Here is a 54012-nt window from a genome sequence, read left to right on the forward strand (position 1 = left end):
TGCCGACGATCTCGGCCGTGGGCGACCTCGTCCCGACGCTCCAGCTCGCGCACGTCGGCTTCGCCGAGGGCATCCTCGTCGCGGAGCGGCTGGCCGGTCTGAAGACCGTCCCGATCGACTACGACGGTGTGCCCCGGGTGACGTACTGCCACCCCGAGGTCGCCTCCGTCGGCATCACCGAGGCCAAGGCCAAGGAGATCTACGGCGCGGACAAGGTCGTGGCCCTGAAGTACAACCTCGCGGGCAACGGCAAGAGCAAGATCCTCAAGACCGCGGGCGAGATCAAGCTCGTCCAGGTCAAGGACGGCGCCGTGGTCGGCGTCCACATGGTCGGTGACCGCATGGGCGAGCAGGTCGGCGAAGCGCAGCTGATCTACAACTGGGAGGCGCTGCCGGCCGAGGTCGCGCAGCTCATCCACGCCCACCCGACGCAGAACGAGGCGCTCGGCGAGGCCCACCTGGCCCTGGCCGGCAAGCCTCTGCACTCCCACGACTGACGCTCACGTCATCACAGGGCGCGACGACCACTTCCCGCAATTCGTTAGGAGCAACTGAAACCATGTCGGTTTCCGTAACCCTGCCGGCGCTCGGCGAGAGCGTCACCGAGGGCACCGTCACCCGCTGGCTCAAGGCCGAGGGCGAGCGCGTCGAGGCCGACGAGCCGTTGCTCGAGGTCTCGACCGACAAGGTCGACACCGAGATCCCCGCCCCCGCCTCGGGCATCCTGGCCTCCATCAAGGTCGCCGAGGACGAGACCGTCGAGGTCGGCGCCGAGCTGGCGATCATCGACGACGGTACGGGTGCCCCGGCCGCCGAGCCCGTGGCGGCTCCGGCCGCTCCGGCGCCGGTCGCCGAGGCCCCCGCCGCCCCGGCCCCGGCCCCGGTGGCCGAGGCTCCGGCCGCTCCGGCGGGCGGTGCCACCGGCACCGACGTCGTGCTGCCCGCGCTGGGCGAGTCCGTGACCGAGGGCACCGTGACCCGCTGGCTGAAGTCGGTCGGCGAGACCGTCGAGGCCGACGAGCCGCTCCTGGAGGTCTCCACGGACAAGGTCGACACCGAGATCCCGGCGCCCGCCTCCGGCGTGCTCCTGGAGATCGTCGTCGCCGAGGACGAGACCGCCGAGGTCGGCGCCAAGCTCGCCGTCATCGGTGCCGCGGGCGCTGCTCCGGCCGCCGCCCCGGCCCCGGCCCCGGCCGCTCCGGCCCCCGCCGCCGCTCCGGCCCCGGCTCCGGCCCCGGTCGCCGCTCCGGCCCCGGCCCCCGTGGCCGCCCCTGCCCCGGTCGCCGCCCCGGCTCCCGTCGCCGCCCCGGCTCCGGCCGCCCCGGCCCCGTCCATCGCCCCGGCGCTGGTCACCCCGGTCCCGGCCGCTCCGGCCGAGGACGGCGCCTACGTGACCCCGCTGGTCCGCAAGCTCGCCACCGAGAACGGTGTCGACCTGGGGTCCGTCAAGGGTTCGGGCGTCGGCGGTCGCATCCGCAAGCAGGACGTCCTCTCGGCCGCCGAGGCCAAGAAGGCCGCCCAGGCCCCCGCCGCCGCTCCGGCCGCCGCCGCGCCGAAGGCCCCCGCCCTGGAGGTCTCCCCGCTGCGTGGCCAGACGGTCAAGATGACCCGCATGCGCAAGGTCATCGGCGACAACATGATGAAGGCGCTGCACGGCCAGGCCCAGCTGACCTCGGTCGTCGAGGTCGACATCACCAAGCTGATGAAGCTGCGCACCCGTGCCAAGGACGCGTTCGCCGCCCGTGAGGGCGTCAAGCTCTCCCCGATGCCGTTCTTCGTGAAGGCGGCGGCCCAGGCGCTGAAGGCCCACCCGGTCATCAACGCCCGGATCAACGAGGGCGAAGGCACGATCACCTACTTCGACACCGAGAACATCGGTATCGCGGTGGACTCCGAGAAGGGTCTGATGACCCCGGTCATCAAGGGTGCGGGCGACCTGAACATCGCCGGCATCTCCAAGAAGACCGCGGAGCTCGCCGGTGCGGTGCGCGCCAGCAAGATCACCCCGGACGACCTGGCCGGTGCGACCTTCACCATCTCCAACACCGGCTCGCGCGGCGCGCTCTTCGACACGATCATCGTGCCGCCGAACCAGGTCGCCATCCTGGGCATCGGCGCCACCGTGCGCCGTCCGGTCGTCATCAACCACCCGGACCTGGGTGAGACGATCGCGATCCGCGACATGACGTACGTCGCGCTGTCCTACGACCACCGTCTGGTGGACGGCGCCGACGCCGCCCGCTACCTGACCTCGGTCAAGGCGATCCTGGAGGCCGGTGAGTTCGAGGTCGACCTCGGGCTGTAACCACGTGCGCCGGAAGGCAACGTAACGAGCCTCACCTGCGGCGCCCCCGTCCGGAAGTGTTTCCGGACGGGGGCGCCGCCGTATTGTCTTGAGAGTCAACACTCCCCGAGGAGCCGCGTCATGACCGTCCCCGTCGTCCACTCGCTGCGCGAGCAGATCCGCGAGCACATCGTGGAGGGGATCGTCAGCGGCCGCTGGAAGCCGGGCGAGCGCATCGTGGAGCGCAGGATCGCGACCGAGCTGGAGGTCTCCCAGACCCCCGTCCGGGAGGCGCTGCGCGAGCTGGAGTCGCTGCGGCTGATCGAGTCGGCGCCGAACAAGGGCGTCCGGGTCCGCAACCTGACCGCCGCCGACCTGGAGGAGAGCTATCCCGTCCGGGCCGGTCTCGAACAGATCGCGGCCGAGCTGGCGGCGGGGCGCCTGTCGGCGGACTGCTCGGCCCTGGAGCCGCACGTGGCGGCCCTCTACGAGGCGGACGCCACCTCCGACGGAACGGCGCAGGTGCGGCACACGGTGGCCTTCCACCGGGAGCTGGTGAAGGCGGCGGGGAACAGCGTGCTGCTGCACACCTGGGAGACGCTCGGCATCGAGGTCTTCACGGCGCTGTCGATCCGCTGGCTGGGAACCGTCCAGAAGTCGTACGCGGAGGAGCACCAGGAGCTGGTGGAGGCCTTCCGCAGGGGTGATCCGCAGATCGGCGCGCTGGTGAAGGCGCACGTCCTGGGATGCGCGCCGCGCGCCTGAACTTCTGGAACTTCCTGGTGGCCCCGCACTGACGGGGCTTCGCTCATTTGTGCGAGGTTCTTCTCAGAAAGCGCCCCTCACCTGCGAAAACCAGGCACCCGGTGCCCCATTTCGCGGCACCCTGTGCCGACTTTCTCGATTCGAAGAGATTTTCCCCTTCAATCTTTGATCGATCATCGATCGTCGGTTTAGAGTCTTCGGCGGGCCCACCCGGCCCTTCGCCCTGTCCTGCCAGACACGGCCCCCATCTCCACCCCACCTGTCCGGAAGGCGGCGATCATGACCGATCCCGTAGGCAAGATTCCGAGCGAGCTCGACCAGCTCCCGGACCGTGACACCGAGGAGACCGCCGAATGGGCGGCCTCCCTCGACGCCGTCACCAAGGCCGCCGGCCCCCATCGGGCCGCCTACCTGATGCGCCGCACGCTCCAGCACGCCGAAGGCGCGGGCCTCGCCCTGCCGAAGCTCCTGGAGACGGACTACGTCAACACCATCCCGACCTCCGCCGAGCCGACGGGCGCCGGTTTCGACGGCGACGAGGCCATGGAGCGCCGGATCACCGCCTGGAACCGCTGGAACGCGGCCGCGATGGTCACCCGCGGCTCGAAGTACGGCGTCGGCGGTCACATCGCCACGTTCGCGTCGGCCGCCTGGCTGTACGAGACCGGCTTCAACCACTTCTTCAAGGGCAAGGAAGCCGACGGTTCCGGCGACCAGCTCTACATCCAGGGCCACGCCTCCCCCGGCATCTACGCCCGCGCGTTCCTGGACGGGCGTCTGAACGAGGCCCACCTCGACAACTTCCGGCAGGAGTCCGGCGGCAACGGCCTGCCCTCCTACCCGCACCCGCGCCGGCTGCCCTGGCTGTGGGAGTTCCCCACCGTCTCCATGGGTCTGGGCCCGCTCTCCGCGATCTACCAGGCGCGCTTCAACCGCTATCTGACCAACCGCGCCATCAAGGACGTCTCCGCCTCGCACGTGTGGGCGTTCCTCGGTGACGGCGAGATGGACGAGCCCGAGTCGACCGCCGCCCTGGCGCTCGCCGCCCGCGAGGGTCTGGACAACCTGACCTTCGTCATCAACTGCAACCTCCAGCGCCTCGACGGCCCGGTCCGCGCCAACTTCAAGATCGTGCAGGAGCTGGAGGCCCAGTTCCGCGGCGCCGGCTGGAACGTCGTCAAGTCGCTGTGGGGCAACGCCTGGGACGAGCTGTTCGCGCTCGACACCACCGGCGCCCTGGTCCGCCGTCTGCGCGAGGTGCCGGACGCCCAGGTCCAGACGTACCAGACGCGTGACGCCGCCTACATCCGCCAGGACTTCTTCGGCAAGGACCCGGCGCTCGTCGAGATGGCGAAGCTGCTCTCCGACGACAAGATCCTGGAGTGCTTCCACCTGTCGCGCGGTGGCCACGAGCCCCGCAAGGTGTATGCCGCGTACAAGGCGGCCGTGGAGTTCAAGGGCGCGCCGACGGTCATCCTCGCGCAGACCGTCAAGGGCCACACCCTGGGTGCGGGCTTCGCGTCGAAGAACGCGAACCACCAGATGAAGAAGCTGTCCACGGACGAGTTCAAGAGCATGCGGGACCTGCTCGAACTCCCCATCCCGGACGACCGGTTCATCGACGGCCAGGTGCCGTACGGCCACCCCGGCGCCGACTCCCCCGAGGTCCGCTACCTCCAGGAGCGCCGCGCCGCCCTCGGCGGTCCGGCCCCGGCCCGCCGCACCCACGCGCTGGCCCCGCTGCCCGCCCCCGCCGAGAAGGCCTTCGCCGCCTTCGACAAGGGATCCGGCACGCAGTCGATGGCCACGACGATGGCGTTCGTCCGGCTGGTCAAGGACCTCATCCGCGACAAGGAGACCGGCAGGCGCTGGGTCCCGATCGTCCCGGACGAGGCCCGCACCTTCGGCATGGAGTCGCTGTTCCCGTCGCTCGGCATCTACTCGCCGAAGGGGCAGACGTACGAGCCGGTCGACCGCGACCAGCTGATGTACTACAAGGAGGCCAAGGACGGCCAGATCCTCAACGAGGGGATCACCGAGGCCGGTTCGATGGCCGACTTCATCGCCGCGTCCACCGCGTACTCCACGCACGGTGAGGCGATGATCCCGTTCTACATCTTCTACTCGATGTTCGGCTGGCAGCGGACCGCCGACCAGATGTGGCAGCTCGGCGACCAGCTCGGCCGGGGCTTCCTCGTCGGCGCGACCGCGGGCCGTACGACGCTGACGGGCGAGGGCCTCCAGCACGCCGACGGGCACTCGCCGGTGATCGCGGCGACCAACCCGGCCGCCCTGTCGTACGACCCGGCGTTCGCCTACGAGGTCGCGGCCATCGTCAAGGAGGGTCTGCGCCGGATGTACGGCGAGGCCGCCGAGGGCGAGGACCAGGACGTCTTCTACTACCTGACGGTCTACAACGAGCCGATGCCGCAGCCCGCCAAGCCGGCCGGGATCGACGAGGGCATCGTCAAGGGCCTCTACCGCTTCAACACGGCGGAGTCGGCCGGTCTCGACCTGCCCGCGAACGCCTCGCGCATCCAGCTGCTCTCCTCCGGCACCGCGATCCACTGGGCCCTGGAGGCGCAGCGGCTGCTGGCCGCCGAGTGGGGCGTGGGCGCCGACGTGTGGTCCGCGACCTCCTGGACGGAGCTGCGGCGCGACGCCCTGGAGGCGGACGCGGCGCTGCTGCGCGGCGAGGAGCGGGTGCCGTACCTCCGCAAGGCCCTTGAGGGCGTCGACTCCCCGGTGCTCGCCGTCTCGGACTACATGCGCCAGGTCCCGGACCAGATCGCGCAGTGGGTCGAGCAGGACTGGTCCTCGCTGGGCGCGGACGGCTTCGGTCTGTCGGACACCCGGGACGCGGCCCGTCGTCACTTCGGCGTCGACCCGCAGTCGATCGTCGTCGCGGCCCTCGCGCAGCTGGCCCGCCGGGGCGAGGTACCGGCCACGGCGGTCAAGGAGGCGCGCGAGCGCTACGGCCTGTAGGCCGTCGGCCTGACGGGTCCGAGGGGCCGTGTCCGTACCTCCGGGTACGGACACGGCCCCTCGTCGTCCGTACGGGCACGCCCCTCGTCGTCCGGTACGGACGCGGCCCCTCGTCGTGCGGGTGGACGGTTTCGGGGCGGCCCTGCCCGTGTTCCCGCCGGGCTCGGCGTCCGGGGCTCCGGCGCGGATGGCAGGGTGGGGTCATGCGTGCCGCCCGGCTGATCAAGATGGTCCTTCTGCTGCAGTCCCGTCCCTCGATGACGGCGGCCGAACTCGCCGCCGAGCTGGAGGTGTCGGAGCGGACCGTCACCCGGGACGCGCTCGCCCTCTCGGAGGCCGGGGTTCCGGTGTACGCGGACCGGGGCAGGACCGGCGGGTACCGGCTCGTCGGCGGGTACCGCACCCGGCTGACGGGGCTGGAGCGCGGTGAGGCGGAGGCGCTGTTCCTGTCCGGTCTGCCGGGCGCGCTGCGGGACATGGGGCTCGCGGACGCGGCCTCCTCTGCGCGGCTGAAGGTGAGCGCGGCCCTGCTGCCCTCGCTGCGGGACGCGCCCGCCGCGGCGGCCCGGCGGTTCCATCTGGACGCCCCGGGCTGGTACCGGGAGCCGGAGACGCCGGAGTGGCTGGCGCCGCTCGCGGAGGCCGTCTGGGCCGACCGGTCGGTGCGGGCCCGGTACCGGCGCGGGGAGGCCGAGGTGGAGCGGGCCCTCGATCCGTACGGGCTCGTCCTGAAGGCGGGCGTCTGGTACGTGTGCGCCAGGGCCGGTTCCTCGTTCCGCACGTACCGGGTGGACCGGTTCACCTCGGTGGAGGTCGGCGGGGAGCCGTTCGTACGGGAGGAGGACTTCGACCTGTCCGCCTTCTGGGCGGAGCGGTCGGCCGGGTTCGCCCGGTCGATCCTGCGGGCCGAGGTGGTGCTGCGGCTCACCGAGGAGGGCGCGCGGCGGCTGCCGCACGTGACGGACCGGGCGGCGGCCGGGGAGGCGCTGGCGGCGGGGAGCGCCGGGGACGGCCGGGTGACGGTGACGCTGCGGGTGGAGAGCGAGGAGGTGGCCTTCGCCCAGCTCTTCGGGCTCGGCCCCGAGGTGGAGGTGGTGTCGCCCGGCTCCCTGCGCGAGCGGTGCGCCGAGGCGGCCCGGAGGACGGCCGAGCTGTACGGGTAGCGGGGCGCGCCTCCGGTGCGGCGCGGGGCGGTCGGCAGGACGCGGCCGGTGGCTCGGGTAGCGCCCCGGAGCCTCCCCGCGCGGGTACGGCCCCCGCTGTCGGCGGGCACCCCCGGTGGGCGGCGCGGGTGTGCCCGCCCCGTCGGCCGCGCCGGGTGCCGTGGCCCCTACCGGTAGTCGTCCACGTCCGGTTCGCCCGTCTCGCCCGCCACGATGAAGGCCCAGGCGTCGGGCTGTGAGCCGTCCGCGTCGGTGAGGCCGTACTCCTTCGCCAGGGCGCCGCTGGAGGTGGAGCGGCCGTTCCAGCGGGCCCGGTCGGGGTCGGCGGCGAGGGCGGCGAGGGCCCGGCCCACGTAGACGGGGGACTCGGAGACCGCGAAGCCGGGGACCTTCCCGACGGCGTCCCGCCAGTTCTCCTCGGTGACGCCGAAGCCCGCGAGCATCTGCTCGGAGCGGAGCCAGCCGGGGGTGACGCAGACGGCGGTGCCGCCGTGGTCCGCCAGTTCCTCGCCGAGGCCGAAGGCCATCCGGACCGGGGCGTTCTTGGCGAGGTCGTAGAAGAGGTTCTCGCGGAAGCGGGTGCCGTTGTAGTCGGCGGTGCCGTCGGTGACCTCGACGAGGAGTCCGCCGGGGTGGCGGATCAGCAGGGGGACCGCGAGGTGGGAGGTGATGACGTGGGAGCGGACGCCGAGTTCCAGCATCCGCAGGCCGTCGGCGAGGTCGATCTCCCAGGTCCTGCTGCCGAAGGCCCCGCCGATGAGGTGCTCGCCGCCCCAGATGTCGTTGACGAGGACGTCGAGGCGGCCCCGTTCCCGGTCGATCCGTTCGACCAGCGTCCTGACCTGTGCGGGGTCGAGGTGGTCGGTGGGGACGGCGATGCCCTCGCCGCCCGCGGCCGTCACCAGTTCGGCGGTCTCCTCGATGGTCTCGGTGGTCCGGCCGACCTCGCTGGCCCTCTCCCGGGTGGTGCGCCCGGTGACGTACACGGTGGCTCCGGCTGCTCCCAGCTGGACGGCGATGGCCCGGCCCGCGCCCCGGGTGGCCCCGGCGACCAGGCAGATCCGCCCGTGCAGCGGCGTGGTTTCCGTCGTCTTCGTTTCCATGGGGTCAGAGTGGCAGGAATGCACGACACCTTCTGTCCGGATTCCTCGGGGCTTTCCGGGTGCGTCGCGTGCGGCGAGCCGTGATGCTGGTCCCGTGATGGACGAGACCGAGTTCTGGGAGATCATCGACGCCGGCCGCGAGGCCGCCGAGGGCGACCCCGAGGAGCAGGCGGACCTGCTCGTGGAGCGGCTGACCGGGCTGGATCCGGACTCGGTGCTCGACTACGCGCGTCATTTCGAGGCCCGGTTCAACCGCGCGTTCCTCTGGGACCTGTGGGGCGCGGCGGCGGTCCTGTTCGACGGGGCGGGCGACGAGGCGTTCGACTCGTTCCGCTGCTGGCTCATCGGCCAGGGCCGGGAGGTGTACGAGGGCGCGGTGCACGATCCGGACGCGCTGGCGGAGCTGCTCGGCGACTTCGACGCGGAGATCGACGGGGACGGCGAGGAGATCGGTTTCGCGGCGGACGAGGCGTACGAGCGGCTGACCGGGGCGGAGACCCCGGACCTGGGGCTGCCGACGCCGGGCGCGGAGCCCTCGGGCACCCCGTTCGACCTGGCGGACGACGAGGTGCTCGCGGCCCGGTTCCCCCGCCTGTGGGAGCGTTTCGGGACGGCGTAGGACGGTCCGGGACGGTGCGGGAGGAGGTCCCCGTACGGGACTCGGGGAGGTACGGGCCCGGGCGCCGTCCCGCGCCGGGCCCGTACCGGTCGGGGGTCAGCCCTGCGGCAGCCGGGGGTTCTCCTGGCGCAGGATCATGTCCGTGCGGGGCTGGAGCGCCGGGAAGAGCTGCTCGGGCTGGGGGATCGCCCAGTACTTCCCCTCGGCGACCCTCTCGAAGACGCGCTCGGCGTGCTCCTCGGCGGTGAGTCCGTGCTCGTCGGCGAGGGTCTGGAGGTGTTCGTTGAAGGCGGTGACCTCGGGCGGGAGGCTCTCGCCGGGGCGGGCGGCCCGGAAGATCTCGCTCTTGACGGAGCCGGGGGTGACCACGGAGACCTGGATGGGGGCGCCCTTCATCAGCATCTCGTGGTGGAGCGACTCGGTGAGCGCGAGGGTGCCGAACTTGGTGACGCTGTACGGGGCCATGAGCGGGCTGGGGAGCATCCCGCCGACGGAGGACACGTTCACCACCCAGGCCTTCTCGCCGCGTTCCAGCATCCTCGGCACGAAGGCGCGGATGCCGTTGACGTAGCCGCCGATGTTGATCCGGAGCATGGCGTCCCAGCGTTCGGCGGGGATCTCCCAGGACCAGCCCATGGACATGATCCCGGCGTTGTTGACCAGCAGGTCGACGACGCCGAAGCGCTCGTACGCGCGGTCCGCGAGGGCCGTCACGGAGGCGGGGTCGGCGACGTCGGTCACCACCGGCTCCACCTCGGCGCCGGTCGCCCGCAGTTCCTCGGCGAAAGCGGTGAGCCGGTCGGCGGCGATGTCGGCGAGGACCAGTCGCATGCCGAGCGCGGCGGCGTGCCGGGCGAGTCCGGCGCCGATCCCGGAGGAGGCGCCGGTGATGACGGCCGTACGGCCGTGGAAGACCTCGGAGGCGCTCATCAGAAGTGGGTCCCGCCGTCGACGCGGACCTCGGTGCCGGTGATGAAGCGGCCGTCGTCGGAGGCGAGCATGGCGACGACTCCGGCGACGGTCTCGGGGCCCGCGAAGCCCTGGCCGAGGGCGGGGGCCAGCTTCACGAAGAGCGACATGTCGGCGTCGGCGGGCAGGCCGGGGCCCGCGGACCGGCGGCTGGCGCCGGAGCCGTCGGTCATGCCGGAGGAGATGGAGCCGGGCTGGACGGCGGTGAAGCGGATGCCCTGCTTGGCGTACTCGGCGGCGAGGGCGTGGGTCATGGACTGGATGCCGCCCTTGCTGGCCGCGTAGGCCGCCATGTAGGGGTGGGCGAACATCGCGGAGGTGGAGGAGAAGTTCACGACGGCGGAGCCGTTGCCCGCGAGGAGCGCGGGGACCGCCTCGCGGATCATGAGGAAGGTGCCGGTGAGGTTGATTCGGAGCACCTGCTCGAAGGCGTCGAGGCTGGTCTCGTGGGTGTGCGAGGAGCGCAGCACCCCGGCGGCGTTGACCAGGACGTCCAGGCCGCCGAGGGCCTCGACGGCGGTGGCGACGCCCGCGCGTACGGAGTCCTCGTCGGCGACGTCCACGACGACGGTGGTGAGGCGGTCCGCGGTGTCGCCCGCCTTGGCGACGGTGTCCTTGAGGCCGTCCTCGCTGATGTCGGCGGCCACGACCCGGCCGCCCTCGGCGAGCACCCGCAGGACGGTGGCCTGGCCGATGCCGGAGCCGCCGCCGGTGATGAGGGCGCGGCGCCCTTCGTAACGGGTCAGCTGGTTCATGACGAAACCTCTCGATATCAAGATTCCGGGGAACGACTTTCCGGGGAATGCGGCCACCGTACGCCCAAGTGGCACGTTTTGCCAGAGATGCACGACATGCACGCTCAGCAGTCGTGGGCGTACTCTTCGTACGGTGAGCACCAAGCCCGCGGGCGCCACGCCCCCCACCAGGACGCTGACGGAACGCCGCAAGGCCGCCACCCAGCTGGACATCGCGCGCGCCGCCGCCGAACTCTTCACCGAGCGCGGACCCGACGGCACCACCGCCGAGGACATCGCGCTGCGGGCGGGCGTGGCCCTGCGCACCTTCTACCGCTACTTCCGCTCCAAGCAGGACGCCGTCGCCCCGCTCCTCGCGGGCGGCGCCGACCGCTGGCGCGCGCTGCTCGCCGCCGCCGAGCCCGGCGTGGACCTCCCCGGCGCCCTGGAGAGCGCCGCCGTCGCCTCGCTCACGGCCGAGGGCGACGAGGCGGCGGAGGGGCTCCGGTGGACCCGTGGACTGCTGCGCGCCGCCGCCGAGGACCCCGCGCTGCGGGCCGTCTGGTACCGGGTCAACCAGGAGTCGGAGGAGCGGCTGCGCGAGGTCGTCGCCGGGCTCGCGGGCCCGGACGCCGACCCGCTGGAGGTACGGCTCACGGCGGCGGCGGCCACCGGCGCCATCCGGATCGCCCTGGAGACCTGGGCCGAGGGCGACGCCCCCACCCGTGGCGAGGGCTCCCCCGCCGCGCTCGCCGTCCGCTGTCTGCGCGAACTCATGGGCGGGCTGCCGCTGCCGGCCCCGGGCGGGGAGCTCAGGAACCGGTGAGCGACCGTCCCATCAGGACGTCGTCCACGTACGCCCCGCCGACGAACAGCTCGCCCGGCAGGACCCCCTCGACCGCGAAGCCCTCGGAGGCGTAGAGCGCGCGGGCCGGGGCGTTGTGCCCGAGCACCCGGAGCGTCATCCGGACGGCGCCGTCGGCCCGCGCCCTGTCCATCGCCGCCCGCAGCAGCGCCCGCGCGACCCCCTGCCCCCGGGTGGACCCGGCGACGACGAGGCCCTGGATCTGGCGCACGTGCGCCGTCGCCGCGAGCGGGGTCGGCGGCACCGCCCGGACGTACCCGACCACGACACCCGCGCGCTCCGCGACCAGATAGTCCTGCGGCCGGTGCCGCTCGTCGAAGAACGGCCCGTACGGCGGGACGGGCTCGGGCAGCACCGCGTGCAGCGGCGACCAGGTCACCCGGTCGAGCTCGGCGAGGGCGTCGTCGTCCTCGGGGGCGGCGGCCCGTATCAGCGTCTCCGGCACGATCATGACGGCCACTGTGCCACGCGCCCCGGGGAAGGGCGGGTCGGGAGGCGCCCCGGCCGGAAGGAAATGACCGACGACGACTCGCTCGACCGGTCCCCGACAGCCGGGGGCCGGGGGCCGGGGGCCGGGGGCCGGACGAAGACGGCGGACCGCGGACCGCGGACGGCAGACGGCAGACGGCAGACGGCAGACGGCAGACCCGACCACCGACGGGACGCCCCTCCTCCCGGGGAGGCAGGATGGCCCCATGCAGCGTTCCGCCTCCCGCAAGCGCGTCGCCGTCACCGGCGCCTCCGGTCTCATCGGCTCCGCCCTGGTCCGCTCCCTGCGCGCCGACGGCCACGACGTCCTCCGCCTCGTGCGCCGCCCGGCCCGTACCGCCGACGAGGTCGAATGGGACCCGAAACGGCTGTACGTCGACGCCGCCGGACTTGTCGGCGTCGACTCCGTCGTGCACCTCGCGGGCGCGGGCGTCGGCGAACGCCGCTGGAACGAGGCGTACAAGCGGGAGATCCGGGACAGCCGGGTCCTCGGCACCACCGCGATCGCCCAGGCCCTCGCCTCCCTCGCCGAACCGCCGGAGTCCCTGGTGTGCGGCACCGCGCTCGGCTGGTACGGCGACACCGGCGACCGGCCCGTCGACGAGAGCGCCCCCGCCGGGACCGGCTTCCTGCCCTCCGTCTGCGTCGAGTGGGAGGCCGCCGCCGCCCCCGCCGAGGAGGCCGGCATCCGTGTCACCTACGCCCGCACCGGCCTGGTCGTCGCCCCCGAGGGCGGCGCCTGGGGACGCCTCTTCCCCGTCTTCCGTGCCGGGCTCGGCGGCCGGATGGGCGACGGCCGCCAGTACTGGTCGTTCATCTCCCTGCACGACGAGGTGGCCGCCCTGCGCCACCTCATGGACACCCCCGGCCTCTCCGGCCCGGTGAACCTCACCGCCCCCGACCCCGTCACCAACCGCGAGGTCACCGCCGCGATGGGCCGGGTGCTGCACCGCCCCACCCTGTTCACCGTCCCCGCGCCCGCCCTCCGACTGGTGCTCGGCGACTTCGCGCAGGACGTGCTGGGCAGTCAGCGGGTGCTGCCGGGGCGCCTCCTGGAGACCGGGTTCACGTTCGCGTTCCCCACCATCGACGAGGCGATCCGGGCCGCCGCCCACTGACCGGGGCACGCCCTCCCCCTCCTCCGGCGCCCCTGCGCTCCCCCGTGCCGCATGTACCCCGCCGCGCGCGGATGGCACCCGTGGGAGCGCTGCCTACGCTCGACGAGAACGGCGTACTCGGGCATTCCGACGGCCCGTTGGGGGCATAGGCCCCCCACTGGCCGGGCCGACCTGGGGAGGGGCACGTGCTCAACAGCGCAGACAGCGCGCACAGCGCAAGGACCGCACAGCGTACGGACGTCGACGTCGTCATCGTGGGAGCCGGAGTCGCGGGGCTCGCCGCCGCGCACCGGCTCACCCGCGCCGGGCTCACCGTCGCCGTCCTGGAGGCGGAACCCCGGATCGGGGGCCGGATGGCGACCGAGACCGTCGACGGCTTCCGGCTCGACCGGGTCGGCCCCCTGCTGACCCAGTCGTACGAGGAACTCCGGGCAGTCCCCGGGCTCGACGGCCTCGCGCTGCGCCCCTTCACCCCGGGGGTGCTCGTGCACAGCGACGGCCGGTACGCACGGTGGGGCGCCCCGCACCCGCGCCGGTCGGCGGCCGGGCCCCGGGGCCCGGGCCACCGGAGCGTGGGGGGAGCGCTCAGCGTGGCACGCGCCCTCGCGAGCGCCCCCCGGCATCCGGCGGCCTCGCTCGACCAGGCGCGCCTCGGCGCCTCGCTCGTCCGGCTCGCGGCGACCCCGACCGCCCGGATCCTCGCCCGCCCCGAGCGGACGGCGCGCGAGGCGCTGACCGCCCGGCTGCCCGCCAGGACCGTGCAGGGGGTGCTGCGTCCGCTGCTCGCCGCGCTCCTCGGCGACCCGGACCTCGGGGTGTCGAGCCGCCGGGCGGACCTGGCGCTGCGGGCCTTCGCCCGGGGCAGGCTGGCCGTCCCCGAGGGCGGTTCGGCGGCGCTGCCCGAACGGCTGGCGGCGGCGCTCCCGGCGGACACCGTACGGACCGGTGTCCGGGTCACGGAGGCGTCGGTCTCGCGGGTCAGGACGGCGGAGCACGGGGTGTTCCGGTGCCGGGCGGTGGTGATCGCCACCGGGGCGCGGACGGCCGCGAGGCTGCTGCCGGGACTGCGGACCCCGGACTTCCACGGGGTGACGGTGCTCCACCACACGGCCCCCGCGGCGCCCACGGGTGACCCGACGCTGTTCCTGGAGTCCGACCCCGGCGGGCCGGTGTCCCACACCGCCGTGATGAGCGCGGTGGACCCGAGCCGGGCGCCGGAGGGCCGGGCACTGATCACCTCGACGGTCCTCGGGACGGCCCCGGACGACACGGAGCGGCGGGTCCGCAAGCACCTGGCGACGCTCTACGGCACCTCGACCGACGAGTGGGAGCTGCTGGCGCTGCACCACACGGCGGACGCGGTCCCCGCGATGGCGCCGCCGCACGACCCCCGCCGCCCGGTCAGGCTCCTCGCGGGCCTGTACGCCTGCGGCGACCACCGGGCCACGAGCACCCCCCGGGGCGCCCTCGCCTCCGGCCACCGCGCCGCCGAAGCCCTCCTGGCGGACCTGGGCCTCCCCCCGGGAGAACCCCTGCGGGAGGAGGAGACGGCCGCCTGAGACAGCCGGGACGGCTGCCCGGGCCGTACGGGACGGGTGCTCGCGGGGCCCCTTGAGGGCCAGAGCCCCCCACCCTCGTACGGCCCGGCGGCCGGACGAGGGGGTGGGCACCCGGATCCGGGGGATGGACCGGGCCTGAGCACCCGGCCCCGGACGCGGACGACCGGCCCGGACGCCCCGGCCCGGACGACCGAGCCGGGCGGGGTGACCAGGCCGCGGTGACCGACCAGGGGCAGCCCGGTCACCCCGCCCGGGGCGGGCCCTGACGACCGGGCCAGGGCCCGGTGCGGACAGGGTCCCCGCCCCCTAGGGCGTGTTTCGAAAGTCCCGCCTGCCTGGCGACGCCTGGCACGCACGCTCGCCGCGTTGTCGGGATCACCCCGATACATCCAGTATCGGGGCGACCCTCCGCCTTACGATCGCACGCACCAGACGCCGCCAGGCCTGCCCTCCGGGCAGACGGCGCCACTTTCGAAACACGCCCTCGGCGCCCCTGTGGCGCCCGCGTCAGCCGATCGCCGCGACCCGGTCGCGGTACGTGCGGGCCGCCGCCGCGTCCCGGTAGGGCTCCAGGCGGCGCTCGAAGTCGCGGACGTACTCGACCGCGCGGGCCGAGCGCATCTCGGAGGCCTGCTGGGCGGCCTCCGCGCCGAGCGCGCACGCCTGGTCGAGTTCCCCGAGGGCCAGCCGGGAGGTGGCCAGGACCACCCGGCAGAAGAGCCGGCTGCGGGCGAAGCCGGGGGCCCGGAGCTGGAGCGAGCGCTCGGCGTGCTGGGCGGCCGGGCGGTACTGCTGGAGGTCCCGGTGGCAGTGCCCCAGCTCGTCGGCGAGGTGGGCCTCGTCGAACGTCCGGGCCCAGTGCGGCACCTCGTCGCCCGGCCGCGCCGCGTCGAGGGCCCGCTCGGCCCGCACCAGGGAGGCGCTGCACGTGCGGGCCTCGCCGAGGACCGCGTGGCCGCGCGCCTCGACGGCGTGCAGCATCGCCTGGACGACGGGCGGCGCGGCGGGCCCGACGCCCTGCTGGGCGACCCGGGCCAGCTGCACGGCCTCGCGCCCGTGGCCGAGGTAGACGGCCTGGCAGCTCATGGTGAGGAGCACGTACGAGCCGTAGGCCCGGTCCCCGGCGGCCTGCGCGAGGCGCAGCGCCTGTACGAAGTAGCGCTGGGCGAGACCGTGGGCGGCGATGTCGTACGAGGTCCACCCGGCGAGCCGGGTGAGGTCCGCGACGGCGCCGAACAGCCTGCGGCCGGTGGACTCCCCGTACGTGCCGCGCAGCATCGGCTCGGCCTCGTGCTCCAGATAGCGGACGAGGGCCTGCCGGGCGTGGCCGCCGCCGTAGGCGTGGTCGAGGGTGCGGAAGAGTTCGCCGACCGAGCGGAGGGCGGCGATGTCCCCGCCGGAGACCCGCTGACCGGGGCCCCGGTCCGTGCCGCGCTGCCGGGGCACCGAGAAACGGCCCTGCTGGGGCACCCGGGGGTCCTGCGGGGCGCGTACCTCGTGGCCCGCGCGACCGGGGTCGTACGGTGTCGCCCGGCCCTCGTGGGACTGCCGTCCGTCCTGCGGGGCGCGGCCGTCGGCGGTCCTGAGGTCGTGTCCGGCGCGCCCGTCGTGCGGGGCGCGGGGGTCCGACGGGAACCGGGGGTCGTACGGGAGGCGGGTGTCGTGTCCGGCGCGGACCGCCCCGGCGCCCGTGCGGACCGCGGCGGGCTGCGGCTCGCCGCGGGCGACCCGGTCGTCGGCGCGGCCGATGAGCCAGTCGCGGCTGGGCACGACCAGGCCCGCCGGAGTGAAGGCGATCTTGCGCAGTTCGGCGTGGCTGCCGGAGTCCTTGCGCCAGAGCCCGCTGACGATGTCGACGGCCTCCTCGGGGGTGGCGGCGAACTCCAGGCCCGCGTACACCGGGGCGCAGGCGTCGAGGCCGAGGTCCTGGGCGGAGAGGCGGCGGCCGAGGCGACGGGTGAAGACCTCCGCGATGAGCGCGGGTGTGGTGCCGCGCGGCTGCTGGCCGCGCAGCCAGCGGGTCACGGACGTCTTGTCGTACCGCAGATCGAGGCCGTGCTCCAGACCGAGCTGGTCCACCCGTCTCGCGAGCCCGGCGTGGGAGAACCCGGCTTCGGCGATGAGCGCGGCGAGCTGGCGGTTCGGGATGCGCTGCGGGGGTCGTTCCGTCATCAGCTGTGCGGTCTCCTGCCTTCCGGGTCCTGGCGGCAGACCCGTCGGACCCTCATGGAACGGCGCGAATTTAGCGGTCCTCACGGCCCGTACTGCCAGCTTCGCCCCACATTCATCCGATCGTGTGAGGATTGGGGGCATCGCTGACGCGATGCCCCCGTCCACCTGCCGGACGGGTGTTCCCGCCGCCGCCGTACAGTGGCAGGGGCGCGAACGACGCAGGGTGTCGCACCGGTCCGGGACGATCCCCGGCCCCCGGTCCGCGGCGCCCCAGGAGGAGGCATGGCCGTGAGTGAGCTGCGATTCGTCCGCCTGGGATTCGGCGGGGAAGCCGTCGAGTACCAGGAGGCCTGGGACAAGCAGCGCGAGGTGCACGCCGCACGGTTCGCCGACGAGATCGACGACACCTGTCTGCTCCTCGAACACCCCCCGGTCTACACCGCCGGGCGGCGCACCACGCAGGGCGAGCGGCCCCTCGACGGAACGCCCGTGGTGGACGTGGACCGCGGCGGCAAGATCACCTGGCACGGCCCCGGCCAGCTGGTCGGCTACCCGATCATGAAGCTGCCCCGGCCGGTGGACGTGGTCGCGCACGTGCGCCGTCTGGAGGAGGCGCTGATCCGCACCGCCGCCGAGTTCGGCCTGGAGACGAGCCGGATCGAGGGGCGCAGCGGGGTCTGGGTGCTCGGCGACCCGGTCGAGCTGCGCCCGGCGCCGGGCGGTCTGTCGCTGGACTTCGACCCGCGGCTGACCGACGAGGAGTTCGACCCCCGGCTGAACGGCCCGGAGTACGCCCCGTCCAACGCGGGCCAGCGCCGCGAGGACCGCAAGCTGGCCGCGATCGGCATCCGGGTCGCCAAGGGCGTCACGATGCACGGCTTCGCGCTCAACGTGAATCCGGACAACACCTGGTTCGACCGGATCATCCCGTGCGGCATCCGGGACGCGGGCGTGGCCTCGCTGGCGAACGAGCTGGGCCGGGACGTGCCGATCGCGGAGGTCCTGCCGGTGGTGGAGAGGCACCTGCGGGAGGTCCTGGGGGGTGCGGAGCCGAAGCCGCGCGCGATCGAGCGCCCGGCGGGGACGGTCGCTGCGGCGGCCCCGGCTCCCGCCGGGGAGCCCGCTCGGGAGCCGGCCCCGGCCTCCGCTCCGGTCCCGGTCACGGCCCAGGTCCCGGCCTGAGGAATGCGTGGCCCTGGCCAGAGGTTGGCCAGACGTAGTAAGGCATGGGAAGCAACGGCGTACCCTGGTGTGCGCCGAAGAATCGAAGCTACAGGAGCCGATGTGTCCGCAGTCGCACCCGACGGACGCAAGATGCTGCGCCTGGAGGTCCGGAACGCCCAGACCCCCATCGAGCGCAAGCCCGAGTGGATCAAGACCCGGGCGAAGATGGGGCCCGAGTACACGAAGATGCAGGGCCTCGTGAAGAGCGAGGGCCTGCACACGGTCTGCCAGGAGGCGGGCTGTCCCAACATCTTCGAGTGCTGGGAGGACCGCGAGGCCACCTTCCTCATCGGCGGTGACCAGTGCACCCGGCGCTGCGACTTCTGCCAGATCGACACGGGCAAGCCCGAGGCGCTGGACCGGGACGAGCCGCGCCGGGTGGGCGAGTCGGTCGTCACGATGGACCTGAACTACGCCACGATCACCGGCGTCGCCCGCGACGACCTGGAGGACGGCGGCGCCTGGCTGTACGCGGAGACCGTGCGCCAGATCCACCAGCAGACCACCGGGCGCGCCGACGGGCGCACCAAGGTCGAGCTGCTGGCCCCCGACTTCAACGCGGTGCCGGAGCTGCTGGAGCAGGTCTTCGACTCGCGCCCCGAGGTCTTCGCGCACAACGTCGAGACGGTGCCGCGGATCTTCAAGCGGATCCGTCCCGGCTTCCGCTACGAGCGTTCGCTCGACGTCATCACGCGCGCGCGTGACTACGGTCTGATCACCAAGTCGAACCTGATCCTCGGCATGGGCGAGACCCGCGAGGAGGTCAGCGAGGCGCTCCAGCAGCTGCACGACGCGGGCTGCGAGCTGATCACCATCACGCAGTACCTGCGCCCCTCGGTCCGGCACCACCCCGTGGAGCGCTGGGTGAAGCCGCAGGAGTTCGTGGAGCTGAAGGAGGAGGCCGACGAGATCGGCTTCTCGGGCGTGATGTCGGGCCCGCTCGTCCGCTCCTCGTACCGGGCCGGACGGCTGTACCTCCAGGCCATGGAGAAGCGGGCGTCCGCACAGGGCGTGTGAATCGGAGCACAAGTGGTTACCGGCCAGTAGAGCCCGGATAGGACGCGGCCTGTACGGCCCCGCAGCTCAGCGGGGACGTACGGGCCGCGCCCCTGTGCGCCCGTCCCCCGACCGGCCCCATCAACGTTTCATCAGTGTTTGACCGCCGGGTCACGCCCTGGTAACACCGATCTGTGAGCCTGGTTCCACCCCACCGCGACCATCCGCTCACGTCCCCCCGCCTCGCCTCACCCGTCATCGAGGAAGGACCCCCGACATGCCGGCCGCATCGACGCACGTACGCGTCACCGCGATCCCGTCCGTCACCGACGCCCTGAAGGCCGTGGAGGCGCTGTTCCTCGGCGCCGGACAGCGCACCGCCCGGCGGAACGCCTGGAACTCGGTCCTGGAGGACCGCCGCCGCGCCAAGGACCGGGTCGAGGCCCAGCACGTGATGGAGGCCGCGTCGGGCCGGGCTTCCCGGGCCACGTAAACTTCAGAGCATGGCGAGGAAGGCAAACACGGGCAGCGCTGACGCTGCGAACCAGGGGCGGCTCAAGCAGATCGCCCTCACGTACAAGATGACCCGGAAGGCCGACCCGAAGGTCGGACTTGTCGTCGCCGGCGTGGGCATCGTCGTACTCGGTGTCCTCCTCGGAATCGGCTTCCTCATCGGGCATCCGGTCTACCTGGGCATCCTGGGCTTCGTCCTGGCGCTCCTGGCGGCGGCCATCGTCTTCGGACGACGTGCCGAGCGCGCGGCCTTCGGGCAGATGGAGGGCCAGCCGGGCGCGGCGGCGGCGGTGCTGCAGAACGTCGGACGCGGCTGGACGACGACCCCCGCGGTCGCGATGAACCGCAGCCAGGACGTCGTCCACCGGGCCGTCGGCCGGGCGGGCATCGTCCTGGTGGCCGAGGGCAACCCCAACCGGGTCAAGACGCTCCTGGCGGCCGAGAAGAAGCGGATGAACCGCGTCGTGCTCGATGTACCGGTGCACGACCTGATCGTCGGCAACGACGAGGGCCAGGTGCCGCTGAAGAAGCTCCGCACCACCATGCTCAAGCTGCCCCGGGTACTCACCGGCCCGCAGGTGACGGCGGCCAACGACCGGCTGCGGGCGATGGGCGACCTGATGAGCAACATGCCCCTGCCGAAGGGGCCTATGCCGAAGGGCATGCGCATGCCCCGGGGCGGAAAGATGGGCTGACGCCCGCTCGACCGTGACACCCGAAGGGCCCCGGACCGTGGAGACGGTCCGGGGCCCTTCGGTATGCGCACGACCCCGCGTGCGTACGAGCCGACATGCGTACGGGTCCGCGTACGGCACACATACGGGTCCGCGTACGGCACCCGTACGACACGAGTGGCCGTGCGTACGGGTCCGTGCGCACGGACGAGCGGAGGGGCGGCGGGTCAGATGCGGACCTGGACGGCGCCGGAGAGCCGGTCGTGGAGGCCCCGCCCGTCGCGGTCCCAGATGAGCGCCGGGATCGCCAGGCAGACGAGCAGCGAGCGCAGCGCGACGCGCGGGAGGCCGAGGCGACCGCCGCGCGCCGAGACGACCCGCAGGCCGAAGAGGCGCTTGCCGGGCGTCGAGCCCACGGTGCCGACCGTCAGGACGCTCAGGACGAGCAGGATGACGAGGGCCCAGTTGCCGGTGGCCTGGTTGTAGCCGTTGGTGATCAGGCCGTATGCGATCAGCGTGCAGAGGGCCCAGTCGACGGCGAGGGCGCCGAGACGCCGCCCGGGACGGGCGATCGAACCGGGGCCCTCCTCGGGCAGCCCCAGCTGCTCACCGCGGTAGCCGAAGTCGACGCCTGCGTCCTCGGCCGCCGCGCGGGGGCCGGAGAGCCAAGATCCGAGTGCTTGCCTGTTGTCCACCCGACCACGGTACTGTGCCCGTTTTCGATCACTTGGGCCCGGGTGGGCGAAGCCCGGACCGAGCGGGCGGTACGGGGACGGCGGGCGGACCGGAGCGCGGTACGGCCCCCGGGAGACACCCACCCCGGTTAACTTCGACGAAACAATTGGGTCATGCTTGAGAAATCCCGTCTGCCTATGGTCGGGTCCAGCGTGGGCCATCGCACTGGCCGCACGACCGAGCTGCAACCCCGCCCCTCCCCGGGCCGGGAGTAGGAGGAGTTGGATGTCCGAGAAGCACGGGTTCCAGAACGCCGACGAGGTCAACAAGTTCATCAAGGACAACGACGTCAAGATGGTCGACGTCCGGTTCTGTGACCTCCCCGGCGTGATGCAGCACTTCTCGATCCCGGCCACGGCCTTCGACCCGTCGGAGGAGCTCGCGTTCGACGGCTCGTCGATCCGCGGCTTCCAGGCCATCCACGAGTCCGACATGTCGCTCCGCGCCGACCTGTCGACGGCCCGCGTGGACCCCTTCCGCCGCGACAAGACGCTCAACATCAACTTCTTCATCCACGACCCGATCACGGGCGAGCAGTACAGCCGTGACCCGCGCAACATCGCGAAGAAGGCCGAGGCGTACCTCGCCTCCACCGGCATCGCCGACACCGCGTACTTCGGCCCCGAGGCCGAGTTCTACGTCTTCGACTCGGTCCGCTTCGAGACCTCGGCGAACCAGGGCTTCTACCACATCGACTCCGAGGCCGGTGCCTGGAACACCGGTTCGGAGGAGAACAACCGCGGTTACAAGGTCCGTTACAAGGGCGGCTACTTCCCGGCCCCGCCGGTCGACCACTTCGCGGACCTGCGCGCGGAGATGTCCCTGGAGCTGGAGCGGGTCGGCCTCCAGGTCGAGCGCCAGCACCACGAGGTCGGCACCGCCGGTCAGGCCGAGATCAACTACAAGTTCAACACGCTGCTGGCCGCGGCCGACGACCTGATGCTGTTCAAGTACATCATCAAGAACGTCGCCTGGCGCAACGGCAAGACCGCGACCTTCATGCCGAAGCCGATCTTCGGCGACAACGGCTCCGGGATGCACGTCCACCAGTCGCTGTGGGCCAACGGCGACCCGCTGTTCTACGACGAGACGGGCTACGCGGGCCTCTCGGACACCGCCCGCTACTACATCGGCGGCATCCTCAAGCACGCCCCGTCGCTGCTCGCCTTCACCAACCCGACGGTGAACTCGTACCACCGCCTGGTGCCGGGCTTCGAGGCCCCGGTCAACATGGTGTACTCGCAGCGCAACCGCTCCGCCGCCATGCGCATCCCGATCACGGGCTCGAACCCGAAGGCCAAGCGCGTCGAGTTCCGCGCGCCGGACCCGTCCTCGAACCCGTACCTCGCCTTCTCGGCGCTGCTCCTCGCGGGCCTCGACGGAGTCAAGAACAAGATCGAGCCGATGGAGCCGATCGACAAGGACCTCTACGAGCTGGCTCCCGAGGAGCACGCCAACGTCCCCCAGGTCCCCACCAACCTGGAGGCCGTCCTCACCGCCCTGGAGGAGGACAACGAGTACCTCCAGGCCGGCGGCGTCTTCACCTCGGACCTGATCGAGACCTGGATCGACTACAAGCGCGTCCACGAGATCGCCCCGATCCAGCTCCGCCCGCACCCGCACGAGTTCGAGCTGTACTACGACCTGTAGAACGCTCGCGTTCCCACGAAGGCCGCCGTCCCCGCTCCGGGGCGGCGGCCTTCGCCGTGGCCCCGCCGGTACTCGGCGTCAGCGGCCGTAGCGGATCAGGGTGCGGACCATGCGGCAGGTGGTGTCGGAGGGCGGGTGGATGCCCAGGGCGGTGGCCGTGGTGCGGATCTTCGTGTTCGTCGCCTTCGACGGGATGTAGACGCCCGCGTCGAGGAGGGCGATGGCCAGGCGCATGGCCTTCAGGCGCCTGTTGTGCGACACGTACCACTCGCGGGGGCGGCCCGCCGGGAGCGGCTGTCTGCGCAGGGGCTTCCAGGGTTCGAGGGACGGTGTCCGGATCACGGCGAGAGCCATGGGCTACCTCCTGGCCGACGGCGGGGTGCGGGCCCTCCCCGGGACCCTCACCTTCACCCCCCATTTTAGTGCCCCCCACTGACAATCGCCCCTGGCCAGACAGGGTTTGGGGGGTGGTGGAGCAGGTCTTGGGGGGTACCGTACGGTCCATGGAGATCTGGATCAATCCCGCCTGTTCCAAGTGCCGCGGCGCCCTCGCGCTGCTCGACGCCGAGGGCGCCGAGTACACCGTCCGGCGCTATCTGGAGGACGTCCCCACCTCCGACGAGATCCGGGGCGTGCTGGACCGGCTCGGGCTCGAACCGTGGGACATCGCCCGGACCCAGGAGGCCGTCGCCGAGGAGCTCGGGCTGGAGGAGTGGGGGCGCGACGCCGCCCACCGCGACCGGTGGATCGACGCCCTGTCCGCCCATCCCCGGCTGATCCAGCGGCCCCTCATCACCGCCGAGGACGGCACCGCCGTCGTCGGCCGGTCCGAGGAGGCCGTCCGGGACGCCCTCTCCCGCCGACGCCCGTGACCTCCCCCGGCCCGGCCCCCGCCGGTGGGCTCGGGGTCGATCTGCACCTCGATCTGAGCGGGGCCGGGAGCCGTCGGGCCGCGCTCATCGGGGCGCTGCGCGAGGCCGTGCGGCACGGGCGGCTCGCCCCCGGCACCCCGCTGCCGCCCTACCGGACGCTCGCCGCCGATCTCGGCGTGGCCCGTAACACCGTCGCCGACGCCTACGCCGAACTGGTCGCCGAGGGCTGGCTCACCTCCCGTCAGGGCTCCGGCACCCGGGTCGCCGAGCGGGTCGCCGAGCCCTCCCCCGGGCCCGTACGGCCCGCCGCGCCGCCGCCCCTCCCGTACGACCTCGTGCAGGGCAAGCCCGACCCCGGCGCCTTCCCGCGCGCCGCCTGGCTCGCGGCCGCCCGGCGGGCGCTGACCGACGCGCCCGACGAGGCCTTCGGGATCGGCGATCCGTACGGCCGGATCGAGCTGCGGCGGGCGCTCGCCGAGTACCTCGCGCGCGTCCGGGGCGTCCGGACCTCCCCGGAGCGGATCGTGATCTGCTCGGGCGCCGCGCACGCCCTGCGGCTGCTCGCGCGGGTCCTGGGCGCGGGCCCCTGGGCCGTCGAGGCCTACGGGCTCCCCTTCCACCGGGGGCTCCTCGCCGCGGCCGGGGTCGCCACCGTGCCGGTCGCCGTCGACGCGGAGGGGGCGCGGACCGCCGACGTCCCGCGCCGCGCCCGCGCGGTGCTCCTCACCCCGGCCCACCAGTTCCCCACCGGCGGCCCCCTGCACCCCGGGCGCCGGGCCGACGTCCTGGAGTGGGCGCGGGCCTCCGGCGGGCTGGTCGTCGAGGACGACTACGACGGGGAGTTCCGGTACGACCGGCGGCCGGTGGGCGCGCTCCAGGCGCTCGATCCCGACCGCACGGTCCTCCTCGGTTCCGTCAGCAAGAGCCTCTCCCCCGCGCTGCGGATCGGCTGGATGTGCCTGCCGGGTTCCCTGGTGGAACCGGTCGTCGCCGCGAAGGGGCTGCGCGAGCCGCACACCTCCGCCACGGACCAGCTGACCCTCGCGGAGTTCCTCGTCTCCGGCGGGTACGACCAGCACGTCCGGCGGATGCGGCAGCGGCACCGGGCCCGCCGCGACCGGCTCGTGACGGTGCTCGCCGAGCGGGTGCCGGAGGTACGGGTGACCGGGATCGCCGCCGGGCTGCACGCCGTGGTGGAACTGCCGCCCGGCACGGAACAGGCGGTGCTCGCCGCCGCCGCCCGGCACGGGGTCGCCGTGGAGGGCCTCGCCCCCTATCGGCATCCCGACGCGGAGCCCGTGCCCGGAGGTCTCCCCGACGGCCTCGTCGTCGGATACGCCACCCCGCCGGAACGGTCGTACGGCCCCACCCTGGACGCCCTGTGCGCGGGCCTGCGGGAGGCCCTGGAAGAAACCCGGGCGCGCTAGGGCGTGTTTCGAAAGTTCCGCCTGCCTGGCGACGCCTGGCACGCACGCTCGCCGCGTTGTCGGGATCACCCCGATACATCCAGTATCGGGGCGACCCTCCGCCTTGCGATCGCACGCACCAGACGCCGCCAGGCCTGCCCTCCGGGCAGACGACGCTACTTTCGAAACACGCCCTAGCCTTCCGGGCCCTCGGACCCCCGGGCGGGTTCCGTCCCGGTGGCGGAGCCGTGCGCGGAGTCGGAGTCTGAGCCGAAGGCGGAGGCGGGCGCGAACCGGCTCAGCCGGTAGGTGGTCGCCCGTTCCAGGCGTCCGCAGAGGACGTCGACCCGGGTCGACGTCCAGTCGATCCGCTCCGGCCCGGCGCGCAGACGTCTGATGTGGGCGCGCCACTCCGACTCGTCCCGCGTCTCGAAGAGCACCTCCCAGCGGCCCGCTCCCGGGTCGGTGGGCCCCGCGGCCCGCTGTCGGCTCTTCCTCTTCCGCTGTCCTGGCATCCGTCCAGCATCACCGGGGCGGCACCACGAGGGCAAGATCGTTTCCAGGGGGTGCGGCCCACCCGGAGGAATCGCCGGGCGCGGCTCAGCCCGCGAGTTCCTCCGCCTTCGTCAGGATCTCCGTGAGGCGCAGGCCGAAGCGGGCGTCGCACGGGTGGGGGTCGCCCGTGCGGGCCGCTTCCGTCAGGGCGTCCACCGCCGCGCCGAACGCGTCCACCGCCCCGCCCCAGCGCGGGAGTTCGGCCCGGCCGCCGGTGCCGTACAGCGTGAGGGCCGCCTCCGCCGCCTCCGGCGGGGCGCTCAGGGTGAGGGTGGCGGTGCTGCTCGCGCCGGAGGCGTGCCGCAGCACCAGGTGGTGGCTGTCCGCCGCGCCCCGGACCGCGGTGATCCCCGTGACGTCGCCGAGCACCGGCAGCAGGACGGAGAGCAGGTGCGGGCCCACGTCCCACAGGCCGCCCTTCTCCCGGCGCCACGGCGAGGACGCGTACGCGCTGTCCGAACCGGGGCCGTAGAGCGAGCCGAGCCAGTGCCCCTCGGCCAGGAACCAGCCGTCCTCCGCAGCCCGTTCCGCGATCCAGCGGGCCGTCGGCTCCGCGAAGCGCAGGGTGCAGAACACCACGGACGCGACCCCGGCCCTCTCGACCGCGTCCGCCACCGCGCGCGCCCCCGCCGTCGTCGTGGCGACCGGCTTGTCGAGCAGGACGTGGCAGCCCGCCTCGGCCGCCCGCACGGCCAAGGGCGCCTGGACGTCCGGCGGGAGCGCGAGCGCCACGGCGTCGCTGGCGGCGAACAGGGCGTCCACGTCGTCGTACGCGCGCGTGCCCGAGGCGGTGGCGAGGTCGACCGCCGCCTCGGGGCGTCTGCCCCACACCCCGCTGAACTCGATCCCCGGATGCCCGGCCAGCGCGGGCGCGTGCGTGTGTCCGGCCCAGGGGCCGGTGCCGAGGAGTCCGATACGGGGCTTCCCGCCCAGGTGCTTCACCATGGGCCCAGTCTGCCGGTCGCCACCGACAACCGAGGACCGGGCCGCTCCACGGGCGCTCCCGGACCCCGGTGTCCCCGGACCGCAGGTCCGGGACCGGCCCCGCCCGGACCGTCCGACGCCCTGTCCTGCCCTACCCCCGCCCTTACCGGTCCGGTCCGTCGTCCGGCGCACCTCCCGCATCTCCCGCATCTCCCGCACCGGCCGTGACCGCTCCGCGTCCCCACCCCGCGTCCCCGCCCCGTCGGGCCCGGAAACCCGCTCGCGCCCCACCCCCCTCCAGGTGTTAGCGTCGTCCCGCCGGCCGCGGGACTCCGGTGCGACTTCCGGAACCTGCCTCTGAAGCAACGTCTTCGCTGTTCGTGCCCTCATTCCCCGGCCGGCGTCCAAGCCGGGGGAAGTACCGAGGGGGAGCCTTGTCCGAGCTCGTGGCCGCCGAGGACGTGCTCCTCTTCGTCAATGCCGCCGTGACCGCCACCGGGCAGCGCGAGTTCCGCTCCTCGGCCGCCGCCCAGCGTTTCTCGCTGGCGTTCGTCCACGAGTACGTGCGGGTCAACTACCGCCCCGTGTACGCCGCTTCCCTGGCGCTCGACATCAACCACCACAACGCCGCCCTCGTCGTCGAGGGGCTGCTGCGCACCTCCGACGAGGCCGGTGGCCCCGAGGAGAAGCGGGCCGAGGGGCGGCTGATCGCGGCGCGGCTCGCGCTGCTGCCGCCGCAGCGGGTCTACCGGCTGTTCCGCGCGCTGCGGGCGGCCGGGGTCAACAACCGGCGTACGCGTGCGATCGTCCGCGGCTGGCTCGCGACCCGCCGCGATCCCGCGCACGACGCGGTGAAGTACCGGTCCGGTCTCAAGGCGACCCTGCGCCATGTGCACGGGCGGCTGCCCGACGCCGAGACCGGGGACTTCCTGTTCGCGCCGCGCCGCCGGGTCCGGTACGAGAACCCGACGCTCGACGCGTTCCGCCGGGCCAGGTACGAGCAGGGGGCCCTGTACGAGCTGCCGTTCACGGTCGCGGAGGGCTTCGCCGCCAAGCACGGGGTGCCCCGGGCGGTGTTCCTGGAACGGATCGCACCCCGGATGACCCGCCTGGAGCGGCTGCGGACGGCACGGGCGGCCGATCTGTCCGTCATGCCGCTGACCCGGCTCGCCGTGTACGTGCTGTCGCTGCCGTTCGGCGAGCGGGTGGCGCGGCGGGCCGAGCTGACGGGGGCGCTGCGGGCGGCGGCGCGTCGGGCCGCGGGTCCGTACGCCGGGACGTGGGGCAGGGTCGCCGGGGTCCTCGACGACAGCTTCTCCTCGTCGGGTTCGGCGGTGAAGCGGCGCCGTCCGCTGGCGGTCGCGCTGGGCTGCCACTTCCTCCTGGAGGCCCTCGCGGCTCCGGGGGCGTACGTCCCGCTGTGGACGTCGGGCGGTGACGACGCGCTGCTCGTCCGGCCGTACGGGCCGACTCCGCTGGGCTCCCGCGTCCTGGACGCGCTGGAGACCGGTCCCGACCGGCTGGTGATCGTGTCGGACGGCTGGGACAACGCCCCGCCGGGACTCGCGGGCGAGGTGCTGCGGGTGTGGCGGACGCGGCTCGACCCGGAGCGGCGGACCGGCGTGGTGCATCTGAACCCCGTGTACGACGCGGAGGGTTTCGACGTGCGCGCCCTGGCCCCGGGCGTGCCCGTGGCGGGCATCCGGGACGCGGAGGACCTGGCGGCGCTGGTGGAGATCGCGCAGTTCGCGGAGGGCCGGACGGGCTTCGGGGAACTGCGGGCGTATCTGGACCGGCGGGTGGAGCTGTTCCTCACGGCGGCGGACGCGGGGGCGGGGGCGGCGGACGGACCGGGGAGCCGGCTGGGGAACCAGCGCGGCGGCGCCCCGGAAGGCGGGGCGGGGAACAGGTCGGCGGACCGGCCGGAGGGTCGCGTCGGCGGCGGGGTGGAGGAGCGGGCGTGACCAGGATCGATCTGACGGGGCTCGACGTGCGGCCCGCGCAGGTGTGGGGCGGGGTGCGGCTGGTGCCGTTGGTGCGGGCCGAACCCGTCGCCGGGCTGCGGCTGCGCCGGGAGCTGTACGGGGGCCTGGGCTCGGTGGAGCTGCCCGGCAGGACCACCTACACCTCGTACGTCCCGCACGGTTTCGTCGCCGACTGGTCAGGGACCGGGCGGGGCGCCGAGGCCGCCGCGTACGGGACGCTCCTCGGCGGAGAGGTGGAGGGCCGGGACCGGGCGGGGGACGGCGGTGCCGGGCTGTCGTCCTGTGTGCCGGTGCGCCGCATCCACCGGATGGCGAAGCGGCGGCGCGACAGGGACGGCCGGGTGGAGCGGCGGCTCCGCTTCCTGCCGCTGCACCTGGCCCTGGAGGGGTATCTCGCGCTGCACTTCGGCGGGCCGTCGATCGTCTGGGACGAGTGGTCGCGGGAGGCGCTGCGGCACGGTCTTTCGCCGCGCGCGGAGGCGGCGTACGCGGGGTGGGCGGTGCCGGGGCTCGCGGAGGCGCTGCGGGTCTTCGAGGTGCATCCGGGCCAGTGCGGGCTGCTGTTGTACGTGGCCGACTCGCTGGCCGCGGCCTTCGTGGTGCCGCACCCGGACGACTACCGGCTGCTGCACCCGACGCTGGTGGAGGACCTGTACGGGGAGCTGGTGCACCAGTACGCGTACTACGGCGGCGCGGTGCCCGAGTTCACCGCGCGGATCAGGGACGGGGCCGGGGGCATCCGTACCCTGGCCGACCTGCGGGCGGCGGCCCGGGAGCAGGAGCGGGCGTGGACCGTGGCGCACGACGGGCTGATGGCGCGGGACCTCCTGGAGACCCCGTACGCCTTCGAGCGGGTGCACCGGGCCGGGCCGTTCGGTCTGTACCGGTTCCTACCGCCGTTCGAACGGGGCGGGCGCGAGCAGCACATCGGTGAGGTGATCACCGACCGGAAGGGACGGACGGCCTATCTGAAGAGCTTCCGATTGTCGGAGAAGCAGATTCGCAAGGGGTATCTGCTCCGGCGGCTCGCGGACTGCGACTGGCACCTGGGGCGGACGGCCGAGGCGCTGGGCACCTCGTACGCGGAGCTGGTGCGACGGGTGCGGGCGGCGGGACTGGGGCCGTTCCTGGACGCCGGGGTGGTCGAGCGGAGGCTGAAGGAGCTGTCGGAGGAGTGCGCGGACCCGCCTCACCGCCCGGTGTGACGCCACTCACCTCCCCGCACGGGGCCGCTCACCGCCCCGTGCCCGGCCCCTCGCCTCGGGGCCATGCGTGTAACACGGGGTTCACACGAGGGTCACGGACGGGAAATCCCGTGTTGCGAAGCTGCGACAGCGAAACCGAACACCGCAGCAGCACGCAGCGCCGCGAGCCGCCGTGAACCCGCAGCAGCACGCCCAAAGGATGAGACCCGTGACCTTCAAGGCTGAGTACATCTGGATCGACGGCACCGCGCCGACCGCGAAGCTCCGTTCCAAGACGAAGATCATCGCGGGTGACGTCCTCCCCCTCGACGAACTGCCGCTCTGGGGCTTCGACGGCTCCAGCACGAACCAGGCCAAGGGCCACGCCTCGGACCGCGTGCTGCGCCCGGTGTTCTCCTGCCCGGACCCGATCCGCGGCGGCGACAACGACATCCTGGTGCTGTGCGAGGTCCTCAACACGGACATGACGCCGCACGAGTCGAACACCCGCGCCGCGCTCGCGGAGGTCTCCGGCCGGTACGCCGCCCAGGAGTCGATCTTCGGCATCGAGCAGGAGTACACCTTCTTCGAGGGCACCCGTCCGCTGGGCTTCCCGGCCAACGGCTTCCCCGCCCCGCAGGGCGGCTACTACTGCGGTGTCGGCGCGGACGAGATCCACGGCCGCCCGATCGTCGAGGCGCACCTGGACAACTGCCTCGCGGCCGGTCTCGGCATCTCCGGCATCAACGCCGAGGTCATGCCCGGCCAGTGGGAGTTCCAGGTCGGCCCGCTGGCCCCGCTGGAGGTCTCGGACCAGCTGTGGATCGCCCGCTGGCTGCTGTACCGCACGGCCGAGGACTTCGACGTCACGGCGACGCTGGACCCGAAGCCGGTGAAGGGCGACTGGAACGGCGCGGGCGCGCACACCAACTTCTCCACCCGGGCGATGCGCGAGGGCTACGACGCGATCATCACCGCCTGCGAGTCCCTCGGTGAGGGCTCGAAGCCGCTGGACCACGTCAAGAACTACGGCGCGGGCATCGACGAGCGCCTGACGGGTCTGCACGAGACGGCCCCGTGGGACGAGTACTCCTACGGCGTCTCGGACCGCGGCGCCTCGGTCCGCATCCCGTGGCAGGTCGAGCAGGACCGGAAGGGCTACATCGAGGACCGGCGTCCGAACGCGAACGTCGACCCGTACGTGGTGACCCGGCTCATCGTGGACACCTGCTGCGAGGCCCTGGAGAAGGCCGGCCAGGTCTGATCCGCGCCGCTCCGAAGGCTTTCCCACGGGAGGCGTCCACCGTTCGCGGTGGGCGCCTCCCGGCGTGCCGGGGGCCGGTTCCGCGTCCCCCCGCGCGGCGGGGTCCCTCCCGGCATGTGGGAAGGACTACACGGGGTTTGGCCGGTCCGGGGCTCGTCGGGGCCATTCCCTTCTGCTTCAATAGGGATATGGCCATCACAGAGAACGACACCACGAAGGGTCGTCACGACCTGGAGCCGTTCTGGCCTTCCCGGCAGCACCACGACTTCGACCGGGTGTGTTGCCGCGCGAGGAACGCGTCGGCCCTCTAAAGCCCCGATCGGCACGGTCCGGTCCCCGGCCTTCGGCCCACGCGCACGACGTACGACTCCTGTCCGTCCGTTTCTCCGCGCGAAAGAGCTGACTTCCATGGCGCATCCCCAGGTCCACTCCCCGAGTGCCTCCCTCACCGCCGTCCGTCCCGGACGGCACCGGCTCCGCGCCGTCGACCCCAACGAGGTCGTGGACCTCGCCCAGGTCGCGGACTTCCTGCCGCCCGGCGCGACCCTGCTGCCCGCCCCGCCGCACACCCTGCCGACGCTGCCGGGCCGCCCGCCGATGGTCGGGTACCTCGTCCTCGTACCGGCCGACCAGCAGGCGCGGCCGTCCGTCGCCGCCCCCGCACCCGCCCCCGCGCCGGTGTCCGCACCGGCGGAGGAGCAGGGTCCGGTGACGATCGACGGGGTGCGGCGGCTCGCCGTCGTCGACGGACAGGCCCTCGACCTGACGTACTTGGAGTTCGAACTCCTCGCCCATCTGGTGGCGCACCCCCACCGGGTCCACACCCGCGACCAGTTGGTCACCACGGTGTGGGGCTACGGGCACGTCGGCGACGGGCGCACGGTCGACGTGCACGTGGCCCGGCTGCGCCGCAAGCTGGGCGCCGAGCACCGCCACACGATCCAGACCGTGCGGCGGGTCGGCTACAAGTACACCCCCTGATCAGCCCGTTCGGGTGGGCCTCGCCCTGATCCTGGCGACCAGGGCCAGGGCGAGGTCCACCGCCAGGAACAGCAGCAGGCTCAGGCCGAGCAGCGGGACGAACCACGCCACCAGGGCCGTACCCGCGAGCAGCGGGAGCAGCAGCTGCGCCGGGATCCTCCGCCACGCCCCGCGCGCCGCCGGGCGGCCCGGACGGCGCAGCCACCACATGCGGTAGCCCCAGAGGATCAGCAGGACCAGGGCGAGGGCCAGGGCGGCCAGGGCCAGTTGGTTGAACAGGCCGAGGAACACGCCGCTGTGCGCGTCGATGCCGATCCGGGTCAGCTTGGCGAGCAGCGGATAGTCGGCGAAGGCCAGCCGGTCGAGGACCGTGCCGTCCGCCGGGTCCACCGCCACCGAGTCCAGCTGGAGCGGGAACTGGGTGTCGGTCTCCTTGATCACGTATCCCTTGCCGTCGGCGGGCGGCGCCACCGACAGGCGGGGGCTGTCGATGCCCGCCGCGCGGGCCGCTTCGAGGGCCCGGTCGATGCCGATGTCCGGGCCCTGGGCGGTGGGGGCGGTGCCGGTGTGGCCGCCGCCGTGGCCCTCGTGCTCCGAGGAGCCGCCGGGCGCGCCGCCGAGGGTCGCGGTGAGGGTGGGGGTCGCGCCGCCGAGACCGTCCTGGACGACGCCGATGTTCTCGCCCGCGTACCGGGACCAGGTCAGTCCGGTCGCGGACAGCAGGACGAGTCCGGTCACCGCCCACAGGCCGACCGAGCCGTGCCAGGACAGGGTGCGGCGGCGGGAGGCGGGGCCGCCCTCGGGGAGGAACAGGGCGCGGCGGGAGCGGCGGCGCCTGCCGAGCCAGAGGAGCAGCCCGCCGAGTGCGACGACCCACAGCCAGCTCGCGGCGAGTTCGCTGTAGTTGCGGCCGAACTCGCCGAGGTGCAGGTCGCGGTGGAGTCCGTCGGTCCAGGTGCGCAGCGGGAGGGCGCCGGAGCTGCCGTAGCTGGGCAGCTGACCGCGTACGTCACCGGTGTACGGGTCGACGAAGACGGCGAGCGAGGTGCCTTCGGGGACGTCGGGGTCGGCCATCAGGACGCGGGTGGTCGCCCCGGGCTCGGCGCCGGGCCAGACGGCGGTGACGGTGCCGTTCGGGTTGACCTTGCGGGCGATGTGGACCTGCTGGGAGAGGGGCAGGACGGTGTCGCCGACCGGGACCTCCAGTTCGTGCGCGTACACGATCTTCTCCGCCGGGAAGGAGAGCGCGTACAGCAGACCGCTGAGGGCGGCGACGAGGAGGAACGGGGCGACGAGGACGCCCGCGTAGAAGTGGACACGGAGGACCAGGGGGCGCAGCGCGCTCCAGGTGCCGGGCCGGGTGGGCGGCCCGGCGGGGGCGGGGGCGGGGTCGGTCGCTGTGGCGGACGCGGCCGTGGGGTCGGTGACGGTCGCCGTGGGGTCGGTCGTGGCGGGCTGTCGGGTCTTCGACGGTGGCGCCTCGGGGGTTTCCGGGCGTGCGGGATCGTCGATGGTCATGGGTGTCCTCGGGGACGGTACGGGCAGGGGGAAGGGACCCCCGGGTCAGACGTGTGCTCCGAGGGTCGTGGCGCGGGGTGCGGGCGGCCGGGGCGGGCCGCGCCGGGAGAGGCTGTGGGCGAGGACGACGGCGACCGGCGGGCGGGCGTCGCGGCGGGCCCGCCGGGGGGTGCGGCACGGGGGGCCGGGGACCCGTACGCGGGCGAGGGCCAGCCGGACCGGGGTGAAGGCGTACGCGAGGGCGGTGCGGGCCAGGGTGAGGAACGCGGCCTCGCCGTGGGCCAGCCAGAGCCCGCAGAGGAGCGCGGCGAGGAGGTGGGCGGCGGCCATGCCGAGACCGCCGGTGGAGACCAGGTCGGTGGCGGCGCCCATGGCCGTGTCCGCGCCGACGCCCAGGTCCATCGGGTCGGCGGGGGGCATGAGGGGGTGACCGGTCATGCCGTCGGCACCGTGGGCGCCGTGCGCGGTGGGGCCGGGGGCCGCCGTCGCCGGGTGACCGGTGTGCCCCGTGTGGGCGCCCGCGGTCGAGAACATCAGGTGGAGCGCGCCCTGGAGCACGCCCATCGCGGCGGCGACCGTCGGGGCGCTCCGGCGGCGGCCCGCCGCGGCCCAGGCGAGGGCCGCCGTCGCGGCGAACGCGGCGAACAGGGTGACGGCCGGGAGCCGGTGCGCAGACATGGACGAATGCCCCACGGCAGCCAAGGCCACGCAGACCACCGCGAACAAGGCGGCTCTCAAGGCGCGCAGGGGCGACCGGGCATCCGTCATCGCCGGACATCGTGTCACCCGAACGGGTGTGGCACGAGCCCCCCTCCGCTTCTGGCGGCGGTGTTCACGCGCCCGTGACGTCCGCCGGGCGTCCGGCGCCTCTCCCCGGGCGCCGCGTTCGTTCCGCTTCGCCCGTTCCTCCCGTGGCGGAATCCTCCCCGAGCGGAACCCTCTGGCCTCCGGCCGGGCGGCGCGACAGGCTCGGCCCATGAGACTGCTGATGCTCGGAGGTACGGAGTTCGTGGGCCGCGCGGTCGTCGAGACCGCGCTCGCCCGGGGCTGGGACGTGACCGTCTTCCACCGCGGGCGGCACGAGCCCCCCGCCGGGGTGACCACCCTGCTCGGCGACCGCACGACCGGCCCGGAGGGGCTGGCCGCGCTGGCCGACGGGACCTGGGACGCCGTCGTGGACACCTGGTCGGCCGCCCCCTCGGCGGTGCGGGACGCGGCCCGGCTGCTCGCCGACCGGGCGGACCGGTACGCGTACGTGTCGAGCCGGTCCGTGTACGCGGGGCCGGAGCCCGCCGGGCTGGCCGAGGGGGACCCGGTCGTGGACGGCTCCCCGGACGCCGGGGACGTGCCGTACGCGGCGGCCAAGCGGGGCGGCGAGCTGGCGGCCGAGGGGGCGTTCGGCGCGGACCGGACGTTGTCCGTCCGGGCGGGGCTCGTCCTCGGTCCGTACGAGAACGTGGGCCGTCTGCCCTGGTGGCTCGGCCGGATCGCGCGCGGCGGCCCGGTCCTCGCCCCCGGCCCCCGGGAGCTGCCGATCCAGTACGTCGACGCCCGCGACCTCGCCGGATGGACCCTCGACGCGCTGTCCGCCGGGCTGCACGGCCCGTACGACCTGGTCTGCCCGCCGGGCCGGACGACCATGGGCGAGCTGCTCGACGCCTGTGTACGGGTCACCGGGTCCGGTGCCTCGCTGCGCTGGACCGGCCCCGAGGAGCTGCTCGCCGCCGGTGCCGCGCCCTGGACGGAGCTGCCGGTGTGGCTGCCGCCGGGCGATACGTACGACATGATCCACACCGCCGACGTCGGCAAGGCGCTCGCCGCCGGGCTGCGCTGCCGCCCGGTCGCCGAGACCGTCGCCGACACCTGGGCCTGGCTGGAGTCGCTCGGCGGGGTCGCGCCGCAGCGACCGGACCGGCCGGCGCCGGGCCTCAGCCCGCAGCGGGAGGCGGAGGTGCTGGCCGCGCTCGCCGGACCCTGACGAACCGGTATGGATCACACCGATACGGATGTGAACGGCATGGATCCACTGGAACTGCCCGGACCGGGGTGATCGCTTACGGTCGGCAACAGGACGTACGCACGGGTGCGGACCCGTACGAGCCGGAGGAGCCGACGCCATGCCCGCCATTCCCGCCACCTCCGTCGCCAACCTGCGCGACCTCGGCGGTCTCCCGCTGGCCGGGGGCCGGACCGTCCGTCCGGGACTCGTCCTGCGGTCCGCGCAGCTCGACCGGCTCGACCCCGCCGAACCGGCGGTGGCCCGCCTCGGCGTCCGCACGGTCGTGGACCTCCGCACGGAGGGCGAGCGGACCGCACGGCCCGACCGGCTGCCCGCCGGGGCGCGGGCGGTCCTCGCGGACGTGCTCGCCGACCAGCTGTCGATCAGCGGGCTGCCGCCCGCCGCCCAGCTGAGGACGCTGCTCTCGAACCCGGCGCTCGCCGAGGAGCACCTCGGCGGGGGCCGGGTCAGGGAGGCGTTCGCCCGCACCTACCGGGCCTTCGTCTCCGGCGAGGCCGCGCGCACCGCGTACCGGACGCTGCTGACCGCGCTGGGCGGGCCGGACGCCGGGCCCGTGCTCTTCCACTGCACGGCGGGCAAGGACCGGACCGGCTGGGGCGCGACCGTCGTGCTGTCGCTGCTCGGCGCGGACGAGCGGACCGTGCGGACGGAGTACCTCGCCGTCAACCCGGCGGTGCGGCAGGCGTTCGCGCCGATGATCGAGGGGTTCACCGCGCAGGGCGGCGACCCGCAGCTGGCCCTCGATCTGATCGGTGTCGTCCCGGAGTACCTGGAGGCGGCGCTGGACGAGGTGGCGGTCCGGCACGGGTCGATGGAGGCGTACGTACGGGAGGGGCTCGGCGTCCCCGACGGGACGACGGCACGCATCCGCGAGCGGCTGACCGACCCGAGCCCCTGAACTGTGCCTGAACTGCCCCTGAAAAAGGGAGAGTTGACCTCACGATCCCGTCCGAGCGGGACCCGGCCGGGGTGACCATCGGAAGAATCGCTCGTTCTGCTGAACGTGAGCACCCAGGATCTCGTTCCCTCGCCCGTGGGCCCGGTCGACGTCGAGCAGGCCGAGGCCGCGCTCGTCGAGCGCTATCCGCGCCTGGTCCGCATCGCCTACCTCGTCCTGCCGCCGTCGCTCGGCCGCAACCGCCGGGTGCTGACCGCGCACGCGCTCGTCCAGCGTTCGCTGCCCCGCCGCCGGGTCACCGGGCCCGCCGTGCCCGCGCCCCGGCCCGCCGAGGACGCCGTCGATCCCGGATACGCGTACGTGCGGGGCGAGGTGCTGCGGCAGGCGCTGGTCGCCGGGCTCCCGCTGCGGCGGTTCGCGCTGCCGCGCCGGGCGCAGTTCCCGCCGCTGCTCCCGCACGTGTGGGGGCTGCGGCTCTTCCCCCGGGTGGGCGGCACGGACGAACTCGCCCTGGACCAGCGCCTGTCCCGCCTCTCCGGGCCCGGCCGCGCGGCCTATGTGCTGCGCGGCCTCGAACGCCAGGGGGACCCCGAGGTCCTGCGGGTCCTGGCGGCGGCCGGAGTGCCGGACCCGGCGGCGGCACTGGCGGAGGCGGACGCGGTGGACGGCGCCGACGCGGCAGGGCAGGGCGTCGAGGGCCAACAAGCATTCACCGTGGAGAACTTGGGGTCGGCGGGGCGCCCGGGGACGGTGGGGCACTCGGGGGTGATGGGGCGGGCGCACGACGAGCCCGGCCGCGCGCACCCCTGGGGCGGTACGAGCCCCGGAGCGGGCGGGCGCGCGGACGGACACCCCGGGGCCGGGGGCCGGGCCGGAACAGGGGCCGGGGCCCCGGCCACCGGCCCCGGGGCCCCGGGGCCGGGCGCGCCCGGGTCCGTGCCCGCCGCCGTCGGCGGTCCCCGCGCCTTCGATCCCGGGCCGCGCCGCAGCGGCGGCGCCCTGCTGGAGTCCGACGAGTTCGACCCCTGCGCCCTTCAGGCGCGGCCCACGGACCTGCTGCGGCGGCGCCAGCACCTGCGGGCCGCGCTCGTCGCCCTCGTCGCGCTGCTGGTGTGCGGCGCCCTGCTGGGGCTGCCCGGGGACGGCTGGGGCAGGAACGGCGCGGCCGCGCCCTCCTACGCCCGCAATCCCGCCGCCGAGGCGGCCCTCGACCCGGGAGCGCTCAAGCGGGTGGACCCGGCCGTCTGGCCCGGTTCCACCCGGCAGGACTTCTCCGTGTGGCCCGCGCGCGGCGGGCTCGTGCGGGACCGCGCGCTGCTGCGGCGGGCGCTCGCCGTCTGGGCCCGCCCCGGGCCGTCCGTACACTCGTCCGCGACGCCCGGCACCCCGGTGGGGCCGCCGATGGGGCCGCCGCAGCTCCTCTTCGCGGGGCTGGTCGACGGGGCCCGGGTGGTCCTCCTCCACGACGGGCTGCGGGCGGTGCGGTACGCGGAACCGGTCGAGGGCTCGGTGGGCGCGGCCCTCGACTTCGCCAGGACCGACGGCGCCGACACACCCGGTGCCGCCGCGCTCGTGGTGTCCAGGGCGGCGGGCAACGTCCGCTATCTGACGGCCCCCTGGGTGAAGGAGACCGGTGTGCGGGACCTCCTGAGGCCCCTGGCGCCGGTGCGTCCGCTGGCGCGGGACGCCGACGGGGTGACCGGTCCGATGACGAGCCCCGCCCTCGCCCGGGACTGCGTCCGCTGGAACGCCCTGCGGCTGCGGGACGGTTCGGGGGACCGGGTCCTCACCGACCTGGGCGAGCTGGCCCCCGTCCGGCTGCTGTGGGGCCCGCCCGCCGCGCCGGTGGACGCGACGGGCCCGGAGGCGGGGACCGCGTGGGCGCGGACCGCCTGCCAGCTGGCGGCGGTGCGGGCGCACGGGGTGCGGTCGGTGAACGCCTGGCGGTTCGCCCGGCAGGCGCTGCCGGAGGGCGCCGGGCACGGTACCTGGATCTGTACACGCGCGGAGACCTGGCGGGGTACGGGGAGCAGGGTCCTCGCCCAGTTCCTGGTGCCGTCGCCCCAGGTGCCCGCGGCGCTCGTGGCACGGGCGGAAGGCTCGCCCGCCTGCGGGGTGCGGGACCCCCGGGTGCTCGCGGGCGTGCTGTGGCAGGCGCCGGGCGGCGACTGGTTCGTCCTGGCGGCGGGCGGCGGGGACTTCGCGTCCCTGGAGGCCTCGGGCGGGGTGACGGGCCGTGCGGACGGTCCGGTCCTCGCGGTACGGGCCTCGGCCGGTGCGCGGGCGGAACTGCGCGGTACGTTGGAGGACGGGAGGCGGGTGGGCGCGCTCCGGTGACCCACCGGGGGCGGGCCCCGGCGGGCGGGGCCTCCTCCCGTACGGCAGAAAGACGCCGCACAAGCCTGTCGCGCCGTCATACCCCTCAGTACATTGACGGTATGTCTAATAAGCAGCCCGCGCCGGTGGCGTCGGAGCACGTCGAACTCAAGGCCCGCAAGGTCTCCTTCGACTGGGAGGCGACCCCGCTCCACTGGGTGCCGGGCGACCCCTTCACCACGCACACCATCAACGTGCTGCACCTGCTGCTCCCGGCGGGCGAGCGCTGGTTCGTGCACGTCTACCGGCAGGCCCTGCCGCTCGTGACCGACGACCGGCTCCGCGAGGACGTCATCGGCTTCATCGGGCAGGAGGCCGTCCACTCCCAGGCCCATGACGACGTCCTGCCCCATCTGCGCGCGCAGGGCCTCGACCCCACCCCGTACACCGCGCAGGTCGACTGGTTCTTCGAGAAGCTGCTCGGTGACCGGACGCTGCCGCCGGGCCGCCCGCGCCGCTGGTGGCTGATGGAGCGGGTCGCGATGATCGCCGCCATCGAGCACTACACCGCCTTCCTCGGCGACTGGGTCCTCAACGCGGACGCGCTCGACCGCGCCGGAGCCGACCCCACCATGCTCGACCTGCTGCGCTGGCACGGCGCCGAGGAGGTCGAGCACCGCGCGGTCGCCTTCGAACTGTTCATGCACCTCGACGGCGGCTACCGGCGGCGCGCCCGGACCTGGGCCCTCGGCTTCTCCACGCTCCTCTTCCTCTGGCAGCGCGGCATCCGCTTCTTCATGGAGAACGACCCCACCCTCGTCGACGGGAAGGCGTCCCTCCGCCAGTTCATACGCAAGGGCCGTCAGGGCGTGCTGCCCGCCACCCCCGACATGCTCCGCTCCGTCCCCCGCTACCTCAGCCGCGCCTACCACCCCTCCCAGGAGGGCGACACCGCGCAGGCCGTGGCCTATCTGGCCGCCTCCCCCGGCGCCAACGGAGGCCGCTGATGCTCCGGTTCGCCACCGCCGCCGTGGTCGCGGGGGCCGCGCTGCTGGCCCGTCGCGCGGTCCGCAGCCGGATGTCCACCGCCCCGCTCTGGCCGATGCCCGCGCTCGACGAGCCCGTCTCCGGACACGGCCCCGGCCGCACCGTCCCCCGCAGGGTCCGGGTCGCCCGGCGCACCGAACCCGCCGAGGGCGTCGTCGAACTGCGCCTGGAGGGAGCCGGGTTGCCCGCCTGGCGGCCGGGCGCCCACATCGACCTCGTCCTGCCCTCGGGGCTCGTCCGCCCGTACTCGCTCTGCGGCGACCCGGCCGACACCACCGCGTACACCGTGGCGACCCGGCTGATCGAGGAGGAGCGGGGCGGACGCGGGGGCTCCCGCGAGGTCCACGAACGGCTCCACGAGGGCGCCGAGATCGAGATCCGGGGGCCCCGCAACCGCTTCCCGCTGGTGGCGGCCCCGGCGTACGTCTTCGTCGCGGGCGGCATCGGCATCACCCCCGTCCTGCCGATGGTCCGCGCCGCCGAGGCGGCCGGTGCGGACTGGCGGCTCGTCTACTGCGGGCGCGACCGGGCCTCCATGCCGTATCTCGCGGAGCTGGAACGGCTGGGCGGGGCCGAGCGGTCGACCGTGGTCGCCGAGGACGAGTCGGGCCGTCCCGACCTGGGCTTCCTCGCGGAGGTGCCCGCCGGGACGCCGGTGTACTGCTGCGGTCCCGAGGGCCTCATGGACGCCGTGACCGCCGCGCTGCCGGAGGGCGGGGCGCCGCGCCTGGAGCGGTTCTCGGCGGCGGCACCGGCCGGTGGCGCGCCCTTCGTGGTCGAACTGCGGCGCTCCGGGCGGGTCCTGGAGGTCGCGGCAGACCAGTCGCTGCTCTCGGCGGTCCACGCGGAACTTCCGGGACTCATGTACTCCTGCCGGCAGGGGTTCTGCGGCACCTGCCGACAGCGGGTCCTGGAGGGGGAGGTCGACCACCGGGACGACCTGCTCACCGACGCCGAACGGGCCGACCAGATGCTGATCTGCGTCTCCCGCTGCGCGGGGGGACGGCTGGTGCTGGACCTCTGACCCGTGGGGCCCGCCACCCCCGACCCGGCAGCCGGTGCGCGGCCGATCCGCGCCCGGTGCGCGCCCCCGGCCCGCGCCCGGCGCCCGGCCAGGCCGCTACGGCAGGACCAGCCAGTCCAGGGCGAGGGCGGTGAGGAGGCCGCCGACCAGGAGCCAGGTGGCCAGCCGGGTGCGGCCGTTGCGGGACAGTTCGATCACGACACCGCAGAGGATCATGGCGAGTCCGTACACGCCGACGACCAGGACGGACGTACGGCTCGCCAGGCGGATCGCCAGGACCACGGCCATCGCCACCAGGAGCACGGAGGCGACGGCCACGCGCAGCCGCCGCGCCTGCTTCGGGGTGAGCCCGGCCGCCGGGGCCGACGCCTCCTCGGACTCCCCCTCGCCCGCCTCCTCCCGGGCCTCGTCCGGGTGCCCCCGCTCGCTCCCGTGAACCGCTCCGGCCCCCTCGGGACTCTCCGGCTCCTCGAACTCCGCCTTCTCTCCGGCCTGTTCGGACCGGGGGGTCCCGGCGGGCTCCGGAGACTTCCGGGGAGTCCCCGGGGAGGTCCTCTCGCCGGTCCCGTCGCTCGCGGGGGCCTCGGCGGCCTCCGGGGGCTCGGCTGCCTGGGTGTCCTGGTCGGAAGCGCTCATGGGGCAGGAGCGTAACGGACCCCGTTAGGCTGTTCGTATGACGACCGGGGTACGCCGCAGGATGGGCGTCGAGGAGCGCAAGCAACAGCTGATCGGGGTCGCCCTCGAACTCTTCAGCCACCGCAGTCCCGACGAGGTCTCCATCGACGAGATCGCCGCCGCCGCGGGCATCTCCCGCCCGCTGGTCTACCACTACTTCCCCGGCAAGCAGAGCCTCTACGAGGCGGCGCTGCGGCGGGCGGCCGACGAGCTGGCGGCCCGGTTCGTGGAGCCGCCGCAGGGGCCCCTCGGGGCGCGGCTGCTGCGGGTGATGGGCCGCTTCTTCGACTTCGTGGACGATCACGGGCCGGGGTTCTCGGCGCTGATGCGGGGCGGTCCCGCCGTGGGTTCCTCCACGACCAACGCGATGATCGACGAGGTGCGGCAGGCCGCGTACGTGCAGATCCTGGCGCATCTGGAGGTCGAGAAGCCCTCGGCGCGGCTCGAACTGGTCGTCCGTTCCTGGGTGTCGCTCGCGGAGTCGACGGCGCTGATCTGGCTGGACGGGCGGCGGGTGCCGCGCGCGGAGCTGGAGCTGCAGCTGGTGCACGACTTCGCGGCCCTCGCGGCGGTGAGCGCCGTGCACGACGAGGAGATGGCGGACATCCTGGTGGGCCTGCTCGCGGACGAGCCCGCCGACGGGCCCTTCGGGGAGCTGGTGGCCCGGCTGGTGGCGCTGGTGCCGTCGGCGGGGGCCGTGGAGCCGTCCGTGCCGGAGCGGCGCGGGCACTGAACCGACGGGAACGCCCCGGCACCGGAGGTCCGGTGCCGGGGCGTCCTGTCGAGCCGGTGCGCGGGTGGGTCAGCCGGTGGCCTTGAAGACGGCGACCGTGCGGGCCGGGACCGTGAAGGTGCCCGAACCGGCCGTGTAGGAGGCGGACTTCACGACGGCGTCCGCGCCCTTCGCCTGGACCGGGTGGAGGGCGTATCCCCGGCCCGTCAGGGCGGCGACCCTCTGGGTGGTGGCGCCCGGGGTGGCGTTGAGGACGACGACCAGGTCACCGAGGCGCATGGTGAGGACGCCCGGGGTCTCCTCGCGGCCGGAGAGCGGGAAGGACAGGGTGCTCTGGACCCGCTCGGCGGTGGCGAGGGAGAACACCGGCTCGGTGGTGCGGATCTTCTGGAGGTCCCGGTAGGCGGCGGAGGCGCCGTCGATCTGGGCGCAGCCGACGGTGAGGGCCGGGTTCACCAGGAGCGGCCTGCCGTGGGACCACTTGTCCTTGTTGTCGGCGGCGGGCGGCAGGCCCCGGCCGAAGCCGTTGCCGTCGCGGCAGTCCCAGTGGAGGGCGTTGAACCAGTCGCCGCTGTCGTAGGAGTTGCGGTCGAGGGACTTGGAGCGGAGCAGGTCGGAGCCCGCCTGGGAGAGCGCCGGGCCCTGGGAGAGGGTGGCGGTGGCCATGGCGAGGACCTGTGCGCGGGCCCGGTCGGCGGGGCTGGTGTCCGCCGGGAGCTTGAAGGCGAGCGCGTCGTAGAGGGTCTCGTTGTCGTGGGCGTCGGCGTAGGCGAGGGCGTCGCCGGGGGCGGCGGCGTATCCGGCGGGGGCGCCGTTGTAGTCGACCTCGGAGCCCTTGACCGTACGGCCCGAGGTGTCGGTGAAGGTGTAGGAGGCGAGGTTGCCGGTCAGGCCGACCTTGATGAGGTCCTGGTAGTGGAGGAGGCGGGCCTTCTGCTGCTCGGGGGTGCCGTTGGCGGCGGAGGCGTTGGGGTCGGTGTAGAGGCCGGAGGCGAAGCCCTGGACGCCGGGGTCCTCGTCGAAGGGGCCGCCGCCGCGGACGGCGTCACGGGCCCGGTCGGAGAAGGTGGCGATGCCGGTTCCGGCCATGTTCTTCTGGGTGGCCTGGACGAACCGGGCGTCGTCGGCGATCTCGCCGAAGTTCCAGCCCTCGCCGTAGAGGACGATCGCCTTGCCGTCGACGCCGTCCCTGGCGACGGTGAGGGCGTCGAGGGCCTTGCGGACGGCGAGGATGTTCTCCTTCGGGTGGTGGCCCATCAGGTCGAAGCGGAAGCCGTCGACCTTGTACTCCCTGGCCCAGGTGACGACGGAGTCGACGACGAGCTTGCCCATCATCGCGTTCTCCGGCGCGGTGTTGGCGCAGCAGGTGGAGGTGGCGACGGTGCCGTCGGCCTGGAGGCGCTGGTAGTAGCCCGGCACGATGCGGTCGAGGACCGACTTGTCGGACTGTCCGGCGGCGACGGTGTGGTTGTAGACGACGTCCATGACGGTGCGCAGGCCGTCGCCGTTGAGGGACTGGACCATCCGCCGGAACTCGACCGTGCGGCGGGTGCCTTCGGGGTCGGTGGCGTAGGAGCCCTCGGGGACCGTGTAGTGCAGGGGGTCGTAGCCCCAGTTGTAGGCGTCGGTGGCCGCGGCGGCGGCGACGCACTTCTGCTGTTCCTCGGAGTCGGGGGCGTAGACCTTCAGGTCGCAGGCGGGGGTGGTCTGCGCGGACTTCTTCTCGGGGACGGTGCCGAGGTCGAAGGCGGGCAGCAGGTGGACGTAGGAGGTGCCGGAGGCGGCGAGGGCGCGCAGGTGCTTCGAGCCCTTGCTGTCCTTGTCGGTGAAGGCGAGGTAGGTGCCCCGGTGGTCGGCGCGGGCGGTGGTGTCCGCGACGGAGAAGTCACGGATGTGGAGTTCCTGGATCTGGGCGTCCCGCAGCGGTACGGCGGCGGGCTTGCGCAGGGTGTTCCAGCCCCGGGGGGCGAGCTTCGGGTCGGTGAGGTCGACGGCGAGGCTGCGGGCGGAGTCGGTGGTGAGGGCGGTGGAGTAGGGGTCGGTGACCTTGTTGGTGACGGTCTTCCGGACGGTGGGGGCCCAGACCTTCACGGCGTACCGGTAGGGCTTGCCGGTCCAGGACTTCGGGCCGGTGGCGGACCAGACACCGGAGGTGTCGTCGCGGCGCATGGGCACGGTCCGGCCGTCGAGTTCGAGGGCGACGGTCCGGGCGGTGGGGGCCCAGACGGAGAGGGTGACTCCGTGCTTCCCGAAGACGGGGCCGAGGGCGGTGCCGGTGGCCTTCTTCGCGTAGAGGTCGTCGAGGACTCCGGCGGTCTGGACGCCGGTGGCGGCGAGCAGTGCTCCGTCGGCGGTGCGCTGGGTGGCGATGAGCTGGCCGCGCAGGGAGTCGCGGACGCGGTCGGTGTCGCGCGGGTCGACGGTGAAGGCGGGGTACTGCGCGAGGTGCGGGAACTTCGCCTTCTGGGCGTCGGTGAGGGTGCTCCGGCCGAGCCTGAGCCACTGGCCCTCGGTGTTCAGGGCGCCGTCGGTGACGGTGATCCCGCCGTCCGGGGCGTACACCAGCTGCTGGCTGGTGGCGTCGGTGGCCCTGACCTTCCAGACGACGGTGTTCCGGTCGATCCACTGGGCCTCGGCCTTGCCGAGGTCGAGTTCGGGGGCGGCGCCGCTGGTGGGCAGCAGGTAGGAGGGCTGTCCGGAGAGCAGCCAGACCTCGTTGCCGTGGGTGGCGAGGTCGAGGGACTGGTCGGTGGGCAGGTCCTTCTGGTCGCCCTTGTGCAGGATGTACGACAGGGAGCGGGCGCCTTCGGCGAGGGGGACCTCGTAGACGGCTCCGTAGGCGTCGAAGCGCACGGGCATGAGGGGCTTGGACCAGTCGGTGGGCTGGGCGGCGCCGGTCCAGGTGTGGAGGCCCCAGCCCTCGTGGTCGCCGTCGGCGCGCTGGTAGTGCAGGACGGCCTTGGTGCGGTCCGGGACGGTGGGGGCGGGGTGGGTGTCGGACTGGCCGTCCTTGCCGCGGGCGATCCAGACCTCGCCGGTGCGGCCGAGGACGACGGTGCGGCGGGGGCCGTCGGCGACGCCGTCCTTCTCGACGGTGTACGGGACGGTGGAGGCGCCCTCGGGGACCTTGACCCAGGCGAAGGCGCCGTAGGAGTCGCGGCCGGTGAAGGCGGTCTCCTGGCCCGCGGCCTTCAGCTTCCAGCCGTCGTAGTTCCCGTCCTCGCGCTGGTAGTGGACGACGGCGTAGGGGCGCTGGACGGCGACCGGCTTCTCGGGGGCCGGGGGCGCGCCCGCGGTGGTGGCGGCGGTGGCGCTCGCCGTGCGGCCCCTGGTGTCGACGACGACGGCCTTGTAGCGCAGGGCGGTGCCGGCGGGGGCGGTGAGGTGCTGGGTGACCTTGTAGGGGGCGTGGTCGGCGGTGCCGAGGGTCTGCCAGCGTCCGTTGCCGGTCTGGGCGGCGAAGACGACCCGGTTGAGCTGTCCGCCGGTGACGTCGGCGGTGAGTTCGACGGTGCCGGTGGCTCCGGCGGCGGGCGCCCTGAGGGTGACGGCGGGCGCGGTGGCGGGGGCGGGCAGGGGCCTGTCGGCCTTGAGGACGACGGAGGAGAGGGCGGGGACGGTGAGGGTGACTTCGCCGCCGGTCGCGGTGACCGTGCCCCGGCCGCCGTAGAGGGTGCGGAAGGCGGTGGAGTCGACGGGGACGGTGACGGTCCTGGGGGTGGTGCCGCCGTTGGCGGCGACGAGGTACTCGGTCCGGTCCCCTGCGTCCGTGCGGGAGAAGGCGTAGACGGAGCCCTCGGCGTACCGTTCGCGCTGGACGCCGTCGCGGAGGGCGGGGTGTTCGCGGGTGAGCTTCGACAGGGCGGCGATCGCGCGGTAGAGCGGGTGGCCGGTGTCGTAGGCGTCGGTGGCGTGGGTGCGGTCGGTGCCGATCTGGTCGTCGTCGAGGTAGTCGGCGGTCCGGGAGGCGAAGAGGGGCTGGCGGGCGTCCTTGTCGCCGCCCGCGCCGGTGAAGCCCTGTTCGTCGCCGGAGTAGATCACCGGGTTGCCCCGGGAGAGGAACATCAGCTCGTTGGCGAGGCGGTCGCGGGCGAGGAGTTCGGCGTCGGAGGCGTTCGGGTTGTCCTGCTTGAGGAAGGTCCCCGGGCGGCCCATGTCGTGGTTGCCGAGGAAGGTGACCTGTTCGTAGGCGTTGGCCTTGTCGGTGGTGTACCGGTAGTCCTCGGCGAAGACCTTGGCGAGGCGGTCGGCTCCGGCGCCCTGGGAGGCGAAGGCGCGGGCGGCGTCCTGGAAGGGGAAGTCGAGGGTGGCGTCGAGGCGGCCCCGGGTGACGTAGGGCGCGGTGACGGCGGTGTCGGCGGAGTAGACCTCGCCGAACATGAAGAAGTCCTCGCGGCCCCGCTTCTTCGCGTAGGCGTCGAGGGCGGTGGCCCACTGGGTCCAGAAGTCGAGGTCGACGTGTTTGACGGTGTCGACGCGGAAGCCGTCGATCTTGAAGTCGCGGACCCACTTCTCGTAGATCCGCTTCATGCCCTCGACGACCTCGGGGCGTTCGGTCCACAGGTCGTCGAGGCCGACGAAGTCGCCGTACTCGGCGGACTCCCCGGCCCAGGTGGAGTCGCCCCGGTTGTGGTACATCGTGGGGTCGTTGAGCCAGGCGGGGACCTTGGTGCCCGCCTTCTCGACGGGGGTGTACGGGAAGGAGTCCGCGTCGACCTTCCCGATGGCGGCCCGGTCGTCGAAGGGGCGGCCGTCCTTGTCGAGGTAGGGGTAGGCGCCCTTGGGGCGGTAGCCGTACTCCGTCTCGGCGTAGTCGACGGTGTCGGCGGTGTGGTTGGTGATGACGTCGAAGAAGACCTTCATGCCCTTGGCGTGGGCGGCGGCTATCAGCTTCTTCAGGTCGTCGTTGGTGCCGAAGTGCGGGTCGACCTGGGTGAAGTCGGTGATCCAGTAGCCGTGGTACCCGGCGGAGGCGTCCTTGCCCTCGCCCTGTACGGGCCGGTTCTTGAAGATCGGCGCCATCCAGATGGCGGTGGTGCCGAGGCCCTTGATGTAGTCGAGGCGCTGGGTCAGGCCCTTGAGGTCGCCGCCCTGGTAGAAGCCCTTGTCGGTGGGGTCGAAGCCGTGCTGTGTCCGGCTGCCGGTGAGTCCGCCCCGGTCGTTGGAGGGGTCGCCGTTGGCGAAGCGGTCGGGCAGCACGAAGTAGAACTGCTCGCGGGTGAGTTCCTGGCGGGCCGGTTCGGCGGCGAGCGCCCGGTCGGAGGGTGGGGCGGGGGGCCGGGGCGCGGCGGTCGCGGGCATCGCGGGCACGAGGGCGGCGCACAGGGCGGCGGCCAGTACGACCGCCGTTCTCTTGCGTGTCACGGGGGTGCTCCCTGGAGGTACGGGAAAGTGAGGGCCGCCCCGGTCGGGGCGGCCCCTGGGGGCGCGGGGGTTCAGCTCCGGAAGGTGTCGTTCAGGTCGACGCGGCCGGTGGCGGGGACGGTCGCGGTGCGGTTGGCGCCGGACTCCCAGGTGACGTTCCCGGCGGCGTCCTTGCGGAGGTACTTGTACGCGAAGGCGGTGCCGGCGGGGAGGCCGACGGTCAGCTTCCAGACGGGGTAGGCAGCGGGGTCGAGCTTCAGGGCGGCGGCCGGGGACCAGTTGCCGAGTTCGGCGCGGTCGCCGGTGACGTAGACGTCCTGGCCGGGCACGGTGGTGGCGGTGGCGCTGAAGGAGGCGCCGGAGGCGGCCGGAGGGGTGGTGGGCGGGGTGCCGCCGCAGTTGACCGCGTTGACGTGCAGGGCGAGGGCGGTGTTCGCGCCGAGGGTGGCGGTGAACTGGCCGGAGCCGTTGACCGTCACGGGCCTGTTCGACTGCACGTCGCAGTAGGTGCCCGCGGGCAGCGAGGTCTGGAAGGCGCGGGTGAGCGCCGAGGACTCGTGGTTGATCGCCACATAGGCCTTGGAGCCGCGGCCGAACGCGATGGCGTTGTTGCCGTTGTCCCACCAGCCGGTGACGGCCTGGCCGCGCGCGGTGGTGCGGAGGGCGACCATGGAGGAGATCTCGCGCCAGGCGTGCTGGCACTTCCAGCCGTCGGCGTAACAGGCGTTGACCTGGCCGCCGTTGGGCGGTCCCGCGTCCTTGTCGGTCCACTCGTAGCCGGAGTGGACGTCCGGGGAGCCGTAGGGCCAGGCGAGCATGAAGACGGAGGCGAGGGTGTAGTTCGCGCCGTCCTTGTAGGAGAGGGTGTCGCCGCCGCGCTCGGTGTCGTGGTTGTCGACGAAGACGCCGGACTGTCCGGAGGGCATGTAGCCCCAGGCCTCGCCGAAGTTCTTGAGGTAGGCGAGCTTCTCGCCCTGGAAGACGCGCTTGAGGTCGCGGGCGTAGCGGAACTCCTGGACGTCGCCGGTGCCGAGGTACTCGCTCGGGGAGACGGCCTCTCCGGCGCCGAATATCGCCTCCTGCTTCCAGTAGGCGTTCGGGTTGCCCATCCGTGTCTTGATGTCGGCGAGGTCGGCGGCGGGCATGTGCTTGGCGGCGTCGATGCGCAGGCCGTCCACGCCGAGGGAGAGCAGGTCGTTCAGGTAGCCCGCGATCTTCGCGCGGACGTACGGCTCGCCGGTGTCGAGGTCGGGGAGCTGGACCAGTTCGCAGTTCTGGACGTTGGCCCGGTCCTGGTAGGTGGTGATGGAGGCGCGGCAGTCGTCCATGTCGGCGCCGGAGTAGAGGCCCGGGTAGTCGTACTTGGAGAACGGGGTCCCGCCCGTTCCCGTGCCGGAGCCGTTCGCCATGTGGTTGATGACGGCGTCGGCGACGACCTTGACGCCCGCCGCGTGGCAGGTATTGATCATGTTCTTGAAGGCGGTGCGGTCGCCGAGGCGTCCGGCGATCCTGTAGCTGACCGGCTGGTACGAGGTCCACCACTGGGGGCCCTGGAGGTGTTCCTGCGGCGGGGAGACCTGGACGTATCCGTATCCGGCGGGGCCGAGGCGGTCGGTGCACTCCCGGGCGACCGAGGCGAACTTCCACTCGAACATCACCGCGGTGACGTCCTTCTCGCCGGGCGGGACGGCCTGCGCGGGAACGTTTCCCCCGACGGTCACGGCGGCGGCTCCCGCCACGAGGGCGAGTGCGGCGGCCACGGTTCTTCTGGCCATGGTTCCTCCTGTACGACGTCGGTGTCGCAAGAAGTTGCCGAAAGAATCAGCAACTGTTTTCAGCCGTGACCGTACGAGTGCCCCGGCGCCCGGTCAATACTCCGGACGCCCGAACACGACTTGTTACGGGAGGACTTGCGGTGTCCCGGCCGGAGCGGGCACGGGAGGCTGCGCGGTCGACCCCCGGACCACCAGCTCCGGCTGGAAGACGAACTCCGTGCGCTGCACCGGGTTCCCCTCGATCTCCTCCAGGAGCGCGCCCACCGCCGCCGTCGCCATGGCCTGCACGGGCTGGCGCACGGTGGACAGCGGCGGGCTGGTGAACGCGATCAGCGGCGAGTCGTCGAAGCCCACCACGGAGACGTCCCGGGGCACGTCGAGGCCACGGGCCCGGACCGCCCGGACCACCCCGAGCGCCATCAGGTCGGAGCCGCAGACGATGCCGGTGCAGCCCTCGGCGAGCAGGATCTCGGCGGCGGCGTGCCCGCCCTCCACCCCGAACAGGGTGGGCCTGATGAACCGTTCGGCGTCCGCCCGCCCGACGCCGAGCGACTCGTACAGCTCGGCGGTGAAGCCCTCGGCCTTGCGCCGCGAGGGCACGTACCGGGTGGGGCCGATGGCGAGCCCGATGCGCTCATGGCCCAGCTCGACCAGGTGCCGCACGGCCATCCTGGCCGCCGCCCGGTCGTCGGGGGAGACGAAGTTGGCGTCGATCCGTTCGTTGTAGCCGTTGATGAGGACGTACGGAACGCCCCGGGCGCTCAGCCGGGCGTACCGCGACGGATCGGCGGAGGCGTCCGCGTGCAGCCCGGACAGGAACACGATCCCGGCCACCCCGCGCTCCACCAGCTGCTCGACCAGCTCGTCCTCGGTGGCGCCGCCGGGCATCTGGGTGCAGAGCACCGGGGTGTAGCCGTGCCCCGCGAGGACCTGCTCCACGACCTGCGCGAAGGCGGGGAAGATCGGGTTGGTCAGCTCCGGGATCACCAGTCCGACCAGGCCCGCGCTGCGCCGCCTCAGCCGTACGGGACGCTCGTAGCCGAGCACGTCCAGGGCCGCGAGGACCTTGTGCCGGGTCCCGCCCGCGACCCCCGCCTTGCCGTTGAGGACCCGGCTGACGGTGGCCTCGCTGACGCCGGACTGGGCGGCGATGTCCGCGAGCCGAGGGGTGCCGGACCCGGCGCCCCTCGGCAGGGGAACCGTCACACCGCCCACCAGGCGGTGGTGTCGGCGGGCAGGACCGCCGTGCCGTCGACGGTCCCGACCTCCTCGTTGGCAAGGAGGAACCGGCCGGGCAGCGGGACGGAGATGGCCCGGCCGGTGGTGTTGGCGGTGCAGACGAAGCCGTCGCGCCGGAAGACGAGGAGCCCCTCGGGGGCGTCCCGCCACTCGACGGAGTCGCCCGCGCCGAGACCGCGCTGCTCCCGCCGCACGGCGAGCGCGGCACGGTACAGCTCCAGGGTGGAGCCGGGGTCGCCGGTCTGCGCCTCGACGCTCAGCGCTCCCCAGCCCTCGGGCTGCGGCAGCCAGGAGCCGCCCGCGCCGAAGCCGTACGAGCCGCCCTCGACGGTCCACGGGATCGGCACCCGGCAGCCGTCGCGGAAGCCGTCCTGGCCGCTGGCCCGCCAGAACGAGGGGTCCTGCCGGACCTCGTCGGGCAGGTCGGTGACGTCGGGCAGGCCCAGCTCCTCGCCCTGGTAGACGTAGGCCGAGCCGGGCAGCGCCAGCATCAGCAGGGTCGCCGCGCGGGCCCGGCGCAGGCCCAGCGCGCGGTCGCCCGGCTCGCGCAGCTGGGTGCCGAGGCCCGCCGGGTTGGCGAAGCGGGTGGCGTGCCGGGTGACGTCGTGGTTGGAGAGCACCCAGGTGGTGGGGGCGCCGACCGGGCGCATGGCGTCCAGCGACTCGTCGATGACCCGGCGCAGCTCGGCGGCGTCCCAGTGGGTGCCCAGGTACTGGAAGTTGAAGGCCTGGTGCATCTCGTCGGGGCGCACGTAGTTCGCGGTGCGGTCGACGGTGGGGGTCCACGCCTCGGCGACGAGGACGCGCTCGTCGCCGTACTCGGCGAGGATCGTGCGCCAGGAGCGGTAGATCTCGTGGACGCCGTCCTGGTCGAAGAAGGGCATGACGTCGTTGCCGAGCAGCTTCAGCTGGTCGTGGTCGCCGATGTCGGGCAGTCCGGCGGCCTTGACCAGGCCGTGGGCGACGTCGACCCGGAAGCCGTCCACGCCCATGTCGAGCCAGAAGCGCAGGATGGAGCGGAACTCGTCGCGTACGGCGGGGTGTTCCCAGTTGAAGTCGGGCTGCTCCGGGGCGAAGAGGTGCAGGTACCAGTCGCCGGGGGTGCCGTCCGGGTCCTCGGTGCGGGTCCAGGCCGGGCCGCCGAAGATGGACTCCCAGTCGTTGGGCGGCAGTTCGCCGTCCGCGCCCTGGCCGGGGCGGAAGTGGTAGCGCTCGCGCAGCGGCGATCCGGGGCCCTCGCGCAGGGCCCGCTGGAACCACTCGTGGCGGTCGGAGGAGTGGTTGGGGACGAGGTCGACGATGACGCGCAGGCCCAGGTCGTGGGCTTCGCGGAGCACGGCGTCGGCGTCGAGGAGCGAGCCGAACATGGGGTCGATGGACCGGTAGTCGGCGACGTCGTAGCCCGCGTCGGCCTGCGGCGAGGCGTAGAACGGGGAGAGCCAGACGGCGTCGACGCCGAGCTCCTTCAGGTACGGCAGCCGGCCGCGGACGCCCTCCAGGTCGCCCATGCCGTCGCCGTTGCCGTCGGCGAAGCTGCGCGGGTAGACCTGGTAGATCACCGCGTCTCTCCACCAGCCCGTGTGCGTGCCGGTGGTCGGGGCGTCGGCCGGGGTGGCGAGATGCTGGGTCATGTCTTCCCTGAGGGGTAAGGAGGTGCGTACGGAAGGCGTGATCGGGCCGTCAGCCCTTGACGGCACCGGCGGACATGCCGGTGACCAGGTGCCGCTGGGCGAAGAGGAACACCAGGGCGGCGGGGATGGCGATGAGCACGGAGGCCGCGGACATCGGGCCCCACTGGGCGCCGTACTGGTTGACGAACTTCTGCAGTCCGCCGGCCAGGGTGAGGTTCTCGTCGCCGACCATGAAGGCGGAGGCGTAGGCGACCTCGCCCCAGGCGGTGATGAAGGAGTAGAAGGCGGTGACCGCGATGCCGGGCTTGGCGAGCGGCAGGATCAGCCGCCAGAACGTGCCGAACGGGGTGAGTCCGTCGACGTGGCCCGACTCGTCGATCTCGCGCGGGATGCTGTCGAAGAAGCCCTTCATCATCCACGCGCAGAACGGAACGGCGATGGTCAGGTACGTGACGACCAGGCCGACCGGCCGGTTGAGCAGGCCCATCGCCGCCATGATGTTGTAGATCGGCACGATGAGGACGGCGACCGGGAACATCTGGGTGATGAGCAGGGTCCACATCAGACCGCGCTTGCCGGGGAAGCGGAAGCGGCTGACGGCGTAGCCCGTGGTGGCGGCGATGAAGACGCCGATGACCGTGGTGAGACCGGCGACGAGGAGCGAGTTGCCGAACCAGGTGAGGAACGGGGTGTCCCGCAGCAGGTTCGTGTAGTTCTCGAACGTCGTCTCCTTGACGAAGTCCGAGGTCGTCGCGTACTTCGCGGGCTTCAGCGAGGTCAGCAGGACCCACAGCACCGGGAAGACGGCGATCACCGAGGCGATGATCAGGGTGAGGTGCAGTCCGGCCGAGGCCAGCGGCGAACGGCGGCCCCGCACGGGGGTGTTGGCGGCCGGGGCGGTCACGGCCCGGGCGGTGGGGCCGGTGGCGGTGGGGGTCGTGGTGGTCACCAGACTTCTCCCTGCTTGCGGAGGACGCGCCGGTAGATCGCGGCGAAGACCATCAGGAGGACCAGGATCAGGACGCCCCAGGTCGAGGACTGCGCGAAGTCGCGCGGGCTGATCTCGAAGGAGAACTTGTACGCCTGGGTGACGAGGATCTGGGTGGCCTCGCCGGGTCCGCCCCGGGTGAGCAGGAAGATCACCGGGAACATGTTGAAGGTCCAGATGGTGGAGAGCAGAATCACCGTGGTCGACACCGAACTGAGGCCGGGCATCGTGATGTTGCGGAAGCGCTGCCAGGCGTTCGCGCCGTCCATCTCGGCGGCCTCGTACAGCTCGCCGGGGATGGACTGGAGCCCGCCGAGGAGGGCGACCATCATGAACGGGACGCCGAGCCAGACGTTGACGAGGATGACGGAGAACTTGGCCCAGGTCGGGTCGTTGAGCCACGGGACGCCGTCGAGGCCGCCGCCGGTGAGGATCTGGTTGAGCATGCCGCGGCGCTCGTCGTAGAGGAAGCGCCAGGCGAAGACGGAGACGAAGCCGGGGACCGCCCAGGGCAGGATCAGCAGCATCCGGTAGACGGAGCGGCCCGCGATCCTGCGGTTGAGGACGTTGGCGAGGGCCAGGCCCAGGGCGAAGGTGACCGCCACGCAGGAGACGGTCCAGACGACCGTCCAGAGCAGCGTGCCGAGGAACTGGCCGCCGGTGAGCGCGTCGGTGTAGTTGTCCAGACCGATGAACTCGTAGGTGGCCGGGATCTCGTTGACGCCGATCGACCGCGCCACGTTCCGCTCGTTGGCGTCGGTGAACGACAGGTAGACGCCACGGACCAGCGGGTAGCCGATGATCACGCCGAGTACGACCACCACCGGCAGGACCATCGCCCAGGCGTACCAGTAGGTGGAGAAGGAGCGCTTCGCCGCGCGGCGCGGCGTACCAGTTCCGCGGGGGGGGGGGGGGGGGGGGGGGGGGGGGGGGGGGGGGGGGCCGCGCCCGCCCCCCCCCCCGCGCCCCCCGGCGCCCCCGCCCCCCCCCCCCACA

The 54012-nt window shown here is 73.5% G+C and carries 44 protein-coding genes (1 of these 44 only partly in view); 26 read left to right on the top strand and 18 right to left on the bottom strand.

All coding sequences use genetic code 11. The features are described from left to right. The 5 genes from lpdA to ACIRQY_RS09635 form a co-directional block, all read left to right on the top strand. Positions 1 to 497, top strand: partial view of a dihydrolipoyl dehydrogenase gene (lpdA, locus tag ACIRQY_RS09615; protein WP_351779572.1) — the final stretch only. The gene continues 892 nt to the left of window position 1, outside the view; the window shows 497 of its 1389 coding nt (coding positions 893-1389); the start codon falls outside the window, past its left edge; it ends in the stop codon at positions 495 to 497. A 62-nt stretch (positions 498 to 559) separates the two neighbouring features. Continuing rightward, positions 560 to 2305 carry a 2-oxoglutarate dehydrogenase, E2 component, dihydrolipoamide succinyltransferase gene (gene sucB, locus ACIRQY_RS09620; protein WP_403923322.1) on the top strand — a complete coding sequence of 582 codons (1746 nt, stop codon included), beginning with the start codon at positions 560 to 562 and terminating at the stop codon, positions 2303 to 2305. A 120-nt stretch (positions 2306 to 2425) separates the two neighbouring features. Continuing rightward, positions 2426 to 3049 carry a GntR family transcriptional regulator gene (locus tag ACIRQY_RS09625; RefSeq protein ID WP_351779577.1) on the top strand — a complete coding sequence of 208 codons (624 nt, stop codon included), beginning with the start codon at positions 2426 to 2428 and terminating at the stop codon, positions 3047 to 3049. A gap of 279 nt (positions 3050 to 3328) precedes the next feature. Continuing rightward, on the top strand, positions 3329 to 6034 hold the full coding sequence (aceE, locus tag ACIRQY_RS09630) for a pyruvate dehydrogenase (acetyl-transferring), homodimeric type (RefSeq protein ID WP_351779580.1): 2706 nt from the start codon (positions 3329 to 3331) through the stop codon (positions 6032 to 6034). A 203-nt stretch (positions 6035 to 6237) separates the two neighbouring features. Further along, positions 6238 to 7197: a helix-turn-helix transcriptional regulator gene (locus tag ACIRQY_RS09635; RefSeq protein WP_403923325.1), complete on the top strand. Its 960-nt coding sequence runs from the start codon at positions 6238 to 6240 to the stop codon at positions 7195 to 7197. Between the two features lie 167 nt (positions 7198 to 7364). Here ACIRQY_RS09635 and ACIRQY_RS09640 read toward each other — a convergent pair whose 3' ends face one another. Continuing rightward, positions 7365 to 8300, bottom strand: a complete 936-nt coding sequence (locus ACIRQY_RS09640; protein ID WP_351779585.1) for an SDR family oxidoreductase — start codon at positions 8298 to 8300, stop codon at positions 7365 to 7367. A 97-nt stretch (positions 8301 to 8397) separates the two neighbouring features. On the opposite strand from ACIRQY_RS09640, the gene ACIRQY_RS09645 reads away from it, so the two are divergent. Then, positions 8398 to 8919, top strand: a complete 522-nt coding sequence (locus ACIRQY_RS09645) for a DUF4240 domain-containing protein (protein ID WP_351779881.1) — start codon at positions 8398 to 8400, stop codon at positions 8917 to 8919. A 96-nt stretch (positions 8920 to 9015) separates the two neighbouring features. Here ACIRQY_RS09645 and ACIRQY_RS09650 read toward each other — a convergent pair whose 3' ends face one another. Both ACIRQY_RS09650 and ACIRQY_RS09655 read right to left on the bottom strand, forming a co-directional pair. Next, positions 9016 to 9849, bottom strand: coding sequence for an SDR family NAD(P)-dependent oxidoreductase (locus ACIRQY_RS09650; RefSeq protein ID WP_403923327.1), 834 nt, complete (start codon positions 9847 to 9849; stop codon positions 9016 to 9018). Continuing rightward, positions 9849 to 10643: an SDR family oxidoreductase gene (locus ACIRQY_RS09655; RefSeq protein ID WP_351779591.1), complete on the bottom strand. Its 795-nt coding sequence runs from the start codon at positions 10641 to 10643 to the stop codon at positions 9849 to 9851. Before ACIRQY_RS09655 ends, ACIRQY_RS09650 begins: the two co-directional genes overlap by 1 nt. Positions 10644 to 10776: 133 nt before the next feature. Here ACIRQY_RS09655 and ACIRQY_RS09660 point away from each other — a divergent pair, with 133 nt between their 5' ends. Continuing rightward, a complete protein-coding gene (locus ACIRQY_RS09660) occupies positions 10777 to 11448 on the top strand; it encodes a TetR family transcriptional regulator (RefSeq protein ID WP_403923329.1) in 672 nt (223 codons plus the stop codon). Here the strand turns inward: ACIRQY_RS09660 and ACIRQY_RS09665 are convergent. After that, on the bottom strand, positions 11435 to 11938 hold the full coding sequence (locus ACIRQY_RS09665; protein WP_351779596.1) for a GNAT family N-acetyltransferase: 504 nt from the start codon (positions 11936 to 11938) through the stop codon (positions 11435 to 11437). The two genes, ACIRQY_RS09660 and ACIRQY_RS09665, sit on opposite strands and share 14 nt — an antisense overlap. 244 nt (positions 11939 to 12182) lie before the next feature. On the opposite strand from ACIRQY_RS09665, the gene ACIRQY_RS09670 reads away from it, so the two are divergent. Both ACIRQY_RS09670 and ACIRQY_RS09675 read left to right on the top strand, forming a co-directional pair. Then, positions 12183 to 13094, top strand: coding sequence for a TIGR01777 family oxidoreductase (locus tag ACIRQY_RS09670; protein ID WP_351779599.1), 912 nt, complete (start codon positions 12183 to 12185; stop codon positions 13092 to 13094). A 185-nt stretch (positions 13095 to 13279) separates the two neighbouring features. After that, positions 13280 to 14653, top strand: a complete 1374-nt coding sequence (locus tag ACIRQY_RS09675) for an NAD(P)/FAD-dependent oxidoreductase (protein WP_403923332.1) — start codon at positions 13280 to 13282, stop codon at positions 14651 to 14653. 507 nt (positions 14654 to 15160) lie between these two features. Here ACIRQY_RS09675 and ACIRQY_RS09680 read toward each other — a convergent pair. Continuing rightward, on the bottom strand, positions 15161 to 16825 hold the full coding sequence (locus tag ACIRQY_RS09680; protein ID WP_403923334.1) for a regulator: 1665 nt from the start codon (positions 16823 to 16825) through the stop codon (positions 15161 to 15163). A 288-nt stretch (positions 16826 to 17113) separates the two neighbouring features. Between ACIRQY_RS09680 and lipB the strand changes: the two genes are divergently transcribed. From lipB to ACIRQY_RS09700, 4 genes are all read left to right on the top strand, one after another. After that, positions 17114 to 18007, top strand: a complete 894-nt coding sequence (gene lipB, locus ACIRQY_RS09685; protein ID WP_403923336.1) for a lipoyl(octanoyl) transferase LipB — start codon at positions 17114 to 17116, stop codon at positions 18005 to 18007. A gap of 102 nt (positions 18008 to 18109) precedes the next feature. Beyond that, positions 18110 to 19066 carry a lipoyl synthase gene (lipA, locus tag ACIRQY_RS09690; protein WP_403923338.1) on the top strand — a complete coding sequence of 319 codons (957 nt, stop codon included), beginning with the start codon at positions 18110 to 18112 and terminating at the stop codon, positions 19064 to 19066. A gap of 256 nt (positions 19067 to 19322) precedes the next feature. Continuing rightward, positions 19323 to 19538: a hypothetical protein gene (locus ACIRQY_RS09695; protein WP_384855460.1), complete on the top strand. Its 216-nt coding sequence runs from the start codon at positions 19323 to 19325 to the stop codon at positions 19536 to 19538. 10 nt (positions 19539 to 19548) lie between these two features. Continuing rightward, on the top strand, positions 19549 to 20253 hold the full coding sequence (locus tag ACIRQY_RS09700; protein ID WP_351779616.1) for a DUF4191 domain-containing protein: 705 nt from the start codon (positions 19549 to 19551) through the stop codon (positions 20251 to 20253). A gap of 206 nt (positions 20254 to 20459) precedes the next feature. Here ACIRQY_RS09700 and ACIRQY_RS09705 read toward each other — a convergent pair whose 3' ends face one another. Beyond that, positions 20460 to 20927 (bottom strand): RDD family protein, encoded by a 468-nt coding sequence (locus ACIRQY_RS09705; RefSeq protein ID WP_351779619.1) that lies wholly within the window; start codon positions 20925 to 20927, stop codon positions 20460 to 20462. A 265-nt stretch (positions 20928 to 21192) separates the two neighbouring features. On the opposite strand from ACIRQY_RS09705, the gene glnA reads away from it, so the two are divergent. Next, positions 21193 to 22617: a type I glutamate--ammonia ligase gene (gene glnA / locus ACIRQY_RS09710; protein WP_351779621.1), complete on the top strand. Its 1425-nt coding sequence runs from the start codon at positions 21193 to 21195 to the stop codon at positions 22615 to 22617. 78 nt (positions 22618 to 22695) lie between these two features. Here the strand turns inward: glnA and ACIRQY_RS09715 are convergent, their stop codons facing one another. Further along, positions 22696 to 22971 carry a hypothetical protein gene (locus tag ACIRQY_RS09715; protein WP_403923341.1) on the bottom strand — a complete coding sequence of 92 codons (276 nt, stop codon included), beginning with the start codon at positions 22969 to 22971 and terminating at the stop codon, positions 22696 to 22698. Between the two features lie 149 nt (positions 22972 to 23120). On the opposite strand from ACIRQY_RS09715, the gene ACIRQY_RS09720 reads away from it, so the two are divergent. Together ACIRQY_RS09720 and ACIRQY_RS09725 are read left to right on the top strand one after the other, a co-directional pair. Beyond that, positions 23121 to 23489 (top strand): arsenate reductase family protein, encoded by a 369-nt coding sequence (locus ACIRQY_RS09720; protein ID WP_403923343.1) that lies wholly within the window; start codon positions 23121 to 23123, stop codon positions 23487 to 23489. Beyond that, a complete protein-coding gene (locus ACIRQY_RS09725; protein WP_403923345.1) occupies positions 23486 to 24916 on the top strand; it encodes a PLP-dependent aminotransferase family protein in 1431 nt (476 codons plus the stop codon). The genes ACIRQY_RS09720 and ACIRQY_RS09725 overlap by 4 nt, the downstream gene beginning before the upstream one ends. 173 nt (positions 24917 to 25089) lie before the next feature. Here the strand turns inward: ACIRQY_RS09725 and ACIRQY_RS09730 are convergent, their stop codons facing one another. Further along, the gene (locus ACIRQY_RS09730) at positions 25090 to 25410 is read right to left on the bottom strand and encodes a hypothetical protein (protein WP_403923347.1); all 321 of its coding nucleotides are present in this window, start codon (positions 25408 to 25410) and stop codon (positions 25090 to 25092) included. 85 nt (positions 25411 to 25495) lie between these two features. Then, positions 25496 to 26395, bottom strand: a complete 900-nt coding sequence (locus tag ACIRQY_RS09735) for a Gfo/Idh/MocA family protein (RefSeq protein ID WP_403923349.1) — start codon at positions 26393 to 26395, stop codon at positions 25496 to 25498. Positions 26396 to 26808: 413 nt separating this feature from the next. Between ACIRQY_RS09735 and ACIRQY_RS09740 the strand changes: the two genes are divergently transcribed. The 4 genes from ACIRQY_RS09740 to ACIRQY_RS09755 all read left to right on the top strand — a co-directional run bounded on the left by ACIRQY_RS09740 (position 26809) and on the right by ACIRQY_RS09755 (position 31788). Next, positions 26809 to 28338: a hypothetical protein gene (locus ACIRQY_RS09740; protein WP_403923351.1), complete on the top strand. Its 1530-nt coding sequence runs from the start codon at positions 26809 to 26811 to the stop codon at positions 28336 to 28338. Next, a complete protein-coding gene (locus ACIRQY_RS09745) occupies positions 28335 to 29564 on the top strand; it encodes an ARPP-2 domain-containing protein (RefSeq protein WP_403923353.1) in 1230 nt (409 codons plus the stop codon). Before ACIRQY_RS09740 ends, ACIRQY_RS09745 begins: the two co-directional genes overlap by 4 nt. Before the next feature lie 208 nt (positions 29565 to 29772). Continuing rightward, positions 29773 to 30807: a glutamine synthetase gene (gene glnII / locus ACIRQY_RS09750; RefSeq protein ID WP_351779639.1), complete on the top strand. Its 1035-nt coding sequence runs from the start codon at positions 29773 to 29775 to the stop codon at positions 30805 to 30807. A 408-nt stretch (positions 30808 to 31215) separates the two neighbouring features. Further along, positions 31216 to 31788, top strand: coding sequence for a winged helix-turn-helix domain-containing protein (locus ACIRQY_RS09755; RefSeq protein WP_403923355.1), 573 nt, complete (start codon positions 31216 to 31218; stop codon positions 31786 to 31788). Here ACIRQY_RS09755 and ACIRQY_RS09760 read toward each other — a convergent pair whose 3' ends face one another. Both ACIRQY_RS09760 and ACIRQY_RS09765 read right to left on the bottom strand, forming a co-directional pair. Further along, complete coding sequence (locus ACIRQY_RS09760) at positions 31789 to 33306, bottom strand: PepSY-associated TM helix domain-containing protein (protein ID WP_403923357.1); 1518 nt, start codon at positions 33304 to 33306, stop codon at positions 31789 to 31791. It lies immediately after the preceding gene. 45 nt (positions 33307 to 33351) lie between these two features. Then, the gene (locus tag ACIRQY_RS09765; protein ID WP_403923359.1) at positions 33352 to 33984 is read right to left on the bottom strand and encodes a hypothetical protein; all 633 of its coding nucleotides are present in this window, start codon (positions 33982 to 33984) and stop codon (positions 33352 to 33354) included. A gap of 298 nt (positions 33985 to 34282) precedes the next feature. Here ACIRQY_RS09765 and ACIRQY_RS09770 point away from each other — a divergent pair, with 298 nt between their 5' ends. From ACIRQY_RS09770 to ACIRQY_RS09790, 5 genes are all read left to right on the top strand, one after another. After that, positions 34283 to 35284, top strand: coding sequence for an NAD-dependent epimerase/dehydratase family protein (locus ACIRQY_RS09770; protein WP_403923361.1), 1002 nt, complete (start codon positions 34283 to 34285; stop codon positions 35282 to 35284). A gap of 139 nt (positions 35285 to 35423) precedes the next feature. Beyond that, positions 35424 to 36224 carry a tyrosine-protein phosphatase gene (locus ACIRQY_RS09775; protein WP_403923363.1) on the top strand — a complete coding sequence of 267 codons (801 nt, stop codon included), beginning with the start codon at positions 35424 to 35426 and terminating at the stop codon, positions 36222 to 36224. A 105-nt stretch (positions 36225 to 36329) separates the two neighbouring features. Then, entirely contained in the window at positions 36330 to 38561 is a 2232-nt protein-coding gene (locus ACIRQY_RS09780; RefSeq protein ID WP_403923365.1) for a hypothetical protein, read from the top strand. 101 nt (positions 38562 to 38662) lie between these two features. Further along, positions 38663 to 39547, top strand: coding sequence for a metal-dependent hydrolase (locus tag ACIRQY_RS09785; protein ID WP_403923367.1), 885 nt, complete (start codon positions 38663 to 38665; stop codon positions 39545 to 39547). Next, entirely contained in the window at positions 39547 to 40611 is a 1065-nt protein-coding gene (locus ACIRQY_RS09790; protein WP_403923369.1) for a PDR/VanB family oxidoreductase, read from the top strand. The genes ACIRQY_RS09785 and ACIRQY_RS09790 overlap by 1 nt, the downstream gene beginning before the upstream one ends. A gap of 96 nt (positions 40612 to 40707) precedes the next feature. Here the strand turns inward: ACIRQY_RS09790 and ACIRQY_RS09795 are convergent, their stop codons facing one another. Continuing rightward, a complete protein-coding gene (locus ACIRQY_RS09795) occupies positions 40708 to 41247 on the bottom strand; it encodes a hypothetical protein (protein WP_403923371.1) in 540 nt (179 codons plus the stop codon). 37 nt (positions 41248 to 41284) lie between these two features. Here ACIRQY_RS09795 and ACIRQY_RS09800 point away from each other — a divergent pair, with 37 nt between their 5' ends. After that, a complete protein-coding gene (locus ACIRQY_RS09800) occupies positions 41285 to 42019 on the top strand; it encodes a TetR/AcrR family transcriptional regulator (RefSeq protein WP_351779665.1) in 735 nt (244 codons plus the stop codon). Between the two features lie 69 nt (positions 42020 to 42088). On the opposite strand, the gene pulA is transcribed toward ACIRQY_RS09800, so the two are convergent. From pulA to ACIRQY_RS09830, 6 genes are all read right to left on the bottom strand, one after another. Further along, positions 42089 to 47320 (bottom strand): pullulanase-type alpha-1,6-glucosidase, encoded by a 5232-nt coding sequence (gene pulA, locus ACIRQY_RS09805; protein ID WP_403923878.1) that lies wholly within the window; start codon positions 47318 to 47320, stop codon positions 42089 to 42091. Positions 47321 to 47454: 134 nt separating this feature from the next. After that, positions 47455 to 49158, bottom strand: a complete 1704-nt coding sequence (locus ACIRQY_RS09810; protein ID WP_403923373.1) for a carbohydrate-binding module family 20 domain-containing protein — start codon at positions 49156 to 49158, stop codon at positions 47455 to 47457. 123 nt (positions 49159 to 49281) lie between these two features. Continuing rightward, positions 49282 to 50373, bottom strand: a complete 1092-nt coding sequence (locus ACIRQY_RS09815; RefSeq protein ID WP_403923375.1) for a LacI family DNA-binding transcriptional regulator — start codon at positions 50371 to 50373, stop codon at positions 49282 to 49284. Continuing rightward, entirely contained in the window at positions 50361 to 52028 is a 1668-nt protein-coding gene (locus ACIRQY_RS09820; RefSeq protein ID WP_351779672.1) for a glycoside hydrolase family 13 protein, read from the bottom strand. Before ACIRQY_RS09820 ends, ACIRQY_RS09815 begins: the two co-directional genes overlap by 13 nt. A 49-nt stretch (positions 52029 to 52077) precedes the next feature. Continuing rightward, positions 52078 to 52977: a sugar ABC transporter permease gene (locus ACIRQY_RS09825; RefSeq protein ID WP_403923377.1), complete on the bottom strand. Its 900-nt coding sequence runs from the start codon at positions 52975 to 52977 to the stop codon at positions 52078 to 52080. Beyond that, a complete protein-coding gene (locus ACIRQY_RS09830) occupies positions 52974 to 54011 on the bottom strand; it encodes a carbohydrate ABC transporter permease (protein WP_403923379.1) in 1038 nt (345 codons plus the stop codon). Before ACIRQY_RS09830 ends, ACIRQY_RS09825 begins: the two co-directional genes overlap by 4 nt. Between the last annotated feature and the right edge of the window lies 1 nt (position 54012).

The sequence above is a fragment of the Streptomyces sp. NPDC101490 genome, from assembly GCF_044767145.1.
Classification (GTDB): domain Bacteria; phylum Actinomycetota; class Actinomycetes; order Streptomycetales; family Streptomycetaceae; genus Streptomyces.

What these genes read in the sequence shown, in the direction of transcription:
- ACIRQY_RS09760 (WP_403923357.1), bottom strand. Translation starts at nt 33,306, where the DNA reads ATGACCATCGACGATCCCGCACGCCCGGAAACCCCCGAGGCGCCACCG.
- ACIRQY_RS09720 (WP_403923343.1), top strand. Translation starts at nt 23,121, where the DNA reads ATGGAGATCTGGATCAATCCCGCCTGTTCCAAGTGCCGCGGCGCCCTC.
- ACIRQY_RS09730 (WP_403923347.1), bottom strand. Translation starts at nt 25,410, where the DNA reads ATGCCAGGACAGCGGAAGAGGAAGAGCCGACAGCGGGCCGCGGGGCCC.
- pulA (WP_403923878.1), bottom strand. Translation starts at nt 47,320, where the DNA reads ATGCCCGCGACCGCCGCGCCCCGGCCCCCCGCCCCACCCTCCGACCGG.
- ACIRQY_RS09785 (WP_403923367.1), top strand. Translation starts at nt 38,663, where the DNA reads ATGTCTAATAAGCAGCCCGCGCCGGTGGCGTCGGAGCACGTCGAACTC.
- ACIRQY_RS09820 (WP_351779672.1), bottom strand. Translation starts at nt 52,028, where the DNA reads ATGACCCAGCATCTCGCCACCCCGGCCGACGCCCCGACCACCGGCACG.
- ACIRQY_RS09770 (WP_403923361.1), top strand. Translation starts at nt 34,283, where the DNA reads ATGAGACTGCTGATGCTCGGAGGTACGGAGTTCGTGGGCCGCGCGGTC.
- ACIRQY_RS09665 (WP_351779596.1), bottom strand. Translation starts at nt 11,938, where the DNA reads ATGATCGTGCCGGAGACGCTGATACGGGCCGCCGCCCCCGAGGACGAC.
- ACIRQY_RS09670 (WP_351779599.1), top strand. Translation starts at nt 12,183, where the DNA reads ATGCAGCGTTCCGCCTCCCGCAAGCGCGTCGCCGTCACCGGCGCCTCC.
- ACIRQY_RS09655 (WP_351779591.1), bottom strand. Translation starts at nt 10,643, where the DNA reads ATGAACCAGCTGACCCGTTACGAAGGGCGCCGCGCCCTCATCACCGGC.
- ACIRQY_RS09625 (WP_351779577.1), top strand. Translation starts at nt 2,426, where the DNA reads ATGACCGTCCCCGTCGTCCACTCGCTGCGCGAGCAGATCCGCGAGCAC.
- ACIRQY_RS09645 (WP_351779881.1), top strand. Translation starts at nt 8,398, where the DNA reads ATGGACGAGACCGAGTTCTGGGAGATCATCGACGCCGGCCGCGAGGCC.
- sucB (WP_403923322.1), top strand. Translation starts at nt 560, where the DNA reads ATGTCGGTTTCCGTAACCCTGCCGGCGCTCGGCGAGAGCGTCACCGAG.
- ACIRQY_RS09810 (WP_403923373.1), bottom strand. Translation starts at nt 49,158, where the DNA reads ATGGCCAGAAGAACCGTGGCCGCCGCACTCGCCCTCGTGGCGGGAGCC.
- ACIRQY_RS09650 (WP_403923327.1), bottom strand. Translation starts at nt 9,849, where the DNA reads ATGAGCGCCTCCGAGGTCTTCCACGGCCGTACGGCCGTCATCACCGGC.
- ACIRQY_RS09680 (WP_403923334.1), bottom strand. Translation starts at nt 16,825, where the DNA reads ATGACGGAACGACCCCCGCAGCGCATCCCGAACCGCCAGCTCGCCGCG.
- ACIRQY_RS09715 (WP_403923341.1), bottom strand. Translation starts at nt 22,971, where the DNA reads ATGGCTCTCGCCGTGATCCGGACACCGTCCCTCGAACCCTGGAAGCCC.
- ACIRQY_RS09695 (WP_384855460.1), top strand. Translation starts at nt 19,323, where the DNA reads ATGCCGGCCGCATCGACGCACGTACGCGTCACCGCGATCCCGTCCGTC.
- ACIRQY_RS09775 (WP_403923363.1), top strand. Translation starts at nt 35,424, where the DNA reads ATGCCCGCCATTCCCGCCACCTCCGTCGCCAACCTGCGCGACCTCGGC.
- ACIRQY_RS09735 (WP_403923349.1), bottom strand. Translation starts at nt 26,395, where the DNA reads ATGGTGAAGCACCTGGGCGGGAAGCCCCGTATCGGACTCCTCGGCACC.
- glnA (WP_351779621.1), top strand. Translation starts at nt 21,193, where the DNA reads ATGTCCGAGAAGCACGGGTTCCAGAACGCCGACGAGGTCAACAAGTTC.
- ACIRQY_RS09635 (WP_403923325.1), top strand. Translation starts at nt 6,238, where the DNA reads ATGCGTGCCGCCCGGCTGATCAAGATGGTCCTTCTGCTGCAGTCCCGT.
- ACIRQY_RS09800 (WP_351779665.1), top strand. Translation starts at nt 41,285, where the DNA reads ATGACGACCGGGGTACGCCGCAGGATGGGCGTCGAGGAGCGCAAGCAA.
- ACIRQY_RS09700 (WP_351779616.1), top strand. Translation starts at nt 19,549, where the DNA reads ATGGCGAGGAAGGCAAACACGGGCAGCGCTGACGCTGCGAACCAGGGG.
- ACIRQY_RS09795 (WP_403923371.1), bottom strand. Translation starts at nt 41,247, where the DNA reads ATGAGCGCTTCCGACCAGGACACCCAGGCAGCCGAGCCCCCGGAGGCC.
- aceE (WP_351779580.1), top strand. Translation starts at nt 3,329, where the DNA reads ATGACCGATCCCGTAGGCAAGATTCCGAGCGAGCTCGACCAGCTCCCG.
- ACIRQY_RS09755 (WP_403923355.1), top strand. Translation starts at nt 31,216, where the DNA reads ATGGCGCATCCCCAGGTCCACTCCCCGAGTGCCTCCCTCACCGCCGTC.
- ACIRQY_RS09640 (WP_351779585.1), bottom strand. Translation starts at nt 8,300, where the DNA reads ATGGAAACGAAGACGACGGAAACCACGCCGCTGCACGGGCGGATCTGC.
- ACIRQY_RS09790 (WP_403923369.1), top strand. Translation starts at nt 39,547, where the DNA reads ATGCTCCGGTTCGCCACCGCCGCCGTGGTCGCGGGGGCCGCGCTGCTG.
- ACIRQY_RS09765 (WP_403923359.1), bottom strand. Translation starts at nt 33,984, where the DNA reads ATGTCTGCGCACCGGCTCCCGGCCGTCACCCTGTTCGCCGCGTTCGCC.